This is a genomic window from Pseudoduganella violaceinigra DSM 15887, from assembly GCF_000425385.1.
In the GTDB taxonomy this organism is placed as follows: Bacteria; Pseudomonadota; Gammaproteobacteria; order Burkholderiales; family Burkholderiaceae_D; genus Rugamonas; species Rugamonas violaceinigra.
In genome coordinates this window covers 226,662-282,262 of record NZ_AUDI01000012.1, presented here as the reverse complement: position 1 = coordinate 282,262, position 55,601 = coordinate 226,662, and the positions used below count along the sequence as shown (strand labels likewise).

The following is a 55,601-nucleotide window of genomic DNA, read 5'->3' as shown; positions in this document are numbered from 1 at the left end:
AAGACGCTACGCTCCATCGGCTTGGCGCGCGCTACGCTGAATTTGAACTGGAAGGTGGCTGCCTACAACTTGCGCCGCCTTTCCTATCTCCGGGAGGCAAACGTCGTGGCGTTCTAACGCCCGAAGTCCGCCCACATCACTGAAAATGGTGGTGACGGACGGGAAATAGCACCGAGCTGGGAGCGAGCACGGGGGATTTTCCCACTTACGCCACCTTTTGCACGGCACCCAAGTCCGAATTGTCGGTTATTCGAGGTTCCCGAAAGCGTTTGACTTCGTTCCATGGAGTTCCCCTGCCCTATCGGTGGCGCAGCGTCGTGGTGCATCGATATGGCCAACTTGTGCGCCAAACAGTACCGAAAAAGAAACCATTGCAGTCGGAATTCGTATGCCATTCGATGCTGCATTTTGGGACGCTCACAAGGCATCAGCAACCGCACCTGATGGATTAATGGGATTCTTCACCGCATTGCCGACATATTGGACAATAAGTGAGAATAACCAACCAGGCTTAATGAGCACAGTATTGCTAACTATAAATGACGAGGATCCGGTCAATGGAACGATGTGTGCATAATCGCGCTAGTCTTGGTGCTAGTCTTCGGGCGCTCGCGGCTATAGCCATCGCAGTGGCAGCACTCGGGGGCACTCGAGCAGCAGAATTATCGAGTGAAGGATCTGGAAAGTACGCCGCGCGCTCAGGTTGGGAATCGATTTGCTTGGGGCACGTTGCCATGGACGTGCCATCGCAGGTGATTTTGGGCGCTACGCCTCTGAAGTTTGACTCGGCATTCCAAATTGAAGGGATCGGTGGCGGGGATTTTTGGGGAGAGCTTCGGTATGGCGGCTTAAATATTCTTGAATCGTACCCTTCCGATAATGCAGGGTTTAAGCAACTCAAGAATGAAGTGAACGGGAAAGTCTCTACCCCTGAAGAATACCGCCTATCGATCAGTTCGCATCGTGAGGAGGTCGCGCATTGGCGCGAACGCGTTCGTAAGGAGCCGCATAGCGAATTCCAGAAAGGCATTCTCAAAGATGAGGAAGCTGCACTCAATGAGCTGATTGCAGGGGCTCGTGTTTCAGGTGTGGCAAAGCTAAATGATTCAAAATCGTTTGCAATCCGAAGTGAGAAGAGTTTTATTGGGGGCTTTCGTGATGACTTGGACAAGCGCGTACGGGTCTTTGATGGCCCGCTAACGACGCTTGAGCCAGGCAGTCCCAAAGCCGCGGAAAATGAGCTCCAGCGAATTCGTAGACAGTACGTCACGCGCCCACCCAATTCAATTCCTCATTCCCCAGGTTTCTGTACCGGATTCGGCTTTATCAATGAGCCAGCTGGCCCCCAAAGTCGGTTCACGGTTCGCATTCCTTTCCAGTTGAAACAGCAGCCGAATCTCCTGTTTTATGTCGCAATAACTCCGGCGGAAAACATAGACCCGAAGGACAGGATAAAGCTCCCAAGAACAAGTGCAGTGTATGCGATGACGAATCAAACTGGCATGACGCACCGTCACGGGCCGCACGCTGTTAAGATTCTTGGCATGCCGGGACAGATGACTGCACATGAGTATGGGCCGATCTGCTCAACGTCGACTGACTGCGTGCCTGCTGAACAGGCCTATGACATGGAAGCAGAAGTGTTGGGAGAGGAAGGGCGGGCTGATCGTCCACATTTGGTCCTTCATATGAGCGCAGTTCTATCCGACGAATATAAGTCGAAGCTAGCGCCAGTCTCGGGAAACGATAACTCTAACAAGCCGGACCATCCGGCGCTGCGCGGGCAGGTTCCTCCGCCGTATAAAGTGGGGCGCGAGATATTTGAGCAGGTGCTGCAGTCAATCCGGATTCGACCAGGGGCCTTTGCGAATAAAGCAAACGGGCCCGCAGGAGATGATGGGGGTAAGGCCAACTGAGTGTGCGCTGCAATGGACATCTACGCGTAATGTGGTTGCGATTAAATGATCAGCTACGCGGAAGACAGTATCTCCAGGCTTAAAAAAGCAATTCCATCATCTAGAAGGGACTTCGATCACGATCGTAAAGCAAGGTACGCAATAGAAAGATGAACAGGGATGATGGAAATGCAAACAGGCCCGCAATCGACGAAAAATACGAATTGAGGTCGCCAATAAAACACCAGAAGTCAAACCACATCAACAGACGGCACAGGCATCAACGGCTGCGGCCGCCCCACACCATAGCCTTGGGCAAAGTCCACGCCCATGGCTCGCAGACAAGCTAGGATAGCGTCGTCTTCCACGAACTCGGCAATGGTCTGCTTGCCCATCACATGCGCGATCTGGTTGATCGATTCGACCATGGCACGTTCGGTCGGGCTGTGCAGAATGCCGCGAATGAAGCTGCCGTCGATCTTCACGTAGTCGACCGGTAAATGCTTCAAGTAGGCGAAGGAAGACATGCCGGCGCCAAAGTCGTCCAGCGCGAAGCGGGCACCCTGCGCCTGCAAGTCCTGGATCAGCGCCGCGGCCTGGGCCAGGTTGGCCACGGCTGCCGTTTCCGTGATTTCGAAGCAGACGTTTTCGAGCGCGATGCCGCTGGCGCGCCGCTGCTCGAGCACGTATTCCAGCAAACCCTCGTCGCACACCGAGGCGCCCGACAGGTTAATGGCCCAGCTGGTGCCGGCCGGCTGCGTGGCCAGCGCGCTGAAGGCGTGATGGATCACCCAGCGGTCCAGCAGGGGCATCAAGTCGTAGCGCTCGGCTGCCGGGATGAAGGCCATCGGCGGCACCAGGCCGCCCTCCTCGTCCAGCATGCGCACCAGCACTTCGGCGTGCGCCCGCCCGCCAGGCCGCAGCGGGGCGATGGTCTGCAGGTGCAGGCAGAAGCGGTCGTTCTCCAGCGCGGCGCGGATGCGCGATACCGCTTCCATTTCAGTGTGGCGCACCGACAGTTCGGCATCGTCGTCGCTGTACACGTGGATGCGGTTGCGGCCCTTTTCCTTCGCCATATAACAGGCGGCATCGGCCGCTGTCATGACTTCCTTCAAGCTGCTGCTCTCGCCATCGAGCAGCACCACGCCGATACTGACGCCGATGCGGTAACTGCGCACGCCCCAGGCGAAGTGCAGCTCGACCACGGCCTTGCGCACTTTTTCCGCCACGATCAGGGCGTCGCTGTGGCTGCACTGGGTCAGCATGATGCCGAATTCGTCGCCGCCCAGGCGGCCCACAATATCGCGCTCGCGCAGCGTGGCTTGCAGCAGCTTGCTGACTTGCTTGATCAGTTCATCGCCCGCCGCGTGGCCGCTGGTGTCGTTGACGATCTTGAAGCGGTCCAGGTCGAGGTACAGCACGGCGTGCTCGCCGCCGCCGCCCCGGCGCAGCACCGCCAGCAGCTCGCGCAGGCGGCGTTCGAATTCACGCCGGTTCATGATGTCGGTCAGATCGTCGTGCGTGGCCTGGTAGGTCAGCTGGGCGGCATGGCGCCGCGCTTCGCTGGCGTCGTGCAGCACGATGACCTGGCCGATGGCGGTGCCGTCCGGGGCGTGGATCGGCGCCACGGACCGGTCGACCGGTACATCCGTGCCGTCGGCCGCCAGCACGTGCAGCGCCTTGGCCTCGCCTTCCAGCCTGCACACCTCGTCGAGCGGGCGGCCCAGCATGGCCGATTGCCGCAGGCCCAGCATCTGTTCGGCGTTGCGGTTGCAGTAGCTGACGCAATGCGCCTGGTCCGTCGTGATGACGGCGTCGGCGATCGAGCCCAGGGTCACCTGCACCAGCTCTTTTTCGGCAAAGGCTTCCGCCTCGCTTTGGCGCAGCTGCTGCAGCAGGCGTTCGCGGCGCGCGAAGGAGCGCCGCAGGTAGCGGTGGCCGCTCCAGGCCAGCACGGCGGCCGCCAGCAGCAGTACGGCCATCAGGGCATTCGATACCTGGCGCGCGGCGTCGCTGATGGCGCCGGCAAAACCGATCGCCAGGGGCGTCAGGCGGCGGTCGATTTCCTGGATTTCCAGCAGCACCGCCGGGGCGCGGCGCCCCTGCGGCGTCATCGCGTGCACGCGCTCGCCGAGCGCATCCAGGCGCAGCAGGTGTTCGTCGCTATGCTCCCAATACGCGATGGCGCGCGCCATCAGGTCGAGAAACTTGAAGTTGCGGTACAGCCAGACCAGGCCGCGGATGTCTTCCTCGGCATTGCGGCCGCCAAGAAAGCCTTCGCGCACCACCGCCCAGTCCATGTCCGGTTTGTCCATTTCGCGGCGCGCGCGCATGTCCGACAAGGGCACGGCCAGCTCGGCTTGGAATTGGCGGTAGTCCTGCTCGTCAGCCGTGACCAGGTAGCGCTGCAGCGAGGCGATGGCGGCCTTCTGGCCTTTCGACCAATGGCTCTCCCCGCCCACGTAGGCGCGCAGCGTGGCCGCAATGGACAGGCTGAATACCGCCACCAGGGTCAAAGCCGCCACGGCCAGCGCGAACGGCAGGACCACGGCGGCATAGCGTTCCTCGGAGGGAGCCATAAGCGTGGGCTGCAGGATGAAAAGATTCCATGATGGGGAATCCGGGCACGATGCGCAATGCCGCAACGGCCAAACGTTGCCGAGCGGCAACGAACTTATTGCAACCTTAATTCAACGCCAAGACTTGTGTGGCTTTTGCGGCATTGTTTTCCGCATTTTTCAGCAGGCTCATCTGCGTTTCGAAGGAGCGCGCCAGGGCGATCATATTGACCATGGCGTCGATGGCGTTGACGTTGCTGCCTTCCAGGGTGCCGTCGGCCAGGCGCACCGTCTGGTCGGCGTCGGCCGGCAGGCCGCTCTGCTGGCGGAACAGGCCGTCGTCGCCGCGCACCAGGCCCTTGGTGTCGGGATTGACCAGCTTGATGCGCCCCAGCACGTTGGAGGGCCCCGGCTTGGCCTGCGTGGTGTCAATGGCCGACACGGTGCCGTCGGCGGCGACCGCCACGTCGGCATCGGGCGGGATCGCGATCGGGCCGTTCTCGCCCACCAGGGTCAGGCCGGCCGCGGTTTGCAGCATGCCGTTTTCGCTGACTTTCAGGCTGCCGTTGCGGGTGTAGGCTTCCGAACCGTCGCTCGACTGCACGGCGATGAAGCCGTCGCCGCGCAAGGCCACATCCAGCGCCCGCCCCGTGGTCTGCATCACCCCGGCCCGGAAGTCCGAGCCCACCGTGTTGTCGACCACGAAGGTCCGGGTCGGCAAGCCCTCGCCCACCACCGGCACGGCGCGGAAGGAGTCGAACTGGGCCCGAAAGCCCGTCGTGGTCGCATTGGCCAGGTTGTTCGACGTGGTGGCCTGCTGCTCCAGGATGTGGCGGGCGCCGGTGGCGGCGGTGTAGATGAGGCGGTCCATCGCTGACTCGCTTAACGCAGGTTGACCAGGGTTTGCAGCACCGAGTCCTGGGTCTTGATGGTCTGCGCATTGGCCTGGTAGACGCGCTGCGCCGTGATCATGTCGACCAGTTCCTTGGTCAGGTCGACGTTGGACGACTCCACCGAAGACGAGCGCAGATTGCCCATATTGCCCTGGCCCGGCGCGCCGACCTGCGGTGCGCCCGAGGCCGAGCTTTCGGCCCAGACATTGTTACCGAGCGGGATCAGGCCGTCCGGGCTGGCGAAGTTGGCCAGCACGAATTGCGCCAGCGGCCGCGATTTGCCGTTGCTGTACTGGCCGATGATGGTGCCGCTGGCATCGGTCGAGAAACGCTGCAGGCTGCCCGAGGAATAGCCGTTCTGGGTCGATTCTTTTTCGCTGGTGGGCGAGCCGTACTGGGTGGTGCCGACAAAGTTGGTGGAAATCGTCATCATCAGGTCGGCGCCGTTGTCCGGGAAAATTGGCAGGTTGACCGAGAATGGCAGGGTCTGCGGCGGCACCAGCAGCGCCATGCGCGCGGCGCTCAAGGCGCCGTTCGTATCGAAGGCCAGGGTGCCGACCTTGACCGATGGGACCGTAATGGCCGCCGCCAGCTTTTGGTCGATGATGTCCGGGTTGTTGCCGGGCACGGCGCCGACGTCGGTCGGCGGGGTATAGACGGCGGCCAGCTTCGCCAATTGGGCCGGCGTCGCGCCAGCCGCGGTGGCGGCCGCGGTCATGGCGGCGCCGGCGGCCGCCGAATAGGCTTGCTGGGCGGCCAGCATGCCGGCCGCGTTGCCGGCCGTCGCCGCCGCGTTGTAGGCCGTGCGCGCCGCCAGCGAAGCCGGATCGGTCAGCACCGCCTGCGCCACTTTCTTGGCGTCGATTTCGACGCCGTCGCTACCGGCGTAGACGTCCCAGATGCCGCTCCCCTTGTTTACATAAAACACCGACATGGTGTGGGCATTACCCAGGCTGTCGAACACGTCCATCACGGTCTGCTTGGTATAGGTCAGCGGATCGGTGGCGTCGAACGGCACCTTGGTCGGCACCGGCGAAGTGGACGACAGGTTGATCTTGAAATTGGCTTCGGTGGTTTCCACCGGGGTCAGGTCGGCGGTATCGATCTTGATCGGCACCGGCGCGCCGGCCAGGATCACGCCGGACTGGTTGGCCAGGTAGCCGGTGATGGAATTGCCCTGGGCATTGGTGATGATGCCGTTCTTATCGAGCAGGAACTGGCCGTTGCGCGAATACTGCACTTCGCCGCTGGGCGCCAGGGTGCGGAAGAAGCCGCCGCCATTGATGGAGACATCGAGCGGGTTGTTGGTGGTCTCGATATTGCCCTGGGTGAACTGCTGGGCGATGCGCGAGATGCTCACGCCGATACCGGGATTATTGCCCGCCACGCCGTTCAGGGAATTGGCATACAGGTCGGCAAATTGCGCCTGGGATCCTTTGAAGCCCACCGTGCTCGCGTTGGCGATGTTGTTGCCGATCACGTCGAGCGACTTGCCTGCGGCATTCAGACCGCTGAGACCTTGTTGAAACATGGTATTTCCCCTTCAGGTTGGGCTTACAAAACTTGCTTGATATCGTCCATCGACAACTGGCCGATGGCTGGAACATTGATCTTGGTGCCGCCGGAACCGGTCGACACGCTGGCCACGGTGCCGAAGGTCAGCGCCTGCACGCCCTCGGCCGCCTTGCCGCCCAGGGTGCCGCTGACAGCCACGCTGTACATGCCGTCCGGCGCGCTCGTGCCGTCGTCCATCTTGCCGTCCCAGGCCAGCGGCAGCGTGCCCGCATCGACCGCCTGCAGCGACAGCGAGTGCACCACCTTGCCGCTGGCATTCTTGATATCGATCTGCAGCGTGTCGACGGCGTTCTTCAGCTCGACACCGAACAAGCCCTTGCCGGAGGCCAGCTGCAGGTTCTTGCCGGCCGCCAGCACGCCATGGTTGATCAGGTTGGTCGCCTGCAGCGAGGCCGACGCGGCGTAGTCCTTCTTCAGCGACTCGATCGTCTCGTTTAGCTTATTGATCCCGGTGACGGTCTGCAGCTGCGCCAGCTGGCTGGTCACTTGCGCGTTGTCGAGCGGGTTGAGCGGGTCCTGGTTCTTCAGCTGCGTGATCAGCAGCGTCATGAACTTGTCCTGGTCGGCCGACACGTTTTTGCCGGCATTGCTGCCGTCGCGCGTGTTGACCGCGTTGAGCAGGGCTTGCGACGGGCTGCCGGCGCCAGTGACAGGGGTATTGGTAACGGCCATGATTACTGTCCAATCGTGAGGGTTTTCAGCAGCAGGGTCTTGGCTGCATTCATCGTTTCAACATTGTTCTGGTAGGAACGCGAGGCCGACAGCATATTGACCATCTCGTCGACCACATTCACATTGGGCATCGTCACATAGCCCTTCTCGTCCGCCAGCGGATGCTTGGGGTCGTAGACCTGGCGCAGCGGCGACGGGTCTTCCACCACCTGGCTGACCTTGACGCCGGTGGCGGCGCCATTGGCGGTCGGGGTGGCTTCGAACACCACCTGCTTGGCGCGGTAGGCTTCGCCGCTGGCACTGGTGGCGCTATCGGCATTGGCCAGATTGGACGCCACGGCGTTCAAGCGCTGCGACTGGGCGCTCATGGCCGAACCGGACACATTGAAAATACTGAACAAGGACATGCTCAGCCTCCCTGGATCGCGGCCAGCAGGCCTTTGATCTGCGAATTGATAAAGGTCACCCCGGCCTCGTAGCGTACCGCGTTGTCGGCAAAGTTGTTGCGTTCGGCATCCATCTCGACCGTGTTGCCGTCCACTGCGCCCTGGGCCGGGTGGCGGTACAGCAGCGGCGTGCCGTCCGGCAGCGTGCTGCCGTCCTGGGGCGGGCCCGGGAAGTGCCGGGCGGCGGTGGTATTTAGCGGCTGCGGCGTGCTGGCGCGCAGCATGGCCGCCTGCAGGTTGGCGGAAAAGTCGATGTCGCGCGCCTTATAGTTCGGCGTGTCGGCATTGGCGATATTCGACGCCAGCACGGCCTGGCGCTTTTCGCGCAGGCTGAGGGCGGTTTCGTTGAACAGCAGGTAGTTGTCGAGTTTGCCTAACATGGCACTTCTCCGCTTGATGACAGGTTCGATGATACGGAGCAATGCCGCACCTTGATCGGCAGAGAAAGGCCGGGTTTTTGCCCCTATTCGCCGCTTGCGGCCCGTCCCCGGGGGCTAAGATGGCAATATGAAACAGATTCTCGCTCTTGCCGCCTTGCTGGCAGCCAATCTTGCCACGGCGGCCACGACGCGCATGGAACCGGCTGCGCTGCGCCAGGTGGCCGAACAATTCCTGCAGGTCCAGAGCGCCGGCCTGCCGGGCAAGGTCACGGTCAGCGTCGGCGCCGTCGATCCGCGCCTGAACCTGGCGCCCTGCCCGGCGCCGGAAGCCTTCCTGATGCCGGGCGCGCGCGCCTGGGGCAAGACCACGGTGGGAGTGCGCTGTGCGGCGCCTTCGGCCTGGACGGTTTATATTCAAAGCCAGGTCTCGGTGCTGGGCAACTATGTGGCCGCCGCCGCGCCGCTGGTGCAGGGCCAGGCCATCGAGGAGACGCAGTTGGCAATCATGCAAGGCGAACTGACCGCCCTGCCGCCCGGCATCGCCACCGACAAGCGCCAGCTGCTGGGCAAGACCAGCAGCCTGTCGATTTCGGCCGGCACGCCGCTGCGGGTGGACATGGTCAAGGCCCGGCCGGTGATCCTGCAAGGCCAGCTGGTCAAGCTGGTCTCGACAGGCAATGGTTTCTCGGTCTCGGCCGAGGGCAAGGCGGCCGGCTCGGCCGCCGAGGGCCAGGTGGTGGCGGTCCGCGCCAATAATGGCCAGCAAATCAGCGGGATTGCCCGCCCGGGCGGGCTGGTGGAAGTGGCTTTTTAAACAAGTTCCATGATGCCAGCTAAAGTTTGGCCGAAGCTTGCCGTAAAAGACTCGTATGCCGGGGTAAAGTACTCCAACCAGACGAGGATAAAGCTGTGAAGATCAACGATACATTGAAGAACACGCCGGGCTTGCCAAGTTCGCCCGCGACGGGCACGAACGCGCGCGGCGCGGACAAGGCCGCCGCGGCGGCTTCCACCGCACCGCAGGCAGGTACCGACAATGTGCGCCTGTCGGCTCAAGGACAGGCGTTGGCGGCCAGCGGCGCTGCCGCCAGCAGTGGCGTATTCGACACCAAGAAAGTCGAACGCATCAAGATGGCCATTGCTGACGGACAGTTCCAGGTCAATTCGGAAAAAGTGGCGGATGGTTTGCTGGACACGGTCCGCGACCTGCTGAACGCACGCAAGCAACGTTAAGGAAGCATGATGGCCGCTATCTCGCCAAAACACAGCCTGCAGGCTGAATTGGACAAGATTACCGAACTGCTGGCAGTGCTGAAACAGGAGCAGCAGGACCTGGTCGCGGCGGACATCGAGCACCTGACCGCGCTCACCCCGCACAAGTCAGCCCTGGTCAATGCCATGGCCGATCTGGCCGCCGGACGCCACCGCGCCCTGGCCGACGCCGGTTTCCCCGCCCTGGAAGCGGGCATGGAATCCTGGTTGCAAGCCCAGCACGACGATGCCGCCAATCTGCTGTGGCAGCGCCTGCTGGACCAGACGCGCGAAGCCAAAGAGCTGAACCGCCTGAATGGCATCCTGATCAACAAGCACCTGGGCCACACCCAGGGCGCCCTGCAAGCGCTGCGCCCGCAGCAAACCACGGTGTACGGCCCGAGCGGCCTGACGACCGGCGGCAGCACCCGCCGCGGCTTTATCGCCGGCTGAAATTTTCCAACCGGCGCGCGGCCGGTTGTTGCATAATCTGCAAATGCGTACATTTCTCTCAGGAATTATCCTGGCGGCAGGTGCCGCCCAAGCCGAAGCCATGCCCGTCCAGCCCGCCCTGGGCAGCGAACGGATCGGACTGCTTCCCGCCGACAAGTTCAGCATGGCCGAGGGCCGCTGCGACCACTGCGCCCACCAGCCAGCCCTCTGGTATTTCCAGGACGACCTGGTCGCCCTGCCGAAACCGGGCGCCGGCGATACGCCAGGCCTGGTCTGGCTCGGCTCGCCGCAACTGGTGCCGCAGGCCCGCTATGACGGCACGTCGCTGCAGACCGCCGACGGCAGCACGCTAAAGCTGCGCCTGACGCCGAAGATCGCCACCAACCGCTCCTACTTCGACGCCAGTTCGGAAGCGTTCTTCCGCCAGCGCGAGGTGCGGGTGCGCGGTGAATGGGATGAGGCCGGCCAGCAGTTCGTGGCGCGCACCATCTGGCCGCGCGATTATGTGATCAATGCCGGCAAGCTGCCGCTGCAGCCGCTCTCCGGCAGCGACAACCTGCAGGGCTTCGTGCGCCAGGCCGAAGGCGGCGCACGCGCCGACTTTGCGGTGCGCAAGGTCTGGCAGCGGCCCGGCGCGCCCGAGGCCGACCTGGCCGGCAAGCCAGTGCTGGCCATCGTGCTGAGCGGCGCCCAGGGCGACGATGACGAAGCCTACGGCGGCCATTTCGCGATCGCCACCGGCCGCCTCGGCCCGCAGGGCGAATGGTCGGACTGGATGGTCAACAACTTCTACAGCCTCGATTCGTACAGCGAAAAAGGCATTGTCGCGTCGGCGCTGCCGATGGATAACTACCTGATGGACCTGAACAGCGGCCAGCAGTACTACCGGCCGTCCTATATGCTGGTGGCGGTGCTGAACGATGCCCGCACGGCGCAGGCCTACCAGAGCAATGTCAACCAGGTGTTCCGCGAGTTCTACGCCCACCATTTCAGCTACAAGCACGCCGCCGCCAACTGCACCGGCATCAGCGTGGACATCCTGCGCAAGCTGGGCTGGCAATGGCCGCAGCAGGGCCCGACCAATCGCCTGAAGGCGGTCGGCGCCTTCGGCTATATGGCGGCCAAGGACTTGAGCATCGCCAGCGGCCGCAAGGCTTTCAGCTACTTCACCGAAGAGCAGACCCGCTTGCACCCGGCGGTGGCCTTCGACGCCCTGGGCCACGACTTGCTGGCCATGCTGGGCGGGCAGCCCGGCCGCCAGCTGGGCGGTTTCGAGCAGCAGCTGCAGTCCGATGTGGCGGCGGTGATGCTGGTGCGCATTCCCCAGCTGCCATCGAGCCGCGCCTTCGGCTCGGCGCCGGCGTATTCCATCGATGAATTCATGGCGCGCGCGCCGGCCGACCGCAGCAAGTGGCAGGTGGTGCCGGTGGAGCCGCGCCCCTTCCCCGAGGAGCTGATGGACGAGCAGGCGCGGCGCAACCTGCGCACCTCGGCCTGGCCCGTGGCGGCCTTGCTGTTTGCCATCGCGGCGATTGGCACGGCCTGGAGCTGGCGCCGCCGCCAGCGCCTGCGCGCGGACATGCATCATCCGGAGCGCCTGCGCGCTTAACAGCGCTAACACCGGCCCGCCTGGCCGGTTTACTGGTTGGGAATCTCGGTCGCCGGATCCGGAATCCCAGAAAGAATCGTCACCGCCACGCGCCGGTTGCGGGCGCGCGATTCCGGGTCCGTATTCGGCGCCACCGGCTGGTTGTCGGCATGCCCCACCGCCGTCATGCGCGATGGCGCAATGCCGGACTCGATGAACAGGCGCACCACGCTGCCCGCCCGCACCGCCGACAATTCCCAGTTCGACGGATAGGCTGCATTCCTGATCGGCATATTATCGGTGTGCCCCTCCACCTGCACCGCATGCGGGTCGCTTTTCAATAGGGTCGCCACCGCCGTCAGCGCCTCGCGCGATTCATCGGTCAGGCGCGCATCGCCCGGATTGAACAGCACCGACGCATTGATCTCGACGCTGACCCCGCGGCTGTTCTGCGTTACCCTGACCTTGCCCTCCTTGACCAGGGGCGCCAGCGTGCTGCTCAGGTCCTTGGCCAGGCGCGTCATCTGCTCCTTCTCGCGCTTGATCTGCTCATTGCGCTTGCGCTGCGCCGGATTGGGAATGGGCAGGCTCTGGATTTCGTTATTGTTCGGCGGCGCGGAGCCGGAACCGCCGAAAGCATCGCCCAGGGCGTCGGAAAACACCTTGTACTTGCCCAGGTTAACCGAGGAAATCGCATACATCACGACAAAGAAGGCGAACAGCAGCGTGATGAAGTCGGCGTAGGAGATCAGCCAGCGCTCGTGGTTCTCGGGATCGTCGTCGAACTTGCGGCGCGCGCGGCGGTTCTGCATGTCACGGCTCCCGCATCAGGGTCGCGACCCGTTCGTCGATGACACGCGTGAAGTCGCCGGTGGCGATATCGTAGAACACGGAAGCGGTCAGCTCCTGCAGGTAGACCTGGCGCGTGACGATGGTCTTGAGCTTGTTGGCGATCGGGTAGAAGAACAGGTTGGCCAGGCCGACGCCGTAGATGGTCGACACGAACGCCACGGCAATGCCGGAACCGAGTTTGCTCGGGTCGGTCAGGTTTTCCATCACGTGGATCAGGCCCAGCACCGCGCCCAGGATGCCGATGGTCGGCGAATAGCCGGCCGCCGATTCCCAGATGCGCACGGCCTGGCGCTCCGCCGTTTCGAAGGCTGAGATTTCCATATCCAGCATCTGGCGCATCTTGTCCGGGTTGATGCCGTCCACGATCATGCGCAAGCCCTTGGCGACAAATTTGTCCTTGGCGGCCAGCATGGGGCGCTCCAGCGCCAGCAGCCCGTCGCGCCGGGCCAGCATGCTCCAGTTGTTGATGTCGCGCGCCAGCTGGGCGCGGTTGTCCGGCGGCGGCTGGAACACCCAGCGCACCATCCGCAGGCCGCGGCGCAGGGTCGGCACCCGGGTTTGCAGCATGACGGCGCCGAAGGTGCCGACCACCACGATGGCAAAGGCGGCCGGCTGCAGCAGGGAAGAGAGTTTGCCGCCTTCCAGCCCCTGGCCGACGATGATGCCGGCCAGCGCCAGCAGCACGCCGGCTACGCTGGACCAGTCCATGCCTGCTCCCGCAGCGAGGCACGCAGGCGCGCTACGGCCTGCGTATGCAATTGCGATACCCGCGACTCGGACACGCCCATCACGGCGCCGATCTCTTTCAGGTTCAGCTCTTCCTCGTAGTAAAGGCCCATCAGCATCTTCTCACGTGGCGGCAGCGCATCAATCGCATCGATCACAGCCTGGCGGAAGTCGGTATCGAGCAGCGCGCGCAGCGGATCGGCATCTTCATCATGGGCATAGCGGTCGAGGAAGCTGTCGTTGCCGTCTTCCTCGTGAAAATCTTCGTAGTACACCAGCTGGTGGCCGCCGCCCTCGGACAGCATTTCCTGGTAGTCGGCCAGCGACAGTTTGAGCGATTTCGCCACTTCCGACTCGGTCGGCGGGCGGCCCAGGCGCTGCTGCAGGGCGGCCATCGCGGTTTCAATCTTGCGCATGTCCTGCCGCATCGAGCGCGGCATCCAGTCGGACGACCGCAGTTCATCGAGCATGGCGCCGCGGATGCGCATCACCGCGTACGTCTCGAACTGGGCGCCGTGGGTTTCTTCGTAACGATTGATTGCGTCGAGCAAGCCGATCATGCCTGCCTGTACCAGGTCATCCACTTCCACACTGGGCGGCAATTTTGCCTTCATATGGTGGGCCAGGCGCTTGACCAACGGCATGTGCTCCGTCAGCAAGGAATCCTTGTCCACCTTCCCTTTGACCGTGTACATAAAGGTTCTAGTTCTTTTCAGGCTCTAAAATGGTTGCAGCTCCCCATTGCAAAACGCCCGGCCAGCTGGCGGAAGGCCACCGAAGCCCCGGCCAGGGGGAAGGCGTCCACCACCGCACGGCCCAGCCGTGCTGCACGCTGCAGGTATTCGTCCGCCGGAACGGACCCCATGGAAACGAGGTTGACCGCCAGGTAACGGCTTGCCGCATGTGCCATATTATCGTAAACCACCCTGGCGTCGGCCTCGGAAGCGCCGGTGACCAGGATGCCGAAGGGGCGGCGGCCCAGCTCATGGTTGAGCCGCTTGATCATCATATAAGCATTCTTGATGGATGTGGCGCTGTTTGACACCTGCACCACGATCTCGGAACTGGCCATCAGCGGCACCGGGAAGGCCGCGCCGTCGAATTCGCCGTCCACCAGCACGATGCCGGCCTGGCTGGCCAGGACGCCGAAGGCCTTGGCCAGGCGGCGCCCTTCGTCGGGGCCACGGCGCCCCTCGCCGCGCGTCATCGACACCACATTGAAGCCTTGCGGCGCCGCATGCAGCACCTGGTTCAGGCCGCAGCGCTGGCGCGCCACGTCGAGCAGGCTGCTGCCGTGGTCCAGGCCCAGGCGGGACACCACGCCGTGGGCGCTGGCGCAGGCATCGACCAGCAGCACATCGTTGCCCGCCTGCGACAGCGAGGCGCCCAGATTGACCAGCATGGCGCCCTTGTCGTCCTGCGGCGTGGCCGACAGGAACGTGATGATGCGCGGCCGGGGGCCGGCCAGCATCCGGCGCAGGCCCTCCGCCTGGTCGAAGTCGAAATTAGCCAAAGCGTACCTCGCGCAGCATTGGGTCGTGGGCGGCGCCCGCTACCAGCAGCGGCAGTTCGGCGTCGCCATATTTCGCGGCGGACTGGCCGCCGAAGGCGCGCGCCACCAGCGCCGCCGGATCGGCCAGGTGCAGGTCTTCCGGCACGCGCTGGCCGTTGGAGGCGTAGAACAGGCGCAGCTTGTGGCGGATCACCACGTCCAGCACGGAGCCGATCGAGGCCGCTTCGTCCAGCTTGGTGACGATGGCGCCGGCCAGCCCGCTGCCCTGGTAGGCACCCACCACCTCGGCCAGGGTCTCCTGGGTCGAGGTGGCGTTCATGCACAGGATGCGCTGCACATTGGCGCCCACGCCCTGCAGCATGGCGACCTGCTCGGCCACCATCTGGTCGCGCTGGCTGACGCCGACCGTGTCGATCAGCACGGTGTGCTTGTTTTTCAGTTCATTGAGGGCGATGCGCAGGTCGGCTTCGTCCTTCACCGAGTGCACCATCACGCCCAGGATCTTGCCGTAAATGCGCAGCTGCTCGTGGGCGCCGATACGATAGGCGTCGGTGGTGATCAGGGCCAGTTTTTCCGGGCCGTGGCGCATCACGCAGCGCGCGGCCAGCTTGGCCGTGGTGGTGGTCTTGCCGACGCCGGTGGGGCCGACCAGGGCGAACACGCCGCCCTTCTCCAGCAGCGCGTCTTCATTGTTCATGGCGCTGATATTGCGCGCCAGGACGGTGCGGGTCCACTGCACCGCCTCGCCGGCATCGCGGGTGGCCGGCAGCTTGTCGGTCAGGTAGCGCGCCAGGCTGGCGGAGAAGCCGGCGGCCAACAGCTCGCGCAGCACGGCGGTCTTGTGCGGCTCGCGCTGCTGGGTATTGCTGAAGGCCAGTTCGTTGAGCTGGGTTTCCATCATGCCGCGCATGGCGCGCAGCTCGCCCATCATGCTGCTCATTTCGGCGGCCGCGCTGGCTTTGGCGCTGGCGACGGCTTCGGCCACCATGGAGGAGATGCGGTCCATATCGAGCGCTGGTGCGGCCGCTGCCGGACGGGCCGGCGCGCGCGGCAGCGCGGGTGCCGGGCGCGGGCTGGCGCGCACCACCGGCGCAACGGGATGCGACACCAGGGACGGCGCATGCTCGACCGGTGCGGCCGGCGCCGGGGCCAGATCCAGGTGCGGGGCCGGGGCGGACATCGGGGAATCGGAGGCGTGCGGGGCCAGGGCGGCGGCATCGTCGCCGGCCAGGGCCAGGATTTCCACGGCGCCGTCGACCGCGCGGTTGGACAGGATCACCGCGTCCGGGCCCAGCGTTTCGCGCACTTTGCGCAGCGCTTCACGCGATGTGGGGGCGGTAAATTTTTTAACGTTCATGTTCCAGCTGCTCCTGCTGATACGCACATGGTCAGATTATTGACGATGCGCATGGGTAACAAAGGGCGGAATAGCTTGGGAAATGCCGCTTAATTCAAAACCGGTAAACCGGGGGTCAGACCCAAGGGGCTGCCCCTGTCTGCACGAGCGCTGTATGCCGCGTTTGAGGCCTTCGATGTTCAACGCAGGTCCACGGCACACAACCATCCATTTGGCGGTGCCGCAGACGGTGTCACTGCGCGCCAACCAGCGCGGTCACCCGAATCGTCTTCGACTCCGGAATCTCCGCATGCGACAGCACCTTCAGCTGCGGCAATGCACGGCGCAGGAACTTCGACAGCAGCGGCCGCAACGCGCCCGGCACCAGCAGCACCGGCGTCACACCCAGCGCCTCCTGCTGCGCCGTCGCCGCAGCCGCCTGCTGCGCAATGGTATCGGCCAGTCCCGGCTCAATCCCCGCCGCATCGGCGCCCCCGCTCTGCATGGCCTGCATCAGCAAACGCTCCAGGCGGTTATCCAGCGTCATCACCGACAGCTCGCCGCCGCCCGGGAACAGCTGCTGCACAATGGCACGGCCCAGCGCCACGCGCGCCTGCGCCGTCAGCTCATTCGGATCCTGGGTATGCGGCGTGAACTCCGCCAGCGTCTCGATAATGGTGCGCATATCGCGGATATGCACCCCCTCCGCCAGCAGGTTCTGCAGCACTTTCTGCAAGGTCGACAGCGACACCATCTTCGGCACCAGGTCCTCCACCAGCTTGGGCGCGTCCTTTTCCAGGTGATCGAGCAGCGACTGCACTTCCGCGCGGCCCAGCAATTCGGAAGCGTGCGACGTGATCAGGTGGTTCAAGTGGGTGGCCACCACGGTCCCCGCATCGACCACGGTATATCCCATGCCGGTGGCCTGGTCGCGCAGCGAAGCGTCGATCCAGATCGCGGGCAGGCCGAAAGCCGGGTCGGTGGTCACCATGCCGGGCAGCGTGCCGCTCGCCATGCCGGGGTTGATCGCCAGGTACTGGCCGTTGAAGGCCTCGCCCGTGCCCACTTCCACGCCCTTCAGCGTGATGCGGTAGGCCGAGGGCTTCAATTCCAGGTTGTCGCGGATATGCACCGGCGGCGCCAGGAAGCCCACTTCCTGCGCGAATTTCTTGCGGATGCCCTTGATGCGTTTGAGCAGCTCGCCGCCCTGGCTCTTGTCCACCAGCGGGATCAGGCGGTAGCCCACTTCCAGGCCGAGGGTATCGACCGCCAGCACGTCCTGCCAGGTGGCTTCCTCCTGTTCGGTCGCAGCCTGCGCGCCGCCGGCCGCACCGGCTGCGGCGGCCCCGCCCGGACCGGCCGCCTCGCCCGTCGCCACCGCCTCCGCCTTTTCCCTGGCGCGCTTCTGCTGCAGGTAACCGGAACCGATCAGGGTCGACGCAAGCAGGATGAAGACCAGGTTCGGCATGCCGGGAATCAGGCCCAGGCCGCCGATGATGCCGCCGGTGATGAACAGCACCTGCGGCTTGGCGAACAGCTGGCTGATCACCTGGGTGCCGATGTCGGTCTCGGACGCCACGCGGGAGACCACGATACCGGCCGCGATCGAAATGACCAGCGATGGAATCTGCGCCACCAGGCCGTCACCGATGGCCAGCAGCACGTAATTTTTCAGCGCATCGGCAAAGCCCATATCGTGCTGGATCATGCCCACCAGCAGGCCGCCCACCACGTTGATCACGGTCACCAGGATGCCCGCCACGGCGTCGCCGCGCACGTATTTGGAGGCACCGTCCATGGCGCCGTAGAATTCGGCCTCCTGCGACACCTCGTTGCGGCGGCGCTTGGCCTCCGGCTCGCCGATCAGGCCCGCGTTCAGGTCGGCGTCGATCGCCATCTGCTTGCCGGGCATGGCGTCCAGGGCGAAGCGCGCGCCCACTTCAGCGATACGGCCCGCGCCCTTGGTCACCACCACGAAGTTGATGATGGTCAGGATCACGAACACCACGATACCAACCGTGTAATTCCCGCCGATCAGGAAGTGGCCGAAGGCCTCGATCACTTTACCCGCCGCATCCGGGCCGGTATGGCCTTCGGTCAGCACGACGCGGGTCGAAGCCACGTTCAGCGACAGGCGCAGCATGGTCGATACCAGCAGCACGGTGGGAAACGCCATGAAGTCCAGCGGCTTGATCGTGTACAGGCTGGTCAGCAGGACAATGATCGACAGCGCGATATTGAAGCTGAAAAACAGGTCGAGCACAAACGCCGGCAACGGCAGGATCATCATCGCCAGCAGCATGATGATCAGGATCGGCGCAGCCAGGGCCTGGCCGTTGCCGGCGATGCCTCTCATCCATGGCGGCATGTTCAGGGCGTTCATTCTCTTACTCCTGTGGCTTGTTCAGTGGATCCATATCGTCCGGCACATCGAGCCTGGTCGGACGGTCCGGATAGCGCAGGCCGGGGCGGTAGGCTTTGAGCTGGTAGACATAGGCCAGCACCTCCGCCACGGCGGCGTACAGGCGCGGCGGGATTTCGTCGCCGATCTCGGTGTGCTTGTGCAGCGCGCGCGCCAGCGGCGGGGCTTCCAGGATGGCGATGCGGTGCTCCTTGGCCAGCTCGCGGATTTTGGCCGCCACCGCGTCGCTCCCCTTGGCCACCACGCGCGGCGCGCCCTGCCCGCCTTCGGCATATTTCAGGGCCACCGCATAATGGGTCGGGTTGGTCACCACGACGTCGGCCGTCGGCACTTCCTGCATCATGCGTTTCTTGGCCATATCCCGCTGCAGCTGGCGGATCTTGCCCTTGATCTGCGGGTTACCATCCGATTCCTTGGATTCCTGGATCAGTTCCTGGCGCGTCATCATCAGCTTGTTCGCGTAGTGCCACATCTGGTAAGGCGCGTCGATGGCGGCGATGAATCCCAGGGCGCCGACGATCACCATGAAGCTGAAGCCCAGCATGTTCATCACATGCGCGCTGCCGGCATTCAGGGGTTCGTTCATCAGGCCGATGGCTTCCTGCTGCTGGCGCGAAATGACCATCCAGGCCACCACGCCGACCACGATGGATTTGACGATGGCCTTGAGCAGTTCCACCAGCGAATTGCTGGAAAACATATTGCCGATCCCGGTCAAGGGATTCAGCTTCATGAAATTCGGGGTAAAGGCCTTGGCCGAAAACAGCCAGCCGCCGACCAGCAGGGGCGACGCCAGGGCCACCACCATGACCGCCACGCCGACCGGCAGGCAAGCCAGCATCACGTTCACCACGTCGACCAGGATGCGCGTGACCAGCACGTCGGGATTGAAGATTTGCTCGCGCGTCAGCGACAGCCCCGAAGTCAGGCTGCGGCTTATCTCGCGCACCAGGCCGGAGCCGGTCATCCACAGGCCGGCGCCCGCCGCCATCAGGACGGTAAAGGTCGCCACCTCGCGCGACCTGGGGACGTCCCCTTCCTCACGCGCCTGCTCGAGGCGCCTCGGTGACGCGGGTTCTGTTTTCTCGGCGTCGCTGTCTTCAGCCATCTCTGCTCCTATTACTGCAGAGCATTATCTCAGCCAGCCCTCCCCGGCAAAGCCGCGAATAGGCGTGTTTTCACCGGCGTGCTTGCCGTCATAAATGTTGACTTTTCCATACTTTCCGGTAAAGCTGTCGTGGAACCTTAACCAAATTACAAGGGGGACGTTAGTGCAATCTCGATTCACTTATTCCGCTTACCCATTGCCTTATTTTCCAATGAGTGTTTTGGAGCAAGGCTTGGTTGCAGGTGGGACGTTGCAAGGAACGTGTACGGTGTGCGGACAAGCCGCCACGTTTTCGCGTTTCAACGACAATCTCCGCGAATCCGGCAGTTGCTCGGTCTGCAACTCCAACAATCGCAAACGCCAGGTTGCCTTTGTGCTGCGCCAATTCTATGGGCTGCCCAATTACGGTCGCTTTGCGTTCAACAGCGACTTCGTCATTTTCAATACCGAAACCAGCGGGTCGTTTCATGAACAGCTGTCCCGGCATTCCTCGTATTACGCATCCGAATACTTCGGTCCCCAGTACCGTCCTGGTGCAATGGTCGACGGCAGGCGGCACGAGGACTTGCAGAACTTATCGTTCGACAACAACACGCTTGGCGTGGTGCTGTCGAGCGATGTCCTCGAGCATATGCCCGACCCGTACAAAGCCCACGCGGAAATCCACCGCGCCTTGAAGCCAGGCGGGCGGCACATCTTCACGGTGCCGTTCGACGACCAGGCGTTCCAGGACCAGGTGCGGGCCTCGCTGGTGAACGGCAAGCTGGTCCATCACATGCCGGCGATTTACCACGGCGATCCCTTGAACCCGAATGAGGGCATTCTCGTCTATCGGATATTTGCCCTGGAAATGCTGGTGCGCCTCAATCAGATCGGCTTCAATACGCGCCTGCATGTATTGCATGAGCCGGAATTCGGAATCGTCGGCCCGGGCGCCCTCGTGTTCGACGCGGTCAAGACGCCAGCTGCCTGAGCTGGCCGGCCCGGGGCTCGCGGCCCGGCTCAGGCCGCGGTGGCTGCCGCAACGGCCTGCTCGATCGCACCAAAGATCGACCGCCCTTCGCCGTCGAGCATTTCAATGCGGATGGTATCGCCGAATGCCATGAAGTCGGTACTCGGCTTGCCATCGGCGATCATCTCCAGGCAACGCTTCTCGGCGATGCAGGAATAGCCTTTCTTCGCATCCTTGTTGGACACGGTGCCCGAACCAATCACCGAGCCGGCCCGCACATTGCGCGTCATGGCCAGATGCGAAACCAGCTGGGCGAAATTGAACACCATATCGGCACCGGCATGCGGCTGCCCGACCAGCTTGCCATTCCAACTTGAACGCAGCGGCAGGTGAACTTTGCTGTCGCGCCAAGCCTCGCCCAGCTCGTCAGGCGTTACCGCCACAGGCGAAAAGCTGGTGGCCGGTTTCGATTGCAGGAAGCCGAAGCCTTTCGCCAGCTCCTCCGGAATCAGCTTGCGCAGCGATACATCGTTGACCAGCATGAGCAGGCGAATCTGCTGGTGCGCATGGTCGGGTGTGGCGCCCATCGGCACGTCGTCCGTGATGACGGCAATTTCGGCCTCAAAATCGATGCCCCACTCCTGGCGGCGGACCACGATATCGTCGCAGGGACCAATGAAATCATCGCTGCCGCCCTGGTACATCAGCGGGTCCTCCCAGAACGAGGCCGGCATCTCGGCATTGCGCGCCTTGCGCACCAGTTCGACGTGGTTGACATACGCCGAACCGTCGGCCCACTGGTAGGCGCGCGGCAACGGAGCCATGCAATCTTTGGGCTCGAAATCGAAACTGCGCCGGGCCTTGCCGTCGTTCAGCTGGCGATACAACTCGTCCAGCTGCGGGGAAATAAAGGACCAGTCATCCAGGGCGCGCTGCAGGCTGCGCGCGATGCCATCGGCGACCACGGCAGTTTTCAGGTCGCGCGCAACAACGATCAGCTGGCCGTCGCGGGTGCCGTCTTTGAGGGTGGCAAGTTTCATGGGAACGCTATCGGATAGGTAGAGATAATCCATTTTACCGCTTAGATCCGAATCATTATCCTTTGACTCAACAGGAAAAGGAATCCGCTCACGCCCTGCCCCTCCATGACCGCTGGTTCGATCGCGCCCGGCTGCCCTGCGCCGCTGCCGCATGATGGCCGCGGAAGTGCGGCAGCGAACTGACGCACCGGGCCGGCAAGCCTAGCCTCGGTCCATTCAACGCGGACATGGAGGCGGATCATGCTGGTCGACAAGGATGCGATTGCGATGATCGCGGTCAAAGACCTGGCTGCGGCCGAGAAGTTCTACAAGGATGTGCTGGGCCTGGAAGAACTCGAGAGCCGGGAAGAGGAAGTGCTGCTGTTTCGCAGCGGGACCACGCGGCTCAACGTGTATCGCTCGCAGTACGCTGGCACCAATAAGGCCAGCTGCGTCACTTGGAATGTCGGCGGCGAGATCGAGGCCATTGCGGCGACCTTGAAGACCCAGGGCGTGGTCTTCGAGCATTACGATATGCCCGGCCTGAAGCTCAACGGCGACATCCATTCAGGCGGGCACATGAAGGTGGCCTGGTTCAAGGATGCCGACGGCAATATCCTCAGCATCGTCAGCGGCTAGGCCCAGGCAAAGCCGGAGAAATGATCAGGCCGGCGCCAGCAAGGCGAGTTGTCCAGGGCTAAGGTAACACCATTCGCCCTCTTCCAGCCCCAGCGCGTCGAGCTGCAGCAGGCCGATGGCGGAGCGGTGCAGCGCGGCGCAATGGTTGCCGGCGGCGGCCAGCATGCGCTTGACCTGGTGGTATTTGCCCTGCTCCAGCACGATGTCGAGCTGGTGCTCGCCGCGCTTGATGCAGGTGACGGCCGCCAGGGGCGCCGGTTCGTCGTGCAGCTGGACCCCGGCCAAGAGCTGGGCCACCAGTTCCTCGGTTACCGGATCGGCCGTGGTGGCCTGGTAGACCTTGGGCACATGGCGCTTGGGCGAGGATTGGGCGTGGATGAAGGGACCGTCATCCGACATCAGCAGCAGGCCGGTGGTGTCGTGGTCGAGGCGGCCCACCGGCTGCACTTCGCGCCAGGTGAACTGCTCGGGCAGCAGGGTCAGCACGCCGGGATGGTGGCTGGGCTTGCGTGAGCATTCGTAGTCGGAGGGCTTGTACAGCGCGATATACAGGTGTTCGCGATAAACCCATTCTTCGCCGAACACTTCCAGCACCAGGCCCTCGGTTTCGAGGGCGGCTTTGTAGTTGCTCTGCACCGCGCCGTCGATGGCGACGTCGCCGTCTTCGATCAGGGCGCGGCAGTATTTACGGGTGCCGAAACCTTGCGATTGCAAGATGCGGTCGAGGGATAATTTACTCATGGGGCGGGATTTTACCGGATTTAAGCAAGCGCAAGCCTAGCTATTGATGCAGATCAAAGGATGCGACAGTCGAGTTGTTACACTTAAATAGCATTAGGAATCTGCTGAATCGGCTATAGGAATTTCTTGGGGGAACTCAGCAAATGAAACTCTACATCAACCGCAAGTCCTTGGCACAGGCCCATGCTGCTTCGCTGGAAACCCGCTTGGCGGTCGCTCGCTGGAGCGGCCAGGCGGGGGCGATGCCGCAAGCGCTGTGGCGCCGGCAGCGGCAGCTGGAAATGGAACAGTGGCTGGCGCAAGGGGGCTTCGCGGCCGAATACCAGGCTGCGGAAACGAAAACAGCGGCCATGGGCCGCCGTTCTCTTGCCTCTCAAAGAGACAGTGACGAGGAATGTAAATTCACTCAACTCCGCATCCGTGATGCGGCTGCGTAGTCTGCCTCAAGAATTGATTGCCTATTCGCCCTCCCCTTGAATCGAACTACACCGTCAATATAGTCCACGTCGGGGAAATGGCAAGGCAAAAACTAGCCATAAATGCCAACGTTAATTGCTGAGCCATTGGCGGCCGGGCTCAGCGCAGGCTAGGCTTGGACGCCTCCGCGGCAGCCTTGATGGCACCATGGCCAACGGCCGCGCCGAACTTCTTCAAGACGCGCTCGGGCAGGTTTTCGTGCTGGGTATAGTCGACGATATCTTCCGCCTTCACCACGTCGCGCGCCACGCTGTCGACGCTGCCCAGGTCGTCGGCCAGGCCCATTTCAATCGCGCGCGCCCCCGTCCAGTAAAGGCCGGAAAACATCTCCGGGGTTTCCTTCAGGCGCTTGCCGCGCCCGCTGCGCACCACCTCAATGAATTGCTGGTGGATTTCTTTCAGCATGGACTGGGCGTGCTGCTTCTGCTTTTCCGACTGCGGACTAAACGGATCCAGGAACCCCTTGTTTTCGCCGGCCGTCAGCAGGCGGCGCTCGACGCCGAGCTTTTCCATGGTGCCGGTAAAGCCGAAACCGTCCATCAAGACGCCGATCGAGCCGATGATACTGGCCTTGTTGACATAGATGCGGTCAGCGGCCGAGGCAATATAGTAGCCGCCCGAGGCGCAGATTTCATCGACCACCACGTACAGCGGCTTTTGCGGATAGCCATGGCGCAGGCGGTGGATTTCATCGACGATCATGCCGGCCTGGACCGGGCTGCCGCCGGGACTGTTGATATGCAGGACAATGGCCACCGAGCCGGAATCGGAGAACGCCTTGTTCAGCGCCGGGATCACCACGTCGGCGGCGCCGCTGCCTTCGGATTCGATACTGCCTTCGATCTCGACCAGGGCCGTATGGCGCCCCAGGGCCTCGGCATCGCCGCCCATCAGGTTGACGCCAAAATAGCTGGCCACGGCGAAGAAGATGATGGCCAGCGTCGACACCTTGAAGAAGATGCTCCAGCGGCGATTGGCGCGCTGCTCCTTCAGCGTGGCGAAAACCAGCTTTTCCAGGACCTCGCGCTCCCACTTGATCGGCGGGTGCTCCACCGGTCCCGGGGCGGGCGCCGGCGCCGGCTGCTTGCTGTCGTCGTTATCGCTCATGGTCGTGGGCCGACGTAATCGTCAGGCTGCCAGTAAATGTTGTCGTCGTGCTCGCTGACGGCGATGGGGCGCAGGCGGCCGCCGCGGCAAGGCCCGCCGGCGCACTGCCCATTCTCAGGCATATAAATCGCGCCGTGGGTGGAGCACATGATATATAAGCCGCTGGACTCGAAAAACTCGCCCTCCGCCCAGTCCAGTTCGATCGGCACGTGGGCGCAGCGATTCAGGTAGCCATACACCTTGCCGCCGTAGCGCACCACGAAACCGGTAGTGTCTTCGCCGCCGGCCCGCAGCGGAAAACGGATCCCTTTGCCGCCCTCCAGCAAGGACTCGGCTGCGCAGACCAGGAATTCCGCCCCCATCACGCGTTCTCATTCAGCCATTGATGCAGCTGCGGCACCGTGCGCGCTGAAAACAGCGGCTTGCAGGCCGCCAGCTGATCCAGCGGATGGGCGCCGTATTCGACGGCGATACCCGAAGATCCAGCGTTTTGCGCCATCATCAAGTCATGCGTGGTGTCGCCGATCATCACGGTACGGCGCAAATCCTGGCCCAGTTCACGGGTCAGTTCCTGCAGCATGGCGGGATGCGGCTTGGAGAAGGTTTCGTCGGCACAGCGGGTGGCATCGAAGGTCGACAACAGGCCGGCCGCGTTCAATGCGCGGTTCAGGCCGACGCGGCTCTTGCCGGTCGCCACCGCCAGGAAGAAGCCCTGCTGCGAGAGATCCTGCAACATTTCCGGAACGCCATCGAAGAGCGTCAGCTCATGGTCCTTGGCCAGATAGTGGTAGCGGTAGCGCTCCACCATGCGCGGGTAGACCTTCGGGTCGAGGCCGGGCATCGCCACCTGCATGGCTTCGCCCAGGCCCAGGCCGATCACATGGGCGGCCTGCTCCCGGCTCGGGATCGGCAATCCCAGATCCTTGGCGGCAGCCTGGATGCATTTCACGATGGTGGCAGTGCTGTCCATGAGCGTGCCATCCCAATCGAAAACGATCAGGTCAAATTGCTTTCTTGGCATTATCTTTTTCTCAATTCAATGGTTTCCCCAAGCTTACCAAGAATCGCTGGCATTCGGCGGCCAAAGGCGCATTCAAGGTCATCGGCTTGCCCGTTTCCGGGTGCGTGAACGTAATCTGGTGGGCGTGCAGGAACATGCGCTTCAGTGCACCGCGCGTTTCCGTGGCCTTCTGCAGCGCCTTGTTCAAGGTGAAATCGCCGTACTTATCATCACCTGCGATGGGGAAGCCGGACGATGCCAGATGAACGCGGATCTGGTGGGTGCGGCCGGTCTTCAGTTCAGCTTCCAGCAGGGCATAGCCATCGAACTTCTTCAGCAGGCTGAACACGGTGTGCGAGGCCTGGCCATCGGCCTGCACGCGCACCCGGCGTTCGCCGTCCGGCAAAGTATATTTATGCAATGCCAATTTGACATGCTGGCGTTGGTTCTTCCAGTCGCCCACGGCCAGGGTCAGGTAGCGCTTGTCCGTCAAGCCATCGCGCATCTGGTCGTGCAGGCTGGTCAGGGCGGTACGCTTCTTGGCGATCAGCAGCAGGCCGGAGGTTTCCCGGTCCAGGCGATGTACCAGCTCCAGGAACTTGGCATCGGGGCGCGCCGCGCGCAACTGTTCGATCACGCCAAAGGACACACCGGAGCCGCCATGCACCGCCACGCCGCAGGGCTTGTCGATCACCAGCAGGTGGGCGTCCTCGAAAATGACGGGGAATTCCGCGGCCGGCACGACGGCCTCTTGCTTCTCAGCAATACGGATCGGCGGAAGCCGGACCAGGTCGCCGGCATTCAGGCGGTACAACTGGTCGATCCGCCCCTTGTTGACCCGTACCTCACCCGAGCGCAGGATACGATAGACGTGGCTCTTTGGCACACCTTTGCAAACACGCAACAGGTAGTTATCGATCCGCTGACCGGCCTCTTCTTCCGTGATTGTGACGAATTGTGCTTGCGGCAGGACCTGCTGGGCGGAAGCGGAATCGGCTTTTTGCGGCTTGTTTTGGCCCGACTTCCCAGAATTTCTCTCTAAGTCCTTCATTTTGAATATATAATCGTTTTGCCGCAGTTTTTAAATTGCTGCACGTGTAAAGAATTAAACGTACATTTTACACAGGGGCGTCTCCACTGGCCTCGCCAAAACGCAAATTCAGTGGGAAAAATTGTATACGCACATTCGTGCGCTGATCAGGGTCGCAACCACTGTTGCCATCGGCTCGAGCGCTCGGGTGCAGGATTAGACTGGCTGGATTGTTAGGATAAGTCCGGCGAGCAAGCACTACAGTCGTTGCTCGCTGGTTGATGAAGTGGATAACGCTTGCCGTTTCGCCAAGGCACCATACAAGATGCCCTGGCCCGACGATGTGCGCACGCCTGCATTCTCCCGCCTCCCGACCAAGGTTCGGGCCGTTGGATGATGTTGCGCGCAGTGCGCAAACTCGGCATGACGATCGGCTTCATGCGCCCAATGCAGCGGCTGCGCTTCGCGCCTGCTGCATGACGAGGCATTTCCCCCTACAGCCTCCTTAATTCACGCGTATATCCTTGTACTTCGCCGTTTCTTCGGGGACGGCTTTGACATGGCCCAAGGGTCGCGGAGTTAATAAAAATGAAACGCATGTTGTTTAATGCTACGCAGCAAGAGGAGTTGCGCGTAGCCATTGTTGATGGTCAAAAATTGATTGACATCGACATCGAGACCGCCGGACGAGAGCAACGCAAGTCCAATATCTACAAAGGCGTCATCACTCGAATCGAACCCTCCCTCGAAGCTTGCTTCGTCAGCTACGGCGAAGACCGCCACGGCTTCCTCCCCTTCAAAGAAGTTGCCCGTTCCTATTTCCGCGAAGGCGTCGACGTCCGCAATGCATCCGTCAAGGAAGCGCTGCGCGAAGGCCAGGAAATCATGGTGCAGGTGGAAAAGGAAGAGCGCGGCAATAAAGGCGCGGCACTGACCTCCTTTGTCTCGCTGGCCGGCCGCTACCTGGTCTTGATGCCGAACAACCCGCGCGGCGGCGGCGTATCGCGCCGTGTGGAAGGCGAAGAGCGCCAGGAACTGCGCGAAACCATGGACAAGCTGGACCTGCCGCAAGGCATGTCGGTGATTGCCCGTACCGCCGGCATCGGCCGTACCGTGGAAGAGCTGCAGTGGGACTTGAATTATCTGATGCAACTGTGGCGCGCAATCGAAGGCGCGTCCAAGTCCGCCTCCGGCGCCTTCCTGATCTACCAGGAATCGTCCCTGGTGATCCGCGCCATCCGCGACTACTTCCAGCCGGATATCGGCGAGATCCTGATCGACACCGACGAGATCTACGAACAGGCGCACCAGTTCATGTCGCACGTGATGCCGGACATGGTGCACCGCGTGAAGCGCTATAGCGACGACGTGCCGCTGTTCTCCCGCTTCCAGATCGAACACCAGATTGAAACGGCGTACAGCCGCACCGTGCCGCTGCCGTCCGGCGGCGCCATCGTGATCGACCACACGGAAGCCCTGGTCTCCATCGACGTCAACTCGGCACGCGCCACGCGCGGCTCCGACATCGAAACCACCGCCTTCCACACCAATTGCGAAGCCGCCGACGAAGTGGCGCGCCAGCTGCGCCTGCGCGACCTGGGCGGCCTGATCGTGATCGACTTCATCGACATGGAAGTGTCGAAGAACCAGCGCGAAGTCGAGCAGCGCCTGAAAGACGCCCTGCACCACGACCGCGCCCGTGTCCAGATGGGCAAGATTTCCCGCTTCGGCCTGATGGAACTGTCGCGCCAGCGCCTGCGCCCTTCCCTGTCGGAAGGCTCGCACGTGACCTGCCCGCGCTGCTCCGGCACCGGCCATATCCGCGATACCGAATCGTCCGCCCTGCAGGTGCTGCGCATCATCCAGGAAGAGGCGATGAAGGAAAATTCCGCCGCCATCCACGTGCAGGTACCGGTCGACGTGGCCGCCTTCCTGCTGAACGAGAAGCGCGGCGAAGTGCTGAAGATCGAGACCCGTCACCGCATCACCGTGATCCTGATCCCGAACAAGCACCTGGAAACCCCGCACTACAAGCTGGAACGCATCAAGCACGACGATCCGCGCCTGGAAGACCACGCTGCGTCCTACTCCATGGCGGAAGCCGCGGAAACCGACATGTCCTTCAGCAAGCGCAATAAGGAAGAGGCCAAGCCGCGCCAGGAAGCCGTCGTCAAGACCATTACTCCAGAGCAACCAGCGCCGCTGGTGGAACACAAGCCGGAAGCTGTCAAGCCAGCCGCCGCGCCGCGCGCCGCCAACGGCCCGCGTTCCGCAGCGCCTGCCGCACCGGCGGAAAAAGGCTTCTTCGCCAAGCTGGTCGCCTTCTTCACCGGTGGCGACAAGGAAGAGCCAGTGCAGCCGAAGGCGCCGGTCATTGTGACCAAGGCGCCAGCCAACGCCGAGCGCGGCGACCGCAACCGCCGTGAGCGCGAAGGCGCTGAGGGTGTGGAAGGCGCGGAAGAAGGCATGACCGAAGCAACGTTCACCGTTGCGCCGGCCGAAGGCGGCGCTGCCGTTGAAGCCCCAGCCGCTGTAGCAGCCGAGCCGGCCGCTGCGGTCGTCACCGCCGCGACCGAGCCTGTGGCCGCAAGCGCTGCGGTGGAACCAGCAGCTACCGAAGTTGCCGCCGCCGACGCTGCCGCTACTGCCGCTGTCGAAGCGCCAGTGGTGGCTGAGCCGGTCGCCGCAGCGCCGGTGGCTGCCGCTCCGGTGGCGCCTGCCGCAGTGGAACTGCCGGCTGCCGCGCCAGCGGCTGAGCCGGTCGCTGCTGAGCCGGTCGTTGCTGAGCCAGCTGCTGCCCCGGCATCGCCACAAGCCGTGCTGCCGTTTGCCGAACCGGCGCCGGCTGCCGCCGAACCGGCCACCGCTGAAGAAGTGGCTGCTGAAGTCGTGGAGGCCGTGGCTGCCGCCCCGGTAGCCGCAGCGCCAGCCGCGCCAGTGCAAGCTGCGCCAGCGCCCGCACCGGTAGTTGCCGCAGCGCCCGCACCGGCCCCCGCGGCCGCCAAGGCAGACGTCGACACCATGCTGGCCGCCGCCGGCCTGTCGATGGCCGTGACCGATCCAGCCAAAGCGCGTGCCGCCCAGGAAGCCGCTGCGGCCGCCGCCACGGCCCAGCCGATCCGCGTGCCGCGCGAGCGCAAGCCGCAGCCACCGGTCGCCAGCGAACCGCTGGTGCAGGTTGAAACCAAGGCGAATGGCTGATCGGCCAAGCCTTGACGAAAAAGGGAAGCCAAGTGCTTCCCTTTTTTGCGTCCCGTGGCGGGAGGCCTTCCTGTACTGGCTCAAGCTGGGCTTCATCAGCTTCGGCGGCCCCGCCGGCCAGATCGCCCTGATGCACGCCGAGCTGGTTGAACGGCGGCGCTGGATTTCCGAGCAGCGCTTCCTGCATGCCCTGAATTACTGCATGCTGCTGCCCGGCCCCGAAGCCACCCAGCTTGCCGTCTACATTGGCTGGCTGATGCACCGCACCTGGGGCGGCATCATGGCCGGCCTGCTGTTCATCCTGCCGTCGCTGCTGCTGCTGACCGGCCTGTCCTGGGCCTATATGGCTTACGGCAGCCTGCCCGCCATCGCCGGCATCCTGTATGGCATGAAACCCGCCGTGGTCGCCATCGTGTTGGCCGCCGCCTGGCGCATCGGCAAGCGCACGCTGCGCAACCGGGCCCTGATGGCCATCGCCCTGGGCGCTTTCGTCGCCATCAGTTTCATGGAGTTGCCCTTCCCCGCCATCGTCGCCGCAGCTGCCCTGCTGGGCTGGCTCGGCGGACGCCTGCGTCCGGCCCTGTTTGCCCTGGGCGCCGCCGCGGCGCATGGCCCATCCACCACGCCGGCTGGCCGCCTCCCGGCCCTGATCGACGACGACACACCGACACCGCTGCATGCCCGTTTCAGCTGGACAGGCCTGGTGCGTGCCGCCGCTGCCGGCCTGGCGCTAATGGGCGGCGGCTGGCTGCTGCTGGCCTGGCTGTTCGGCGTCGACCGGCCGCTGGCGCAAATGGGCTGGTTTTTCACCAAGGCAGCCTTGATGACCTTCGGCGGCGCCTACGCAGTCCTGCCCTATGTCTACCAGGGCGGCGTCGAGCATTTCCACTGGCTGAGCGCCGCGCAGATGGTGGACGGCCTGGCGCTGGGCGAAACCACGCCGGGCCCGCTGATCATGGTGGTCGCCTTCGTCGGCTTCGTGGGCGCCTGGACCCAGCAAGCCATTGCGGGCCAGCCGGCGCTGGCGGGCGTGCTGGGCGCCGCGGTGGCAGCCTGGTTCACCTTCGTGCCGTCCTTTGTCTTGATCCTGGCCGGCGGGCCGCTGGTGGAATCGACCCGAGGCAATATCCGCATGACCGCCCCGCTCACCGCCATTTCCGCCGCCGTGGTGGGCGTCATTGCCAGCCTGGCACTATTTTTCGGCATCCACGTATTCCACCCGTCCGGCCGCTGGGAATGGCCGGCCATGCTGATCGCGGCCGCCGCCGCCGTCGCCCTGATGCCGTATAAGCAAGGGACAATCCGTGTCTTACTTGCCTGTGCAATTGCTGGCATCGTGCTATCGTACCGGGTGTAACCGAACACCCAGTATGACCGAAAAAATCATCCTCCTGAACGATGGCCGCAGCCAGGCGCCGGCCATCCCTGCAAAACTCGCGGCGCCAACGGGCCGCTTGCAGGACAAGTACGCCCGTCCGCTGCACGACCTGCGCATCTCCATCACCGACCGCTGCAACTTCCGCTGCGTCTATTGCATGCCGAAGGAAGTGTTCGACAAAAACTACCAGTACCTGCCGCACGACGCCCTGCTGACGTTTGAAGAAATCACCCGCGTGGCGCGCCTGTTCGTCGAACACGGCGTCGAGAAGATCCGCCTGACCGGCGGCGAACCGCTGCTGCGCAAGGGGCTGGAGCGGCTGGTCGGCATGCTGGCCGAATTGCGCACCGTGCACGGCAAGCCGCTCGACCTGACCCTGACCACCAACGGTTCCCTGCTGGCGCGCAAGGCGCAATCGCTGAAGGATGCCGGCCTGCGGCGCCTCACGGTGTCGCTGGACGCGCTGGACGACGCTGTCTTCCAGCGCATGAACGACGTCGATTTCGCCGTTGCGGACGTGCTGCGCGGGATCGACGTTGCGCACAGCGCCGGCCTGGGCCCCGTCAAAGTCAATATGGTGGTCAAGCGCGGCATGAACGAGCAGGAAATCCTGCCGATGGCGCGCCATTTCAAAGGCTCGCCAGCGATCCTGCGCTTCATCGAATTCATGGACGTCGGTTCGTCCAATGGCTGGAATATGCACGACGTGGTGCCGTCGGCGGAAGTGCTGCGCATGATCGGCGCCGACATGCCGCTGGCGCCGGCCGATCCGAACTACACGGGCGAAACGGCGGAACGCTGGCGCTATGTGGACGGCGGCGGCGAGATCGGTGTGATCTCCAGCGTGACGCATGCGTTCTGCAAGGACTGCTCGCGCGCGCGCCTGTCGACCGAGGGCAAACTGTACACCTGCCTGTTCGCATCGCGCGGCCACGACCTGCGCGCTTTGCTGCGGCAAGGCCACAGCGACGCGGAAATTTCGGCCGCCATCGGCGCACTGTGGCATGTGCGCGGCGACCGCTATTCGGAACTGCGCACCATCAATACCGACGGCCTGGCGCTGGGTGCCGACCGCAAAGTCGAAATGTCATATATCGGGGGATAAGCCGGCAATGGAAAACAGCATCAGCGCATTGATACTGGCGGGCGGCCGCGGCACCCGCATGGGCCGCGTGGATAAAGGCCTGCAGCCGTTCCGCGGCAGCACGCTCGCCGCCCATATCCTGCAGCGGCTCGCGCCGCAGGTCGCCAGCGTAACCATCAACGCCAACCGCAACCTGGGGGCCTACGGCGCGCTGGGCGTGGCGGTGCTGCAGGACGAACTGGCGGGCTACGAAGGTCCGCTGGCGGGCCTGCAAACCGGCCTGCGCCATTGTCCGACCGAACTGCTGTTGACCGCCCCTTGCGATTCGCCCTTCCTGCCGGCCGACCTGGCGCAGCGCCTGTACGATGCCCTGCATGCGCAAGGCGCCGACCTGGCCGTGGCGTCCACGCTGGAGGCCGACGAAAGCGGCGCCACCCGCACCCAGCTGCATCCCGTATTCTGCCTGGTGCGCAAGAGCGCCCTGCCCGCGCTGGACGCTTACCTGCGCACCGGTTCGCGCAGGATGGATGGCTGGTATCCATCGATCAAGGTGGCCGAAGTGCTGTTCCATGACGCGGCGGCCTTCCGCAATATCAATACGCTCGAAGAGCTGCAACGGGAAGAGGAAGCGGCAGCCAATCCTGCGCTGAAGGACGTGGCAAGCTGCCTGTCCGCCTACGATCCGGACGCGCTGCCGGTGCGCAGCGCGCAGCGCATCATCCGCGAGTTCATCCAGCCCGTGCGCGGCGTTGAACAAGTCGCGCTGCGCAGCGCGCTCGATCGCGTGCTGGCGGCCGACGTGGTTTCGCCGATCAATGTGCCGGCGCATGACAACTCCGCCATGGACGGTTTCGCCTTCGCCGGCGGCCAGTTGAAAGCGGATGGCAATACCACGCTGAAGGTACTGGGCACCGTCTACGCCGGCCGCCCTTCCGCGCTCAAACCGGGCCCCGGGGAATGCGTGCGCATCATGACCGGCGGCGTCATGCCGGACGGCTGCGATACCGTGTTGCCGCAGGAATTGGCGGCGGATGTAAGCGACGTCGCCGTCACGATCGCGCCGAACACCTTGCGCACCGGCGACAACCGCCGCTTCAAGGGCGAGGACATGGCCGCCGGCACGCCCGCGCTGCGCAAGGGCAAAGTGCTGCGCCCGGCCGACCTGGGCCTGGTCGCCTCGCTCGGCCTGGCCGAGGTGCCGGTGCAGCGCCGCCTGCGCGTGGCGTTCTTCTCCACCGGCGACGAACTGCGCTCCATCGGCGAGCCGCTGGCGGAAGGCTGCGTCTACGACAGCAACCGCTACACCCTGTTCGGCATGCTGCAGCGGCTCGGCTGCGATATCGTCGACATGGGGATCGTGCAGGACGATGCCGCGTCGCTGGAAGAAGCGCTGCGCACCGCCTGCGAATGCGCGGATGCGGTGATCACGTCCGGCGGCGTCTCAGTCGGCGCCGCGGACTACACCAAGCAGGTCATGGCCACGCTGGGCGACGTGCACTTCTGGAAAATCGGCATGCGCCCGGGGCGCCCGATGGCCTTTGGCCGGATCCGCTCCAACGGCCACAGCGCCTATCTGTTCGGCCTGCCGGGCAACCCGGTGGCGGTGATGGTCACCTTTTACTTCTTCGCCCGCCATGCGCTGCTGCGCATGATGGGCGCCGATTCGCCCGGCGACCAGCTGCTGCGCGTGCGTTCGGCGCAAGCGATCCGCAAAAAGCCCGGCCGCACCGAATACCAGCGCGGCATCATCTCCACCGCGCTGGACGGCAGCCGCGAGGTGCGCACCACCGGCGCGCAAGGCTCCGGCATCCTGCGCTCCATGTCGGAAGCGAACTGCATGGTGGTGCTGCACGACGAGCAAGGCAATGTCGCGGAAGGCGAGCTGGTCGATGTGATTCTGTTCGAAGGACTGATCTGATGACGCGCCTGGTCGATCGCTCCAGGAAAAGCTTCGACGCCGTGGCAGAACTGCTGCTTGAACACGGCAACGCCCCCCAGGGCGACGGCTGGTTCGTTGACAAGGAGGGCTATCATCTCCTTTTAACAAAGCCCATCGACTGGAAGCTGCTTTACGCGAACTTCACCTTTTCCTCAGGCGATATCAAGCTTGACGACAACAGCATATCGACCTGGGATCCCGCCTACGAAATCATAGGCGGCCGGTAATGTCACGCCTCGCTCTCGCCTTCGGCTTCCCCAAGAAGCATCAACGCAGCCTCGGACGGTAGCGCTTCAACAGACTTCAATTTGCGCGCCATCTGGCGGCTGCGCACTTCGGCGCTTTCGATGTTGCGGGCGGCGCGTTCCAGCGTGGTCTTGGTGGCGGCGAGCACGTCGCCGAATTTGGCAAATTCGGTCTTCACTGCCCCCAGCACCTGCCACACTTCCGACGAGCGTTTTTCCAGCGCCAGCGTGCGGAAGCCCATTTGCAGGCTGTTCAGCAGCGCCGTCAGCGTGGACGGTCCGGCGATGCTGACGCGGTTCACGCGCTGCAATTCGTCGGCCAGGCCAGGCCGGCGCATCACTTCCGCATACAGGCCTTCGGTCGGCAGGAACAGGATGGCAAAGTCCGTGGTCAGCGGCGGCGAGACGTATTTTTCCGCGATGGTTTTGGCTTCGCCGCGCACAGCGCGTTCCAGCTCGCGGCCGGCGGCGGCCACGCCATCCGCATCGGCGCGGTCGGCCGCTTCCAGCAGGCGCTCGTACTGCTCTTTCGGGAACTTGGCGTCGATCGGCATCCACACCGGCGCCCCATCCTCTTTCTGGCCCGGCAGCTTGAGGGCGAATTCGACGCGGGCATTGGTGCCCGGCACGGTCTCGACGTTCTTCGCGTACTGGTCCGGCGTGAGGATTTGCTCGAGCAGCATTTCCAGCTGTACTTCGCCCCAGGTGCCGCGCGTCTTCACATTGGTCAGCACGCGCTTCAGGTCGCCCACGCCCAGCGCCAGCTGCTGCATTTCTCCAAGGCCCTGGTGCACGCGCTCCAAACGCTCGGAAACCTGGCGGAAGGACTCGCTCAGGCGGGTCTCCAATGTCTCGTGCAGCTTTTCGTCGACTGTCCTGCGCATTTCCTCCAGCTTCGCGCCGTTATCGGCCTGCAGCTCGCGCATCTTGGTTTCCAGTGCGACGCGCACTTCCAGCAAGCGGCGCGCGTTCGACTCGGTCAACACTTCGATCTGGCGGCGCATGGTTTCCAGCTGCTGCACGGTGGCGGTATGCGATTGCGACAGCATATGGCCCATTTCCTGGCGCTGCGCCTGCGCGGTGGACTGCAACTGCAGGCGCACTTCGCGCTCCACCCGGTCCAGCTGGTCGGCCACATCGCCGCCGCGGCCGCGCATCAGCGACACAATCTGCAACACGATAATGACGGCGCCCAGCGCCAGCAGGATAGCCAGTTCCATCAATCGGCCTTGTTCCGCATCCAGTCGGCGGTCTGGTAGAAGGATTCCATCAGCCGCAGGCGCAAGTCCTCGGCGATGCCCACGTCCTGCATGGCCCACGCCATGCAGCGCAGCCACTGGTCGCGCTCACTGGAACCGACGGCAAAAGGCAGGTGGCGCGCGCGCAGGCGCGGGTGGCCGAAACGCTCGATGAACAGGTCGGGGCCGCCCATCCAGCCGCTCAGGAACCAGAACAGCTTGTCGCGCGAGCCTTCGGTGCTGGGCGGGTGCATGGCGCGGATGCCGGCAAATTCCGGCTCCAGCTCCATCAGGTCGTAAAAACGGTCAACCATCTCGCGCAGCGTGGTTTCGCCGCCGATGACTTCGTAAAGGGTGCGTGCTTCATCATTCATCTCCCAATGATAGCGCATGGACGTATTGATGTGGATCAAGCTTCGTGCGGATTCTGCACAAAAAGAGCGCACGAGCCGCCATCATGGCCGGATGATTCGACGCCTGATCCGTACCCGGCTGCACGCCCGCAGCGCCGAGGAAATCGCCGACCTGCGCTTGGCCGCCCTGAGCTGGCTGGGGATCACCTGCTTTCCCCTGTATTACGCTTTTTTCGCCTGGATCTTCCCCCAGCCCTATGAAAGCGTGGTGGCGCGCGCGGTCGGCACGGCGCTCGCCTTTGGCGGGCTGCTGGCGCGCCGCCTGCCGCCGCGCCAGCGCGAGCGCTACACCCAGCTGCTGGTGACGTATGAGCTGCCCTTCTTCTGCAGCTTCATGTTCCTGATGAACCATGCCAACATCGCCTGGGCGCAGGTGATGCTGGTGATGCTGGTGGCGCTGTTCCACTTCGATGCCCGCCTGGCGCTGCGCGCGGGGGCGGCCGGCATCGCCGCCGCCGTGCTGCTGGCCATGGCGCTGGGCGCCGGCGAGAGCCTGCGCTCCGTGGCGGTACTGCAGCTGCTGCCGGTGCAGCTGTTCCTGGTCGGCTGGATGTGGGTGTTCTCGCAAAGCCGCAAGGCGCTGGAGGAGGAGAAACTGGACGGCCTGGGCGAAGGCCTGGGCGCGGTGGCGCACGAAATGCGCACCCCGCTGGCCAGCCTGGATGCCAATGTGCGCGGCCTGTCGCGCATGCAGCAGCGCGCCGGGCAGGACAACCCGGCGATGCGCCAGGCGCTGGGCCGCATGCAGTACGAAGTCCGCCATATGAACCATATGATCGACCTGTTCCTGCTTAGCGCCCAGGCGGTACGGCAGAAGCTCGATCCGCACGAAACCGTCTCCATGCTCGATACGGTCGAATCGGCGCTGCGCCGCTACCCTTTCACCGGCGAGGCCCAGCGCCAGCTGGTGGCGCTGCAAGTGCGTAGCGATTTCCGTTTCGGCGGACAGAGCGAACTGGCCATCATGCTGCTGCTGAACCTCCTGCGCAACGCCATGCAGGCCGTGCAGCGCGCCGGCAAGGGCCGGGTCAGGGTCGTGATCGACGGCGAGCGGCCCACTCCGCGCGTCCTGGTAATCGATACCGGCTGCGGTATCGCCCGGCACCACCTGCCGTTAATTTTCCAACGTTTCTTTGCATATCCAGAGCATAATGGCGCCGGTATCGGCCTGGCATTGTGCCGCCAGGTGATGCAAGCGTGGGAGGCACGGCTCCATTGTGTCTCGCGCGAGCACGCATATGCTATCTTTGTGCTTGAATTTCCCTTAGAAGCCAGTCGTCAAACATGAAACTGCCCGTTTACGCCCACCCAACCATGACCGTCCTGGTGGACGACAGCGATACCTTCCTCCATAGCCTGGTATTCCAGCTCGACCCGATGCAGGCCAGCGTGTGCTTCCACGACCCGCTACAGGCGCTGGAATGGTTCAAAGCCAATGCCTGCAGCAGCGAACTGCCGCTGCAGGTGGACTTCGACAACCCGAACCAGTCGGCGGAACAGCGCAATGTGGCGGTGGACCTGGAGCGTATCTACCGGATTTCCGGCCAGCGCCAGCGCTTTTCCATTCCCTCCGTGCTGGTGGTCGATTATTCAATGCCGCAGATGAACGGCGTGGCGTTCTGCCAGGCGATCCAGCACCTGCCCTGCAAAAAGATCTTGTTTACCGGCCAGGCCGACGAAAAGATCGCGGTGGACGCCTTCAACCGCGGCCTGATCGACCGCTATATCAAGAAAAGCGCCGACGACGCGCTGGACCGGCTGGAAGAGGAAGTGGCGTCCCTGCAGAAAGCCTTCCTGCAGGAGCAGTCGGAAACGCTGCTGGACATGCTGGTGCTGCATGAATTCAGCTTCCTGCGCTGCAACGCGCTGGCCAAGCTGGTGGAGCAGCTGTACCGGGAACATGGCTTCGTCGAACACTACCTCTTCCCCAGCCCGAGCGGCATCCTGTTCTTCAAGGCCGACGGTTCGGCGCAGCTAATGGTGGTGGAGACGGCGCGCGGCTACGAATCGCAGGTGGAAATGGCGCGCGACAGCGGCGCTCCGAACTCCCTGGTGCTGGCACTGGAAGAAAAGCGCGTGCTGCCGTTCTTCCCGCCGGACGGCATGTATTCCGACGAAGTGGGCCAGCACTGGCACCGCTACTGCAAGGAGCCGCAGGTGTGCAAAGGGCTGGAAACCTATTACTGGGCCCTGTTCGAAGTCGATCCGGCCCTGCTCGATATCCAGCCCACCCCATACGCGGAATTCCTGCGCCAGCACACCCCGCCCCTAGCCGCATAAAAGCCGGGGTCAAAGCCAGAGCTGCCCCCGGCTTTCTCCTGTCAAGCCTCGCGCAGTGTTTGCAGCGGCGGGTGGTTCAGCACATTGCGCAGGCCAAGCCAGCCGCCGATCACGGCGCAGGCGGCGCCGGCCAGCAAGCCTGCCAGCCAGACCCATGGGCTGAAGGTCCAGGCGAATTTGAACTGGTAGGTGGCCAGTCCCCATCCCATCAGGCCGGCGCCGGTGGCGGCCAACAGGCCTCCCAGGCCGCCCACCAGCATGAATTCCATCATCTGCGCTTGCGAGAGCTGGCGCCGCGTCGCCCCCAGGGCGCGCAGCAGGCCCGCTTCGCGCCGGCGTTCGTCCTGGGATCCCATCAAGGCGGCGTACAGCACCAGCACGCCGGACAATAAGGTGAAGGCAAACAGGAATTCCACCGCCTGGATCACCTGGTCCAGCACCGACTGCACCTGGCGCAGCACGCCGCCGACGTCGACCATGGTCAGGTTGGGGAATTCCCGCGACAGGGCCGTGCCGGCGGCGGCCGCGCGCGGCGGCAGGTGGAAGGCGGTGATCCAGGTTTGCGGGGTATCCGCCATCGACGCCGGGTTGATGATGACGAAGAAGTTCACGCGCATCGAGCCCCATTCCAGCTTGCGCAGGCTGGTAATTCTTGCCTCCACGGGCGAGCCGGCGATCTCGAAGCGCATCGTGTCGCCCAGCTTCAGGCCCAGCGTCTTGGCCAGGCCCTCTTCCACCGAGGCTTCCGGCGCCGTGCCGTCCATCGCCCAGGTGCCGGCCGTGACCCGGTTCTGCGCCGGCAGCCCGGTCATCGTGGACAGGTTGAATTCACGCTCGGCCAGGCCGCGCGCGCGTTCCTCGGTGTAGGTCTGGCTGGTGATGGCCTTGCCGTTCACCGCCACCAGGCGGCCGCGGATCATCGGGAACATCGGCGCGTCGCCGACGCCCGCTTCCCGCAGGCGGGCGGCGATGGCGTCTTTCTGGTCCGGCTGGATATTGATGATGAAGCGGTTGGGCGCGTCCGGCGGCAAGGTATTGCGCCACGCCGCCATCAGGTCGCCGCGCACCACGGTCAGGAGCAGCAGCGCCATCAGGCCCAGCGAGAGCGATACCACCTGCACCACGGTGGCGCCGGGACGGCGGCGCAGCGAATTGACGGCAAAGCGCCAGGACTGGTGCGCGACGGCATTGCGCAGCGGGCGCAGCGCCAGCAGGCCCAGCCAGCCCACCAGGGCAAATACGCCGAAGCCAAGCAGGAAGCCGCCGCCGGTCATGCCGGCCAGCTTGATGTCGTTCGATTGCCACAGCAGCAGTGCGCCAAAGGCACCAATACCCAGGCCGTAAGTCGCCAGCGCGGCGGGCTTGGGGGCGGCAGCCTCGCGGCGGATGACGCGGTTATGCGGTACGTTGCGCAGTTGCAGGATGGGCGGCAGCGCGAAGCCGGTCAGCAGCAGCATGCCGGTGGCCAGGCCTTGCAGCGCCGGCAACAGGGTCGGCGCCGGAATATCGGCGCCGACCAGGCTTCCCAGCAGCTGCAGCAGCACATAGTGCGCGCCGAAACCGACCAGCACGCCGAGCGCGCTGCCCGCCAGCCCGACCAGCAGGAATTCAATCAGGTAGAGCGCCGTCACCTGGTTCTGGGTCAGCCCCAGACAGCGCAGCATGGCGCAGGCGTCGAGGTGGCGCTGCATGAAGCGGCGCGCCGCCATCGCCACCGCCACGGCGGCCAGCATGGCCGACAGCAGGCCGACCAGCGACAGGAAGCGGTCGGCGCGGTCCAGCGTGGCGCTCATTTCCGGCCGCCCTTCTTCCAGCGATTCGATGCGCACGCCGCGCACATTGTCCTTCTGGATCACCGCCTTCAGCCAGTTGCCGTATTCCTGCGCGGGACTGGAACTGGCGCCAGGTCCGGCCAGCAGCATCCGGTAGCCGACGCGCGAACCTTCCTGCACCAGCTTGGTGGCCGGCATGTCGGACAGCGCGAGGAAGACGCGCGGGGCGAAATTGATAAAGCCGCCGCCGCGGTCCGGTTCGGCGGCAATCAGCTGGGTCACGCGAAATTGCTTGTCGCCCAGCTGCAACGTGCCGCCGACGGCGACTTCCAGCGCGCCGGCCAGCGCCGGGTCGATCCAGACCGTGCCGGGTTCCGGCGCGGCGGGCGCCGGGCGGCCGATGCTGTCATTGGCTTGCGCGAGATCGGTATTGACCTTGACGCGCCCGCGCAGCGGATAGCCCGGGCTGACCGCCTTCAGCGTGACCAGCACGGAGCGGGCGGCCTCGCCCTCGCCCGCCTGGGCCATGCTGGGAAAGGCCAGGGTATCGGCCACCTGCAGGCCGCGCCGCTGCGCTTCTTCGCGCCAGGCGGCCGGCACCGGATTGTCGGCCACCACCACCAGGTCGGCCCCGAGCAGCTGGTGCGCATCGCGATTCAGCCCGCTGCGCAGGCGATCGATAAAGAAGCCGGCGGCCGACAGCGCCGCCACCGCCACCACCAGCGCCACCAGCAGGAAGCGCAACTGCCCGGCGCGCCAGTCGCGCGCCGTCATCCGCAGAGCTTGTCGAAACATGCGTCAGACCACGTTAAAAGCCGAAAAATAAGTGTCCACTTCATCGAGGAACTTCTGCTTTTCCTGCGCCGGCAGGAAGGCCGCCTCGAAGCTGTTGCGCGCCAGCTGGTGGGCGTGCGCCAGGCCGAGCGGCAGCGCGTCGAAGACGGCGATGAAGTTGTCGTTCAGATAGCCGCCGAAGTAGGCCGGGTCGTCCGAGTTGACCATGGCCAGCAGGCCGGCGTCGAGCAGGTCCAGCAGGTTGTGGTCCTGCATCCGGTCGAACACGCGCAGCTTGGTGTTCGACAGCGGGCAGACGGTGAGCGGCATGCGCAGCGCGGCCAGGCGGCGCACCAGCGCCGGATCCTCCAGGCAGCGCACGCCATGGTCGATGCGCTCCACCTTGAGCAGGTCGACCGCCGTTTCGACATAGGCCGGCGGCCCCTCTTCGCCGGCGTGCGCGACCAGGTGCAGGCCCAGCTCGCGCGCGCGGGCGAAGACGCGGGCGAATTTTTCCGGCGGATGGCCCACTTCGGAGGAATCGAGGCCGACGCCGATGAACTTGTCGCGGAAAGGCAGCGCCGCGTCCAGCGTGGCGAGGGCATCCTCTTCGCTCAGGTGGCGCAGGAAGCACAGGATCAGCGTCGCGCTGATCGGCCCTTCAGCGCAGGCGCGATGGATACCATTAATGACATCGGCCATCGGCACGCCGCGTACCGTGTGGGTCTGCGGGTCGAAGAAGATTTCGGCGTGGCGCACGTGGTCGGCCTTGGCGCGCTGCAGGTAGGCCATGGTCATGTCGTAAAAGTCCTGCTCTTTCAATAGAACGCTGGCGCCGGCGTAGTAGATGTCGAGGAAGGACTGCAGATTGGTGAAGGCATAGGCGGCGCGCAGTGCGTCCACCGAACCGTAGGCCAGCTTGACGCCGTTGCGCCGGGCCAGCGCGAAAATCAGTTCCGGTTCGAGCGAGCCTTCGATATGGATATGCAATTCCGCCTTCGGCATGTTTTGCACGATGGAGCGCATTTGGGTGGTCATTTTTTGTTCTCTTCCGCGGTGGACATGGTTTCGCATCTTACTGCAATTACTGTGCTGCAGAGTCGGGCAAGCCGTGCTACTGTGGTGCCATATGCGAGGGGATCAAGCACCGGCTTTACTTCTAGATCCAATAGAGCAATAATAAATTTCATCAACGTAAGATGCGTTTCGAGCCCGGCAACCATCCCCCCGCCGGCTAATAATGATCCAGCTCCGAGCCTCGGGCAATCCCTGGCACCTCTGGCAAGCTGGCAAAGCATTGAGCAGGCCTGCAGCCCCAGCTTCGACTGCCGACCATGTGACGAGTAGATTTTTCATTAAAGGACATTCACATGACCATTTTTGACAACTACGCAGCACGCTATGAGCGCACCAAGGAAGAGGAAATGTCCCTCTCCGAATATCTCGCGCTCTGCAAAAAGGACCGCCTGACCTACGCTTCGGCGGCGGAACGTATGCTGGCTGCGATTGGCGAACCCACCCTGGTCGATACGCGCAACGATACGCGCCTGTCCCGCATTTTCGCCAACAAGGTCATCAAGATCTACCCCGCCTTCCGCGAGTTCTACGGCATGGAAGACGTGATCGAGCAAGTGGTGGCCTATTTCCGCCATGCGGCGCAAGGGCTGGAAGAGCGCAAGCAGATCCTCTACCTGCTGGGCCCGGTCGGCGGCGGCAAGTCCTCGATCGCGGAAAAGCTCAAGACCCTGATGGAGGAAGTGCCTTTCTACTGCCTGAAAGGCTCGCCGGTGAATGAATCCCCGCTCGGCCTGTTCAGCGAGGTGGAGGACGGCACCATCCTGGAAGAAGATTACGGCATCCCGCGCCGCTACCTGCGCAACATCCCCTCGCCGTGGGCGGTCAAGCGCCTGCATGAGTTCAATGGCGATATCAACCAGTTCCGCGTGGTCAAGCGCTATCCTTCCGTGCTCAAGCAGACCGCCATTTCCAAGACCGAGCCGGGCGATGAGAACAACCAGGACATCTCCTCCCTGGTCGGCAAGGTCGATATCCGCAAGCTGGAAGACTATGCCCAGGACGATCCGGACGCCTACAGCTATTCCGGCGGCCTGTGCCTGGCCAACCAGGGCCTGATGGAATTCGTGGAAATGTTCAAGGCGCCGATCAAGGTGCTGCACCCGCTGCTGACCGCGACCCAGGAAGGCAACTACAAGGGCACGGAAGGCTTCGGCGCCATCCCCTTCGAGGGCATCATCCTGGCGCACTCGAACGAGTCCGAATGGAAGAGCTTCAAGAACAACCGCAACAACGAGGCGTTCCTCGACCGTATCTATATAGTGAAGGTGCCGTACTGCCTGCGCGTCGCCGACGAAATCAAGATTTACGAAAAGCTGCTGCACAATTCCTCGCTCGACAAGGCGCCCTGCGCCCCCGGCACGCTGCGCATGATGTCGCAGTTCGCCATCCTGTCGCGCCTGAAAGAGCCGGAAAATTCGAGCATTTTCAGCAAGATGCTGGTGTACGACGGCGAAAACCTCAAGGATACCGACCCGAAAGCCAAGTCCATCCATGAGTACGTCGACTATGCCGGCGTCGACGAGGGCATGAACGGCCTGTCGACGCGCTTCGCCTTCAAGATCCTGTCCAAGGTGTTCAACTTCGACTCGACCGAGGTGGCGGCCAATCCGGTGCACCTGCTGTACGTGCTGGAACAGCAGGTCGAGCGCGAACAGTTCCCGCCGGAGACCGAGCAGAAGTACTTCTCCTATATCAAAGAGCACCTGGCCCAGCGCTACGTCGAATTCATCGGCAAGGAAATCCAGACCGCCTACCTGGAGAGCTACTCCGAATACGGCCAGAACATCTTCGACCGCTACGTCACCTTTGCCGACTTCTGGATCCAGGACCAGGAATACCGCGACCCGGACACCGGCGAAAGCTTCGACCGCGAATCGCTGAACAACGAACTGGAAAAGATCGAGAAGCCGGCCGGGATTTCGAACCCGAAAGACTTCCGCAACGAGATCGTCAACTTCGGCCTGCGCGCGCGTGCCAACAACGGCGGCAAGAACCCGGCCTGGACCAGTTACGAGAAGTTCCGCACGGTGATCGAGAAGAAAATGTTCTCCAATACCGAGGAACTGCTGCCGGTGATCTCCTTCAATGCCAAGGCCAGCGCCGAGGATGCCAACAAGCACGCCGACTTCGTGGCGCGCATGGTGGAAAAGGGCTACACGGCCAAGCAGGTCCGGCTGCTGTGCGAATGGTATCTGCGCGTGAGGAAGTCGTCCTGATGTAAACAGTGGATAATCAGGACGCGCCAATCAAGCAGGCAGGAGGCACATGACTTACCTCATCGACCGACGTTTGCAGGGCAAGAACAAGTCCGCGGTCAACCGCGAACGATTTTTGCGGCGTTACAAAGGCCAGATCAAGGATGCGGTCGGGCGCGCCATCAAGGGGCGCTCGATCACCGACATCGAGAATGGCGAAAAAGTCTCCATTCCCGTCAAGGACGTGAACGAGCCCTCGTTCGGCCACTCCCATGGCGGGGTGTGGGAAGTGGTCAATCCCGGCAACCAGGAATACCAGAAGGGCGACTTGATCAATCGCCCCAAGGGCGGCGGCGGCAGCGGCCGCGGCAAGGCCGGCAACAGCGACCAGACCAGCGAAGATGATTTCATCTTCGAGCTGTCGCGCGAAGAATTCATGAACTATTTCTTCGAAGACTTGGAACTGCCGCACATGATCAAGACCCAGCTGACGGCGACCACGGAATTCAAGCCGCAGCGCGCCGGCTACACGGTGTCGGGCACGCCGTCCAATATCCACGTGCTGCGCTCTTTGCGCGGCGCCCTGGGCCGGCGCATCGCCGTGGGCGGCTCGTCGCGCAAGCGCCTGAACGAGGCCGAGCGCGAGCTGGAGGAATTGCTGGTGGCCGGCGCTCCGCTGGACGACCCGCGCGTGATCGAACTGAAGAAGCTGGTGCACCACTTGCATACGCGCCTGCTGGCCATCCCCTTCATCGATCCCTTCGACCTGCGCTACGCCAACCGCATCAAGGTGCCCAAGCCGATGACCCAGGCCGTCATGTTCTGCCTCATGGACGTGTCGGGCTCCATGGACGAGCAGCGCAAGGATACCGCCAAGCGCTTCTTCATCCTGCTCTACCTCTTTCTCAAGCGGGTCTACGACAAGATCGAGGTGGTGTTCATCCGCCACCATACGGCGGCGTCGGAAGTGGACGAAAACGAATTCTTCCACTCGCGCGAGTCGGGCGGCACCGTGGTCTCGTCCGCCCTGCACCTGCTGAACAAGATCATCGACGAGCGCTTTGGCGGCGGCAGCTGGAACGCCTATGTGGCGCAGGCCTCCGACGGCGACAACTGGGACAACGATTCCGTGCTGTGCCGGCAGCTGCTGGTCAATACCATCATGCCCAAGGTCCAGTATTACACCTATGTCGAGATCACCGATGGCCCGCCGCAAAACCTGTGGGAGCAATACGCCCAGGTGCCGGAATACCATCAGCACTTCGCCATGCAAAAGATCGTCACGCCGGCCGACATCTATCCGGTGTTCCGCGAACTGTTCAAGAAGCAGCCAAAATGAACCAGATGACCAAACGCCCGCCGCATCCAAGGGCCCTGCCGGAGCAATCCGAATGGACGTTTGAACTGATCGAGCAGGCGCACGAGGAAATCCGCCGCGTGGCGCGGCATTTCGGGCTCGATACCTATCCCAACCAGCTGGAAATCATTACTGCCGAGCAGATGATGGATGCCTACACCTCGGTGGGCATGCCGGTGTCCTATGCGCACTGGTCCTTCGGCAAGCATTTCCTGGCCACCGAGAAGGGCTACAAGCGCGGGCAGATGGGCTTGGCCTACGAGATCGTCATCAACTCCAATCCCTGCATCGCCTATTTAATGGAAGAGAACAGCCTGACCATGCAGGCACTGGTGATTGCCCATGCTGCTTACGGGCACAACTCTTTCTTCAAGGGTAATTACCTGTTCAAGACCTGGACCGATGCCGACGCCATCATCGACTATATGCTGTTCGCTAAAAATTACATTACTGAATGCGAACAGCGGCATGGCATCGATGCGGTCGAATTGCTGCTCGACTCCTGCCATGCGATCCAGAACTACGGCGTCGACCGCTACAAGCGGCCGGCCAAGCTGTCGCTGGCGCAAGAGCAGTTGAAACAGAAGGAACGCGAGGCGTATTTACAATCACAGATCAACGAATTGTGGCGCACGGTTCCGCGCCGCGAAGAGGAAGCGGTCGACAAGCCGGCCCCGCGTTTTCCGGCCGAGCCGGAGGAGAACCTGCTCTACTTCATCGAGAAGTATGCGCCGCTGCTGGAACCCTGGCAGCGCGAGATCGTGCGCATCGTGCGCAAGATCAGCCAGTACTTCTATCCGCAGCGCCAGACCCAGGTGATGAATGAAGGCTGGGCCACCTTCTGGCACTACACCATCCTCAACCAGCTATACGAGGAAGGCGTGGTGGGCGACGGCTTCATGATGGAGTTCCTCAAGAGCCATACCAATGTGGTGTACCAGCCGCCCGTGCACAGCCCTTACTATAATGGGATCAATCCCTATGCCCTGGGTTTTGCCATGATGTCGGACATCCGCCGCATCTGCGAGAACCCCAGCGAGGAAGACCGCGAATGGTTCCCCGACATCGCCGGCAGCGACTGGAAGAAGACGCTCGAGTTTGCGATGCGAAATTTCAAAGACGAAAGTTTCATTGCCCAATATCTTTCGCCGCGCCTGATCCGCGAATTCCACTTCTTTGCCGTGCTGGACGACGACAAGAACGACAAGCTCGCCGTGTCGGCCATCCATGATGGGCTGGGCTACCGCTATGTGCGGCAAATGCTGGCCGACCAGTACAACCTGGGCAACCGCGAACCTAATATACAGGTGTGGTCCGTCAACACCCGCGACGACCGCGCCCTGACACTGCGCCACACGCAGTACAACCGCCGCCCCCTGAACCAGCAGGCCAATGAAGTCTTGAAACACGTGGCCCGCCTGTGGGGGTTCGACGTCCACCTGGATACGGTCTCGCCGGACGGCCAGGTGGTCAGCACCATCGAGTGCAAGCGCGAAAAGCGCAACCGGGTGATTTGACCGGCGCTTTTGACAGAGTTACGTCGAAGCCACGCACTTCACCAAATTTCCTTAGCCGGGCGGCCACTGCGGTCGAGCATTCTTTCGTCCTCATCAAAATTTGATGAAGATCAATCGCAGGAGCGAAAAATGGGGCAACTTTCTCTTGCTTTTTCTACCAGACCACTTCGGGAAAGCGGGTGGACGGCCTGCTAATATGGGGCTAAGGGCATGAAATTTAAACGGTTTTGCGGGCAAAAATCTATGCAAAAATCCAAAATTCGTATGTATAATTCGCCGACGTCCCGGATGCGGCTGTAGCTTTTTTGTCGCCATTTTGGGGGTTTAAAGTAGCAACACAAGAGTTGGTATTGGAGAAAGCAGGCATGAATTTCAGTGATAACGAGAAAATTGCCGGGAAGAAGAACTATACGGGCATCGTGTTCGTCGTAGTCCTGCACCTTATCGCTGGTTACGGCATCGTATCCGGCCTGGGCAAGAAAATGATTAGCAAGATGATCGAACCGGTGGAGACCAAGATCATCGAGGAGGTCGCCCCGCCTCCGCCAAAAGAACTGCCACCACCCCCACCTCCGCCAGAGATGAAGGCACCACCACCGCCATTCATTCCTCCGGTTGAAGTGAACGTGCAACAGCCGCCCCCTGCGCAGAACGTGATCGCCAACGCGACCAGCCAGAAGCCGGCAACCACCGACATTCGTCCAGCCCCTCCGGCACAACCGGCACCACCAGCCCCTCCGGCGACTGGCGTCCGTACTCCTGCCGTAGTGGATTTCGGCACCTGCGCCAAGCCAGAATGGCCGAAATCCTCGCTGCGTAACGAAGAAACCGGTACGGTGACCCTGTCGTTCCTGATCAGTGCGGACGGCCGTGTGGGCGATTCGAAAGTAGTGAAATCGAGTGGTTTCCGTGATTTGGACAAGGCGGCCGTCAACGGCATCTCCAAGTGCAAATTCAAGCCAGCCACCGTGGATGGCCATCCACAAGAAACCTGGCAACAGATGCAATACGTCTGGACGCTGGAATAAACCTGAGACAAAGCACCGTCTCGCAACTAAGTAAGTCCGTTGTCGTTTAAGCCAGCGAACTGATTATTTTTCAAATTTGGAGGAAGCATGTTTAAGAATACCCGTTTGTCCGCTGTACTGGCCGCTGTGCTGTTCTCGGTGACCGCAGCTACCGCCCTGGTAAGCGCGCCAGCAATGGCTGACGCTCCTGCCTCGGCAGCCGCTTCGGCTCCAGCCGCTGACGCACCTGCAGCGCCAGCAGCCGACGCGGCAGCAGCTCCAGCAGCCGAAGCAGCCGCCCCTGCTGCTCCTGCCGCTCCAGCCGCTAAAGAAGAAGTCGAAAACCCATTCGGTATCTCCGCTGTGTGGGAAGCCGGCTTCGTTGCCCGCGCTACCCTGATCATCCTGTCGATCATGTCGATCGGCTCCTGGTACATCATCGTGACCAAGATCATCGACCAGCAGAAGATCTTCAAGCAGCAGAAAGAAACCGCTGCCAAGTTCTGGAAAGCGTCCTCGATCGCTGCCGGTACCGCGACCCTGACCGAAGGTTCCCCATTCCGCTTCATCGCTGAATCCGGCACCAAGGCAACCGCCCACCACGACGGCGCCCTGCTGGAACAAATCGACCTGTCGACCTGGGTCACCATGTCCATCCAGCGCGCTGTGGACAAAGTGCAGTCCCGTCTGTCCGACGGCCTGTCCTTCCTGGCAACCGTTGGTTCGACCGCTCCGTTCATCGGCCTGTTCGGTACCGTGTGGGGTATTTACGGCGCGCTGACCAACATCGGTATGACCGGTAACGCGTCGATCGACAAAGTTGCAGGTCCAGTGGGTGAAGCGCTGATCATGACCGCCTTCGGTCTGCTGGTGGCGGTGCCTGCCGTTCTGGGTTACAACTGGCTGCTGCGTCGTAACAAGACCGCAATGGAAGACGTACGTTCCTTCTCGGCTGACGTGCACTCCGTGCTGATCTCCGGCGCCATGTCCACTTCGAACGCTGCTGCTTCGTCGAAAAAAGTAGGTTAATACCATGTCGATGTCCGTAGGCTCCGATACCGGCGGAGAAGAGCAGCTTAACAGTGAGATCAACACGACTCCGCTCGTGGACATCATGCTGGTTCTGCTGATCATCTTCCTGATCACGAGCCCGGTCGTTCTCAAACTGCAGAAGATCAACCTGCCGGAAGAGATCAACCAGGCAATCCAGACCAAGCCAGAGAACGTCAACATCGTTGTTAACAAGGATGGCGACATCTACTGGAACCAGAAGAAAATGCGCGACGCGAATGAGCTGTTCGATTTTCTGAAAGAGGAAGCGGTGAAGGTGCCTCAGCCTGAAGTTCATGTCCGCGGCGATAAAGACGCGAAATATGAATCGATTGGCCGTGTGATCTACACCACCCAGCGCGCTGGCATCCAGAAGGTCGGTTTCATCACCGAACCACCTGATAAGATGTAAGAACAAGCCGCCCCTGGCCATAGCGGGGGCGGCCTTCTGAAAAGGAAACAATTCATGAGTATGAGCGTAGGCAGCTCCAGCGGCGACGCGGAACCAATGATGGAAATGAACATGACGCCGATGATCGACGTCATGCTGGTTCTGATTATTCTGCTGATCATTACCATTCCAAAGGCCAACCACTCGGTCAACCTGAACATGCCGGTCGGCACCCCGCCACCGCCAACGACGGAACCTGTGGTCGTCACCATTGACGTTGACTTCGACGGCACCATCCTGTGGGACAACGTGGTCGTTCCCGACCGCGCCGCCCTGGAGAACAAGCTGGTCGCGGTAGCAGCCCAGGCTAACCAGCCTGAAGTGCACCTGCGTCCCAACAAGCTGGTGAGCTACAGTGCCGTGGCAGGCGTCATGGCTTCGGCACAGCGTCTCGGCGTCACCAAGATTGGTCTGGTCGGCAACGAGCAGTTCCAGTAAATAATTGGGCCAACACACCCTTTATTTTCCCAAATAGGCAGGTTATCCTGCCTATTTCGCATTTTGAAGAAAGAAAATCACCCCATGATTAAGTTTCGTCTCGCACATCTCGGCCTGGTAATGGCCGCTATCGGTTTCAATGCAGCCGTTCCAATGGTGGGCCTGTCGTCCATCGCTTATGCCGATACCGTGCGCGCTGAAGTGGGCAAGCCACTGCAGGAAGCACAGAAGCTGGCCTCGTCCGGCAAGTACAAGGAAGCCCTGGCGAAACTGAAAGAGGCAGACGCAGTATCCGGCAAGTCCGAACTGGAAAAATTCCAGATTGAATACACCCGCGGTTCCGCCGCGACCGCCGCCGGCGAAAACGACACCGCAGCCCGCGCCTTCGAACAAGTGCTGGCGTCGCCGAAGCTGACCCCGGCCCAGGCACCAAAGATCACGGAAGCGCTGGCCAGCATCTACCTGCGCGCCCGCGACTACCCGAAAGCCATCACCTACATCCAGAAAGTGTTGAAGGATAATCCTAACAACAGCGCGATGAAGGAACAACTGATCCAGACTTACTACCAGAGCGGCAAGCTGAATGAAGCGGCCAAGGAACTGCAAGGCGCCAAGTCCGAAGGCAATCTGCAGATGCTGGCCAATATCCAGCTGAAGCAGAACGACAAGGTCGGCTATGTGCAGACCCTGGAAAAACTGGCTGCCGCTTATCCGAAGGCATCCTACTGGGCCGACCTGCTGAACCGCGTCATCGGCAAGCCAGGCTTCTCTTCGTCCCTGAACCTGGACGTGATGCGCCTCAAGCTGGCCTTGAAGCAGATCACCAAGCCATCCGAATTCATGGAAATGGGTCAGCTGGCCCTGCAAGCCGGCAATCCGGCGGAAGCCATCAAGATCGTCGACGAAGGCTACAAGAAAGGTGCCCTGGGCACCGGCGCCGACGCCGGCCGTCACCAGCGCCTGAAGGATCTGGCCCTGAAGACCCAGGCCGACCTGCAGAAGAACGCCGCCGCCCAGGAAGCCGCCTTCACCAAGGAGAAGGATGCCGACGGCCTGGCCAACCTGGGCTATGCCCTGGTTGCTGAAGGCAAAGGCGCCGATGGCCTGAAGCTGATGGAAGAAGCGATCAAGCTGGGCACCGGCCGCAAGCCTGAAGAAATGAAGCTGCACTACGGCGTGGCGCAGTACATCGCCGGCAAGAAGGCTGCTGCCATCAGCACCCTGAAATCGGTGAAGGGCACCGCTGGCGAGCCGGAACTGGCGCGCTACTGGACCCTGTACATTAACAACCCGGTCTAAGCAAAGCCGGGCTGAGCCAAAAAGCGCTGCCTGCAACCGCAGGCAGCGCTTTTTTACTTTCACCACGTATAATCAAGCATTTACGCCAGACAAACCAGCATGAAGGTATTTCGCGGACTTCCCAACGCAGCGGCGCGCGCGCCCTGCGCCCTGACGATCGGCAATTTCGACGGTGTCCACCGCGGCCACCAGGCATTGCTGGCGCGCGTGCGCACGGCCGCCGATCGCCTGGGCCTGGAATCGGCCGTGATGACCTTCGAGCCGCATCCGCGCGAATTCTTCGCCCGCAAGATGGGCGATATGTCGAAAGCCCCGCCCCGCATCGCCAACCTGCGCGACAAACTGCAGGCGCTGGAAAACAACGGCGTGGACCGCGTGATCGTCGAGCACTTCTGCGATGCCTTCGCCGGCCAGTCGCCGCAAAGCTTCGTCGAGAAAGTGCTGGTCGAAGGCCTGCACGTGAAATGGCTGATGGTGGGCGACGATTTCTGCTACGGCGCCAAGCGCGCCGGCAATGTGGCCATGCTGGCCGAAGCGGGCACGCAGTACGGCTTTGAAGTCGAAGTGCTGCCGACGGTGCGCAACGGCGAAACCCGGGTCTCCTCGTCCGCCGTGCGCGCGGCGCTGGCGGAAGGCGACTTCCCGCACGCGCAAGCGCTGCTGGGCCATCCTTATGCGATTTCCGGCCACGTGATCCACGGCGCCAAGCTGGGACGCAATATCGGCTACCCGACCCTGAACCTGCGCGTGCCGCACCGCCCTGCCCTGGCGGGCATCTTCATCGTCCAGGTGCACGGCCTGGGCGAGCATCCGCTGCCCGCCGTCGCCAGCCTCGGCGTGCGGCCGACGGTGGAAGACGCCGGCCGCGTGCTGCTGGAAGTGCATGTCTTCGATTTCGCCCAGAACTGCTACGGCAAGGTGGTACGGGTCGAGTTCCTGAAAAAACTGCGCGACGAAGCAAAGTTCATCGACCTGCCGACGCTGGTCAAGGCCATCGAATGCGATGCCGCCCAGGCGCGCGAGTTCTTCGCCGCCAACTCCGTCACCGACCGAATTCAGGCGCTGCCCTGACAAACCGCAAGCGCCTACCGAAACACAAACTTAAAGTATTTATCATGTCTGACAACAAAGCAAAAAAGCCTGAGAGCAAATACCCGGTCAATATGACCGAAACCCCGTTCCCGATGCGCGGCGACCTGGCCAAGCGCGAGCCGGGCTGGGTCAAGCAATGGCAGGACAAGAAGATCTACGAACGCGTGCGCAAAGCTTCCGCCGGCCGCCCGAAGTTCGTGCTGCATGACGGTCCGCCATACGCCAACGGCGACATCCACATCGGCCACGCCGTCAACAAGATCCTGAAGGACATCGTCGTCAAGTCGCGTACCCTGTCCGGCTTCGACGCGCCTTACGTGCCGGGCTGGGATTGCCACGGCATGCCGATCGAGATCCAGATCGAAAAACTGCACGGCAAGAACCTGCCGACCGCCGAGGTGCTGAGCAAGGCGCGCGCCTACGCCCACGAGCAGGTCGAACGCCAGAAGAAGGACTTCATCCGCCTGGGCGTGCTGGGCGAATGGGACAACCCTTACCTGACCATGAACTACGGTAACGAGGCCGACGAACTGCGCGCCCTGGGCACGCTGCTGGAGAAGGGCTATGTTTACCGCGGCCTGAAGCCGGTCAACTGGTGCTTCGACTGCGGCTCCGCGCTGGCGGAAGCGGAAGTGGAATACCAGAACAAGCGCGACCCGGCGATCGACGTCGGCTTCGCCTTCCATGAACACGCCAAGCTGGCGGCCGCCTTCGGCCTTTCCGCCCTGCCGGCCGGCGACGGCTTCGTGGTGATCTGGACCACCACCCCCTGGACCATCCCGTCCAACCAGGCCCTGAACATGCACCACGAGGTGACCTACGCGCTGGTGCAGACCGAGCGCGATGGCAAGCCGCTGCTGCTGATCCTGGCCAAGGACCTGGTGGAGGCCTGCCTCGAACGCTACAAGCTGCAAGGCACGGTCATCGCCACCGCCACCGGCGACAAGCTGGCCGGCATCGCCTTCAAGCATCCGCTACACGCCCGCGACGCGTTCTACGACCGCCTGTCGCCGGTCTACATCGCCGACTACGTCACCACCGAAAGCGGTACCGGCGTGGTGCACTCGGCGCCAGCCTACGGCCAGGACGACTTCGTGTCCTGCAAATCGCACGGCATGAAGGATGACGAGATCCTGAAGCCGGTGATGGGCGACGGCAAATACATCCCTTCCCTGCCGCTGTTCGGCGGCATGAGCATCTGGGAAGCGTCCAAGCCGATCTGCGAAGCACTGCGCGAAGCGGGCGCCCTGTTCGAACTGAAGATGTTCGACCACAGCTATATGCACTGCTGGCGCCACAAGACCCCGATCGTCTACCGCGCCACGTCGCAGTGGTTCGCCGGCATGGATCTGCAACCGCTGGACGGCGGTTCCACCCTGCGCGAGACCGCGCTGGAGGGCATCGAAGCGACCGAATTCTTCCCTGACTGGGGCAAGGCGCGCCTGCACGGCATGATCGCCAACCGTCCGGACTGGACCCTGTCGCGCCAGCGCCAGTGGGGCGTGCCGATGGCCGTGTTCGTGCACAAGGAGACGGGCGAGCTGCATCCGCGCACCGCGGAACTGCTGGAGCAGGTGGCCAAGCTGATCGAGCAAGGCGGCATCGACGCCTGGCAGGCACTGGATCCGGCCACCTTGCTGGGCGCGGAAGCCGAGCACTATGTGAAGAACAAGGACACCCTGGACGTGTGGTTCGACTCCGGCTGCACCCACCAGACCGTGCTGCGCGGCTCGCATCCTGAGCAGTCGCACTTCCCGGCCGACCTGTACCTGGAAGGTTCGGACCAGCACCGCGGCTGGTTCCATTCCTCCCTGCTGACCTCTTCGATGCTGAATGGCCGTCCGCCGTACAAGGCGCTGCTGACGCACGGCTTCGTGGTCGACGGCGAAGGCAAGAAGATGTCCAAGTCGATCGGCAACACCGTGGCGCCGCAGAAGGTGTCCGACACCCTGGGCGCCGACATCCTGCGCCTGTGGGTGGCCGCCACCGACTACACCTCCGAGCTGTCGATCTCCGACGAGATCCTCAAGCGCGTGACCGAGTCGTATCGCCGCATCCGCAACACCCTGCGCTTCCTGCTGGCCAACACCTCGGACTTCGATCCGAAGGCGAACGCCGTGCCGGTCGCCGAGCTGCTGGAAATCGACCGCTACGCGCTGGCCAATATGGCTGCGCTGCAGGCCGACCTGTCGGCGCACTACGAGCGCTACGAATTCCATCCGGTGGTATCCAAGCTGCAGAACTTCTGCTCGGAAGACCTGGGCGGCTTCTACCTGGACATCCTGAAGGACCGCCTGTACACCAGCGCCGTCGATTCCAAGGCGCGCCGCTCCGCGCAGACCGCCCTGTGGCACATCACCCAGTCGCTGCTGCGCCTGATGGCCCCGGTCCTGTGCTTCACCGCGGAAGAAGCGTGGGCATCGTTCGCCGGCGAAGAGGCATTCAAGGCCAGCGACGAAACCATCTATACCCAGACCTGGTGGCAGCTGCCGGAACTGGCCGACGCCGAAGCCCTGCTGGCCAAGTACGCGACCATCATCGCCGTGCGCGCCGACGTGACCAAGCAGCTGGAAGAGCTGCGCGGCTCCGGTGCGATCGGCTCCTCGCTGCAGGCGGAGCTGGAAGTGAAGGCGGCCGGCGACAAGTACAAGGCGCTGGCTTCGCTGGACGACGACTTGAAGTTCATCTTCATCACGTCGCTGGCCAAGGCAGTGGAAGTGGCGTCCGAAGCGGAGGAAGCCGTCAACGTCGCCGCATCCACGGCGCAAAAGTGCGAGCGCTGCTGGCACTATCGCGCGGATGTCGGTTCGCACGCCGACCATCCAGGGCTGTGCGGACGTTGCCACGCCAACCTGTTCGGCGCTGGCGAAGCGCGCAAGTTCGCCTGAAACCAGTGAGCCAGTGTCAAACCCGCAGGGTCGGACACTGGCACGCGGCAACCGCCTATCGGTGTCCGCCCCTGCGGGTCCGACACCGGGTACCGGTTCCGGCAAGCACACAGATAAAGCACATCATGGCCACAAAAAAAACCACCACCAGCAAACCCTCCTCCGGCAGCATGGCCCCCTGGCTGGGCATCGCTGCCATCATCATCCTGCTCGACCAGCTCAGCAAGATCACGATCAGCAAGCTGTTTGTCTACGGCGAAGAAAAAGTCATCA

The 55,601-nt window shown here is 63.0% G+C and carries 49 protein-coding genes (1 of these 49 only partly in view); 26 read left to right on the top strand and 23 right to left on the bottom strand.

What is annotated here, in order from left to right; genetic code table 11:
- Window positions 1–734: 734 nt before the first annotated feature.
- Window positions 735–1,916 carry a T6SS immunity protein Tli4 family protein gene (locus tag H597_RS0109325; RefSeq protein WP_154668028.1) on the top strand — a complete coding sequence of 394 codons (1,182 nt, stop codon included), beginning with the start codon at window positions 735–737 and terminating at the stop codon, window positions 1,914–1,916.
- A 230-nt stretch (window positions 1,917–2,146) separates the two neighbouring features.
- Here H597_RS0109325 and H597_RS30305 read toward each other — a convergent pair whose 3' ends face one another.
- The 6 genes from H597_RS30305 to flgB form a co-directional block, all read right to left on the bottom strand.
- Entirely contained in the window at window positions 2,147–4,474 is a 2,328-nt protein-coding gene (locus tag H597_RS30305; RefSeq protein ID WP_051293647.1) for an EAL domain-containing protein, read from the bottom strand.
- A gap of 106 nt (window positions 4,475–4,580) precedes the next feature.
- Window positions 4,581–5,324: a flagellar basal-body rod protein FlgF gene (flgF, locus tag H597_RS0109315; protein ID WP_028101907.1), complete on the bottom strand. Its 744-nt coding sequence runs from the start codon at window positions 5,322–5,324 to the stop codon at window positions 4,581–4,583.
- A gap of 11 nt (window positions 5,325–5,335) precedes the next feature.
- Window positions 5,336–6,877 (bottom strand): flagellar hook protein FlgE, encoded by a 1,542-nt coding sequence (locus tag H597_RS0109310; RefSeq protein WP_028101906.1) that lies wholly within the window; start codon window positions 6,875–6,877, stop codon window positions 5,336–5,338.
- A 23-nt stretch (window positions 6,878–6,900) separates the two neighbouring features.
- Window positions 6,901–7,593 (bottom strand): flagellar hook assembly protein FlgD, encoded by a 693-nt coding sequence (locus tag H597_RS0109305; protein WP_028101905.1) that lies wholly within the window; start codon window positions 7,591–7,593, stop codon window positions 6,901–6,903.
- Between the two features lie 2 nt (window positions 7,594–7,595).
- The gene (gene flgC, locus H597_RS0109300; RefSeq protein ID WP_028101904.1) at window positions 7,596–8,000 is read right to left on the bottom strand and encodes a flagellar basal body rod protein FlgC; all 405 of its coding nucleotides are present in this window, start codon (window positions 7,998–8,000) and stop codon (window positions 7,596–7,598) included.
- 2 nt (window positions 8,001–8,002) lie between these two features.
- On the bottom strand, window positions 8,003–8,419 hold the full coding sequence (gene flgB, locus H597_RS0109295) for a flagellar basal body rod protein FlgB (RefSeq protein ID WP_028101903.1): 417 nt from the start codon (window positions 8,417–8,419) through the stop codon (window positions 8,003–8,005).
- A gap of 127 nt (window positions 8,420–8,546) precedes the next feature.
- Here flgB and flgA point away from each other — a divergent pair, with 127 nt between their 5' ends.
- The 4 genes from flgA (at window position 8,547) to H597_RS0109275 (ending at window position 11,732) form a co-directional block, all read left to right on the top strand.
- On the top strand, window positions 8,547–9,233 hold the full coding sequence (flgA, locus tag H597_RS0109290; protein WP_028101902.1) for a flagellar basal body P-ring formation chaperone FlgA: 687 nt from the start codon (window positions 8,547–8,549) through the stop codon (window positions 9,231–9,233).
- A 95-nt stretch (window positions 9,234–9,328) separates the two neighbouring features.
- On the top strand, window positions 9,329–9,652 hold the full coding sequence (gene flgM / locus H597_RS0109285; RefSeq protein WP_028101901.1) for a flagellar biosynthesis anti-sigma factor FlgM: 324 nt from the start codon (window positions 9,329–9,331) through the stop codon (window positions 9,650–9,652).
- 6 nt (window positions 9,653–9,658) lie between these two features.
- Entirely contained in the window at window positions 9,659–10,123 is a 465-nt protein-coding gene (locus tag H597_RS0109280; protein WP_229632131.1) for a flagella synthesis protein FlgN, read from the top strand.
- Between the two features lie 43 nt (window positions 10,124–10,166).
- Complete coding sequence (locus tag H597_RS0109275; protein ID WP_154668027.1) at window positions 10,167–11,732, top strand: hypothetical protein; 1,566 nt, start codon at window positions 10,167–10,169, stop codon at window positions 11,730–11,732.
- A gap of 29 nt (window positions 11,733–11,761) precedes the next feature.
- Here H597_RS0109275 and motD read toward each other — a convergent pair whose 3' ends face one another.
- From motD to flhB, 7 genes are all read right to left on the bottom strand, one after another.
- On the bottom strand, window positions 11,762–12,523 hold the full coding sequence (gene motD / locus H597_RS0109270; protein ID WP_028101898.1) for a flagellar motor protein MotD: 762 nt from the start codon (window positions 12,521–12,523) through the stop codon (window positions 11,762–11,764).
- A gap of 1 nt (window position 12,524) precedes the next feature.
- The gene (locus H597_RS0109265) at window positions 12,525–13,271 is read right to left on the bottom strand and encodes a flagellar motor protein (RefSeq protein WP_028101897.1); all 747 of its coding nucleotides are present in this window, start codon (window positions 13,269–13,271) and stop codon (window positions 12,525–12,527) included.
- Window positions 13,253–13,984 carry an RNA polymerase sigma factor FliA gene (locus tag H597_RS0109260; RefSeq protein ID WP_028101896.1) on the bottom strand — a complete coding sequence of 244 codons (732 nt, stop codon included), beginning with the start codon at window positions 13,982–13,984 and terminating at the stop codon, window positions 13,253–13,255. The genes H597_RS0109265 and H597_RS0109260 overlap by 19 nt, the downstream gene beginning before the upstream one ends.
- Before the next feature lie 17 nt (window positions 13,985–14,001).
- Window positions 14,002–14,802, bottom strand: coding sequence for a MinD/ParA family ATP-binding protein (locus H597_RS0109255; protein ID WP_028101895.1), 801 nt, complete (start codon window positions 14,800–14,802; stop codon window positions 14,002–14,004).
- Window positions 14,795–16,159, bottom strand: coding sequence for a flagellar biosynthesis GTPase FlhF (flhF, locus tag H597_RS0109250; protein ID WP_028101894.1), 1,365 nt, complete (start codon window positions 16,157–16,159; stop codon window positions 14,795–14,797). Before flhF ends, H597_RS0109255 begins: the two co-directional genes overlap by 8 nt.
- 232 nt (window positions 16,160–16,391) lie before the next feature.
- Window positions 16,392–18,521: a flagellar biosynthesis protein FlhA gene (flhA, locus tag H597_RS0109245; protein ID WP_028101893.1), complete on the bottom strand. Its 2,130-nt coding sequence runs from the start codon at window positions 18,519–18,521 to the stop codon at window positions 16,392–16,394.
- Between the two features lie 4 nt (window positions 18,522–18,525).
- Window positions 18,526–19,668: a flagellar biosynthesis protein FlhB gene (flhB, locus tag H597_RS0109240; RefSeq protein WP_028101892.1), complete on the bottom strand. Its 1,143-nt coding sequence runs from the start codon at window positions 19,666–19,668 to the stop codon at window positions 18,526–18,528.
- 220 nt (window positions 19,669–19,888) lie between these two features.
- Here flhB and H597_RS30300 point away from each other — a divergent pair, with 220 nt between their 5' ends.
- Window positions 19,889–20,641 (top strand): class I SAM-dependent methyltransferase, encoded by a 753-nt coding sequence (locus H597_RS30300; RefSeq protein WP_161630588.1) that lies wholly within the window; start codon window positions 19,889–19,891, stop codon window positions 20,639–20,641.
- 29 nt (window positions 20,642–20,670) lie between these two features.
- Here the strand turns inward: H597_RS30300 and H597_RS0109230 are convergent, their stop codons facing one another.
- Window positions 20,671–21,660 (bottom strand): fumarylacetoacetate hydrolase family protein, encoded by a 990-nt coding sequence (locus H597_RS0109230; protein ID WP_028101891.1) that lies wholly within the window; start codon window positions 21,658–21,660, stop codon window positions 20,671–20,673.
- A gap of 240 nt (window positions 21,661–21,900) precedes the next feature.
- On the opposite strand from H597_RS0109230, the gene H597_RS0109220 reads away from it, so the two are divergent.
- Window positions 21,901–22,278, top strand: a complete 378-nt coding sequence (locus H597_RS0109220) for a VOC family protein (RefSeq protein WP_028101889.1) — start codon at window positions 21,901–21,903, stop codon at window positions 22,276–22,278.
- Between the two features lie 24 nt (window positions 22,279–22,302).
- On the opposite strand, the gene H597_RS0109215 is transcribed toward H597_RS0109220, so the two are convergent.
- Entirely contained in the window at window positions 22,303–23,019 is a 717-nt protein-coding gene (locus H597_RS0109215) for a pseudouridine synthase (protein WP_028101888.1), read from the bottom strand.
- A 143-nt stretch (window positions 23,020–23,162) separates the two neighbouring features.
- Here H597_RS0109215 and H597_RS0109210 point away from each other — a divergent pair, with 143 nt between their 5' ends.
- Entirely contained in the window at window positions 23,163–23,456 is a 294-nt protein-coding gene (locus tag H597_RS0109210; protein ID WP_028101887.1) for a hypothetical protein, read from the top strand.
- A 139-nt stretch (window positions 23,457–23,595) separates the two neighbouring features.
- Here the strand turns inward: H597_RS0109210 and H597_RS0109205 are convergent, their stop codons facing one another.
- From H597_RS0109205 to H597_RS0109190, 4 genes are read right to left on the bottom strand one after another with little or no spacing between them, the layout of a single operon-like run.
- Window positions 23,596–24,603: a S49 family peptidase gene (locus H597_RS0109205; protein WP_028101886.1), complete on the bottom strand. Its 1,008-nt coding sequence runs from the start codon at window positions 24,601–24,603 to the stop codon at window positions 23,596–23,598.
- On the bottom strand, window positions 24,600–24,965 hold the full coding sequence (locus H597_RS0109200; protein WP_035373597.1) for a Rieske (2Fe-2S) protein: 366 nt from the start codon (window positions 24,963–24,965) through the stop codon (window positions 24,600–24,602). Before H597_RS0109200 ends, H597_RS0109205 begins: the two co-directional genes overlap by 4 nt.
- Window positions 24,965–25,624, bottom strand: coding sequence for an HAD-IA family hydrolase (locus H597_RS0109195; protein WP_028101884.1), 660 nt, complete (start codon window positions 25,622–25,624; stop codon window positions 24,965–24,967). Before H597_RS0109195 ends, H597_RS0109200 begins: the two co-directional genes overlap by 1 nt.
- Window positions 25,625–25,634: 10 nt before the next feature.
- Window positions 25,635–26,654, bottom strand: coding sequence for an RluA family pseudouridine synthase (locus tag H597_RS0109190; RefSeq protein ID WP_028101883.1), 1,020 nt, complete (start codon window positions 26,652–26,654; stop codon window positions 25,635–25,637).
- A gap of 567 nt (window positions 26,655–27,221) precedes the next feature.
- Here H597_RS0109190 and H597_RS0109180 point away from each other — a divergent pair.
- Genes H597_RS0109180 through H597_RS0109160 form a run of 5 tightly spaced genes read left to right on the top strand, consistent with a single transcriptional unit; the run spans window position 27,222 to window position 34,462 of the window.
- Window positions 27,222–29,834 (top strand): Rne/Rng family ribonuclease, encoded by a 2,613-nt coding sequence (locus H597_RS0109180; protein WP_028101882.1) that lies wholly within the window; start codon window positions 27,222–27,224, stop codon window positions 29,832–29,834.
- Window positions 29,827–31,191, top strand: a complete 1,365-nt coding sequence (gene chrA / locus H597_RS0109175; protein ID WP_035373594.1) for a chromate efflux transporter — start codon at window positions 29,827–29,829, stop codon at window positions 31,189–31,191. The genes H597_RS0109180 and chrA overlap by 8 nt, the downstream gene beginning before the upstream one ends.
- A gap of 13 nt (window positions 31,192–31,204) precedes the next feature.
- On the top strand, window positions 31,205–32,317 hold the full coding sequence (gene moaA / locus H597_RS0109170) for a GTP 3',8-cyclase MoaA (protein ID WP_028101880.1): 1,113 nt from the start codon (window positions 31,205–31,207) through the stop codon (window positions 32,315–32,317).
- Window positions 32,318–32,324: 7 nt separating this feature from the next.
- Window positions 32,325–34,214, top strand: a complete 1,890-nt coding sequence (gene moeA / locus H597_RS0109165) for a molybdopterin molybdotransferase MoeA (RefSeq protein ID WP_035373592.1) — start codon at window positions 32,325–32,327, stop codon at window positions 34,212–34,214.
- The gene (locus H597_RS0109160; protein ID WP_028101878.1) at window positions 34,214–34,462 is read left to right on the top strand and encodes a hypothetical protein; all 249 of its coding nucleotides are present in this window, start codon (window positions 34,214–34,216) and stop codon (window positions 34,460–34,462) included. Before moeA ends, H597_RS0109160 begins: the two co-directional genes overlap by 1 nt.
- Window positions 34,463–34,464: 2 nt before the next feature.
- Here the strand turns inward: H597_RS0109160 and H597_RS0109155 are convergent, their stop codons facing one another.
- Both H597_RS0109155 and H597_RS0109150 read right to left on the bottom strand, forming a co-directional pair.
- Complete coding sequence (locus tag H597_RS0109155; protein ID WP_028101877.1) at window positions 34,465–35,700, bottom strand: DNA recombination protein RmuC; 1,236 nt, start codon at window positions 35,698–35,700, stop codon at window positions 34,465–34,467.
- Window positions 35,700–36,092 (bottom strand): group II truncated hemoglobin, encoded by a 393-nt coding sequence (locus tag H597_RS0109150; RefSeq protein WP_028101876.1) that lies wholly within the window; start codon window positions 36,090–36,092, stop codon window positions 35,700–35,702. Before H597_RS0109150 ends, H597_RS0109155 begins: the two co-directional genes overlap by 1 nt.
- Window positions 36,093–36,183: 91 nt before the next feature.
- On the opposite strand from H597_RS0109150, the gene H597_RS0109145 reads away from it, so the two are divergent.
- The gene (locus H597_RS0109145) at window positions 36,184–37,419 is read left to right on the top strand and encodes a sensor histidine kinase (protein ID WP_028101875.1); all 1,236 of its coding nucleotides are present in this window, start codon (window positions 36,184–36,186) and stop codon (window positions 37,417–37,419) included.
- Window positions 37,416–38,411: a response regulator gene (locus H597_RS0109140; protein WP_028101874.1), complete on the top strand. Its 996-nt coding sequence runs from the start codon at window positions 37,416–37,418 to the stop codon at window positions 38,409–38,411. Before H597_RS0109145 ends, H597_RS0109140 begins: the two co-directional genes overlap by 4 nt.
- A gap of 41 nt (window positions 38,412–38,452) precedes the next feature.
- Here H597_RS0109140 and H597_RS0109135 read toward each other — a convergent pair whose 3' ends face one another.
- On the bottom strand, window positions 38,453–40,978 hold the full coding sequence (locus H597_RS0109135) for an ABC transporter permease (protein ID WP_028101873.1): 2,526 nt from the start codon (window positions 40,976–40,978) through the stop codon (window positions 38,453–38,455).
- 3 nt (window positions 40,979–40,981) lie between these two features.
- Window positions 40,982–41,995: an adenosine deaminase gene (locus H597_RS0109130; protein WP_028101872.1), complete on the bottom strand. Its 1,014-nt coding sequence runs from the start codon at window positions 41,993–41,995 to the stop codon at window positions 40,982–40,984.
- Window positions 41,996–42,327: 332 nt separating this feature from the next.
- Between H597_RS0109130 and H597_RS0109125 the strand changes: the two genes are divergently transcribed.
- From H597_RS0109125 to lspA, 11 genes are all read left to right on the top strand, one after another.
- A complete protein-coding gene (locus H597_RS0109125) occupies window positions 42,328–44,250 on the top strand; it encodes a PrkA family serine protein kinase (protein ID WP_028101871.1) in 1,923 nt (640 codons plus the stop codon).
- Between the two features lie 49 nt (window positions 44,251–44,299).
- Complete coding sequence (locus H597_RS0109120; RefSeq protein ID WP_028101870.1) at window positions 44,300–45,568, top strand: YeaH/YhbH family protein; 1,269 nt, start codon at window positions 44,300–44,302, stop codon at window positions 45,566–45,568.
- Window positions 45,569–45,573: 5 nt separating this feature from the next.
- Complete coding sequence (locus tag H597_RS0109115) at window positions 45,574–47,103, top strand: SpoVR family protein (protein ID WP_035373676.1); 1,530 nt, start codon at window positions 45,574–45,576, stop codon at window positions 47,101–47,103.
- Window positions 47,104–47,468: 365 nt separating this feature from the next.
- Window positions 47,469–48,131: an energy transducer TonB gene (locus H597_RS0109110; RefSeq protein WP_028101868.1), complete on the top strand. Its 663-nt coding sequence runs from the start codon at window positions 47,469–47,471 to the stop codon at window positions 48,129–48,131.
- Between the two features lie 87 nt (window positions 48,132–48,218).
- On the top strand, window positions 48,219–49,139 hold the full coding sequence (locus tag H597_RS0109105; protein WP_169433287.1) for a MotA/TolQ/ExbB proton channel family protein: 921 nt from the start codon (window positions 48,219–48,221) through the stop codon (window positions 49,137–49,139).
- 4 nt (window positions 49,140–49,143) lie between these two features.
- Window positions 49,144–49,572 carry an ExbD/TolR family protein gene (locus H597_RS0109100; protein WP_028101866.1) on the top strand — a complete coding sequence of 143 codons (429 nt, stop codon included), beginning with the start codon at window positions 49,144–49,146 and terminating at the stop codon, window positions 49,570–49,572.
- A gap of 54 nt (window positions 49,573–49,626) precedes the next feature.
- Window positions 49,627–50,049 (top strand): ExbD/TolR family protein, encoded by a 423-nt coding sequence (locus H597_RS0109095; protein ID WP_028101865.1) that lies wholly within the window; start codon window positions 49,627–49,629, stop codon window positions 50,047–50,049.
- An 84-nt stretch (window positions 50,050–50,133) separates the two neighbouring features.
- Window positions 50,134–51,348, top strand: a complete 1,215-nt coding sequence (locus H597_RS0109090) for a tetratricopeptide repeat protein (RefSeq protein ID WP_051293643.1) — start codon at window positions 50,134–50,136, stop codon at window positions 51,346–51,348.
- Window positions 51,349–51,447: 99 nt separating this feature from the next.
- Complete coding sequence (locus tag H597_RS0109085) at window positions 51,448–52,419, top strand: bifunctional riboflavin kinase/FAD synthetase (protein ID WP_028101863.1); 972 nt, start codon at window positions 51,448–51,450, stop codon at window positions 52,417–52,419.
- Window positions 52,420–52,463: 44 nt separating this feature from the next.
- A complete protein-coding gene (gene ileS, locus H597_RS0109080) occupies window positions 52,464–55,328 on the top strand; it encodes an isoleucine--tRNA ligase (RefSeq protein WP_028101862.1) in 2,865 nt (954 codons plus the stop codon).
- Between the two features lie 125 nt (window positions 55,329–55,453).
- Window positions 55,454–55,601, top strand: partial view of a signal peptidase II gene (lspA, locus tag H597_RS0109075; protein WP_028101861.1) — the 5' end (the start) only. 359 nt of this gene lie beyond the right edge of the window; the window shows 148 of its 507 coding nt (coding positions 1–148); its start codon is at window positions 55,454–55,456; the stop codon falls past the right edge of the window.

Coding starts and splice junctions, on each gene's coding strand:
- H597_RS0109325 (WP_154668028.1), top strand. CDS start 735: ATGGACGTGCCATCGCAGGTGATTTTGGGCGCTACGCCTCTGAAGTTT.
- H597_RS30305 (WP_051293647.1), bottom strand. CDS start 4,474: ATGGCTCCCTCCGAGGAACGCTATGCCGCCGTGGTCCTGCCGTTCGCG.
- flgF (WP_028101907.1), bottom strand. CDS start 5,324: ATGGACCGCCTCATCTACACCGCCGCCACCGGCGCCCGCCACATCCTG.
- H597_RS0109310 (WP_028101906.1), bottom strand. CDS start 6,877: ATGTTTCAACAAGGTCTCAGCGGTCTGAATGCCGCAGGCAAGTCGCTC.
- H597_RS0109305 (WP_028101905.1), bottom strand. CDS start 7,593: ATGGCCGTTACCAATACCCCTGTCACTGGCGCCGGCAGCCCGTCGCAA.
- flgC (WP_028101904.1), bottom strand. CDS start 8,000: ATGTCCTTGTTCAGTATTTTCAATGTGTCCGGTTCGGCCATGAGCGCC.
- flgB (WP_028101903.1), bottom strand. CDS start 8,419: ATGTTAGGCAAACTCGACAACTACCTGCTGTTCAACGAAACCGCCCTC.
- flgA (WP_028101902.1), top strand. CDS start 8,547: ATGAAACAGATTCTCGCTCTTGCCGCCTTGCTGGCAGCCAATCTTGCC.
- H597_RS0109280 (WP_229632131.1), top strand. CDS start 9,659: ATGATGGCCGCTATCTCGCCAAAACACAGCCTGCAGGCTGAATTGGAC.
- H597_RS0109275 (WP_154668027.1), top strand. CDS start 10,167: ATGCGTACATTTCTCTCAGGAATTATCCTGGCGGCAGGTGCCGCCCAA.
- motD (WP_028101898.1), bottom strand. CDS start 12,523: ATGCAGAACCGCCGCGCGCGCCGCAAGTTCGACGACGATCCCGAGAAC.
- H597_RS0109265 (WP_028101897.1), bottom strand. CDS start 13,271: ATGGACTGGTCCAGCGTAGCCGGCGTGCTGCTGGCGCTGGCCGGCATC.
- H597_RS0109260 (WP_028101896.1), bottom strand. CDS start 13,984: ATGTACACGGTCAAAGGGAAGGTGGACAAGGATTCCTTGCTGACGGAG.
- flhF (WP_028101894.1), bottom strand. CDS start 16,159: ATGAACGTTAAAAAATTTACCGCCCCCACATCGCGTGAAGCGCTGCGC.
- flhA (WP_028101893.1), bottom strand. CDS start 18,521: ATGAACGCCCTGAACATGCCGCCATGGATGAGAGGCATCGCCGGCAAC.
- flhB (WP_028101892.1), bottom strand. CDS start 19,668: ATGGCTGAAGACAGCGACGCCGAGAAAACAGAACCCGCGTCACCGAGG.
- H597_RS0109230 (WP_028101891.1), bottom strand. CDS start 21,660: ATGAAACTTGCCACCCTCAAAGACGGCACCCGCGACGGCCAGCTGATC.
- H597_RS0109220 (WP_028101889.1), top strand. CDS start 21,901: ATGCTGGTCGACAAGGATGCGATTGCGATGATCGCGGTCAAAGACCTG.
- H597_RS0109215 (WP_028101888.1), bottom strand. CDS start 23,019: ATGAGTAAATTATCCCTCGACCGCATCTTGCAATCGCAAGGTTTCGGC.
- H597_RS0109210 (WP_028101887.1), top strand. CDS start 23,163: ATGAAACTCTACATCAACCGCAAGTCCTTGGCACAGGCCCATGCTGCT.
- H597_RS0109205 (WP_028101886.1), bottom strand. CDS start 24,603: ATGAGCGATAACGACGACAGCAAGCAGCCGGCGCCGGCGCCCGCCCCG.
- H597_RS0109200 (WP_035373597.1), bottom strand. CDS start 24,965: ATGGGGGCGGAATTCCTGGTCTGCGCAGCCGAGTCCTTGCTGGAGGGC.
- H597_RS0109195 (WP_028101884.1), bottom strand. CDS start 25,624: ATGCCAAGAAAGCAATTTGACCTGATCGTTTTCGATTGGGATGGCACG.
- H597_RS0109190 (WP_028101883.1), bottom strand. CDS start 26,654: ATGAAGGACTTAGAGAGAAATTCTGGGAAGTCGGGCCAAAACAAGCCG.
- H597_RS0109180 (WP_028101882.1), top strand. CDS start 27,222: ATGAAACGCATGTTGTTTAATGCTACGCAGCAAGAGGAGTTGCGCGTA.
- chrA (WP_035373594.1), top strand. CDS start 29,827: ATGGCTGATCGGCCAAGCCTTGACGAAAAAGGGAAGCCAAGTGCTTCC.
- moaA (WP_028101880.1), top strand. CDS start 31,205: ATGACCGAAAAAATCATCCTCCTGAACGATGGCCGCAGCCAGGCGCCG.
- moeA (WP_035373592.1), top strand. CDS start 32,325: ATGGAAAACAGCATCAGCGCATTGATACTGGCGGGCGGCCGCGGCACC.
- H597_RS0109160 (WP_028101878.1), top strand. CDS start 34,214: ATGACGCGCCTGGTCGATCGCTCCAGGAAAAGCTTCGACGCCGTGGCA.
- H597_RS0109155 (WP_028101877.1), bottom strand. CDS start 35,700: ATGGAACTGGCTATCCTGCTGGCGCTGGGCGCCGTCATTATCGTGTTG.
- H597_RS0109150 (WP_028101876.1), bottom strand. CDS start 36,092: ATGAATGATGAAGCACGCACCCTTTACGAAGTCATCGGCGGCGAAACC.
- H597_RS0109145 (WP_028101875.1), top strand. CDS start 36,184: ATGATTCGACGCCTGATCCGTACCCGGCTGCACGCCCGCAGCGCCGAG.
- H597_RS0109140 (WP_028101874.1), top strand. CDS start 37,416: ATGAAACTGCCCGTTTACGCCCACCCAACCATGACCGTCCTGGTGGAC.
- H597_RS0109135 (WP_028101873.1), bottom strand. CDS start 40,978: ATGTTTCGACAAGCTCTGCGGATGACGGCGCGCGACTGGCGCGCCGGG.
- H597_RS0109130 (WP_028101872.1), bottom strand. CDS start 41,995: ATGACCACCCAAATGCGCTCCATCGTGCAAAACATGCCGAAGGCGGAA.
- H597_RS0109125 (WP_028101871.1), top strand. CDS start 42,328: ATGACCATTTTTGACAACTACGCAGCACGCTATGAGCGCACCAAGGAA.
- H597_RS0109120 (WP_028101870.1), top strand. CDS start 44,300: ATGACTTACCTCATCGACCGACGTTTGCAGGGCAAGAACAAGTCCGCG.
- H597_RS0109115 (WP_035373676.1), top strand. CDS start 45,574: ATGACCAAACGCCCGCCGCATCCAAGGGCCCTGCCGGAGCAATCCGAA.
- H597_RS0109110 (WP_028101868.1), top strand. CDS start 47,469: ATGAATTTCAGTGATAACGAGAAAATTGCCGGGAAGAAGAACTATACG.
- H597_RS0109105 (WP_169433287.1), top strand. CDS start 48,219: ATGTTTAAGAATACCCGTTTGTCCGCTGTACTGGCCGCTGTGCTGTTC.
- H597_RS0109100 (WP_028101866.1), top strand. CDS start 49,144: ATGTCGATGTCCGTAGGCTCCGATACCGGCGGAGAAGAGCAGCTTAAC.
- H597_RS0109095 (WP_028101865.1), top strand. CDS start 49,627: ATGAGTATGAGCGTAGGCAGCTCCAGCGGCGACGCGGAACCAATGATG.
- H597_RS0109090 (WP_051293643.1), top strand. CDS start 50,134: ATGATTAAGTTTCGTCTCGCACATCTCGGCCTGGTAATGGCCGCTATC.
- H597_RS0109085 (WP_028101863.1), top strand. CDS start 51,448: ATGAAGGTATTTCGCGGACTTCCCAACGCAGCGGCGCGCGCGCCCTGC.
- ileS (WP_028101862.1), top strand. CDS start 52,464: ATGTCTGACAACAAAGCAAAAAAGCCTGAGAGCAAATACCCGGTCAAT.